Below are 57671 nucleotides of genomic sequence, written 5' to 3' on the forward strand. Positions count from 1 at the left end.
TATAGAGCATTTGGGTTAGGACTAGAATAGCAGAGCGGGCGAGGCTGAGAGGAAGCTTCGGCAATCGCCTATTCCGTGTACCCAGTGTTTATCGAGTTGAGCATAAACTTCTTCCACAGCCTCTCATTAGCTGGTTTCTAATTTAATGGATAGCTTTGCATCGATAAGCAATACCTTATTTTTTTACAGATACACTTTTTTCCACCCCCCCTAAATCTCTGCCAGCAGGTCGAGCTATTTGTATCTTAACGCGGTCATTCCAACCTTTGATTGATCACCAAAGCTCTGAATTTCTTTGTGCATTTGTTTTATATTTCTTGGTTGCTAGTGGATCGAAAAATCTATGTTAATACTTATATCGAGGGGGAATATAAAGATATAACATGAATAGATAGGCAAAACAATTGGGTTGCTCGAAGGAATTTGGCCTATTTCTGTTTAGGAAATATTGTTAATATCAATAACTTTTTTTGGAGGGGGATGGCGGGTAAAAGGTCTTTAGTGAATAACCTACCCATATAAAATTATTGCTTGCAATCTTGGTTTTGAAAATAATATTATTTAACATGGATAGATACTGGAGATACCGATAAAGAAGATATTGCCAGCATTTATTATTGTTGTGGCCATTAGTGTGCAGGCTAGTTTTTTCGGAAGGATTTTAAAAGATTCTCGCGTCAAAATATAAGCATAGGTTGTTTAAGTTATAGCTTTCCATCTTCATGATGAGCGAAGAATTTTACCTATCTATCAATGACCGAACAAGGTCAGAGAAGTTATTGCCGAGCATGTCAAGTAAGGTGTGGCCGGGGCTCTCATATGCGAAATACGATGAGCTTTTTCATGAACTATTTATTTCCACTGAATTGGTATTTAGGGAAAGCTCGAACTTTAATCAGTTGTCCTATGCCAAATATTTTTTATATCCTTTCATTTCGTTTTGTTAATCGAGCATAGTTTTATGGCATTAATGTCTGCAATAAGAGCATATTTAAAAACAGGAGAAAAAAATGGGCTATCACATTACCGTCAATATCGCAAATCACTGTAAGACCGATATTAAATATACCAAAAACATGAATCAATCCGAGGGTAATATTGAGCATGGCCCAGTAGATACTATTCCCGCGTTAACAACCACGAGAGCTTTCACAGGCTGGGCTAAAGGAAGTGACATGGCCGCTGGATATGTCCTTTATTATCTTCCTGGGAAAAGCGGCAGCAAGATGAAGATCAACTACGCAAGCGAAACCGCGATAACTTCGCAAACCGATGGCGAAAAAGCTTATACGGCTTGCGTCTACGTATTCGCGCAGACCCCTAATAAGCCTGGATATAGCGCTGAAACGACGGGTTATTTCTGGGTTATGGATGACGCGATATTAATTTCGAAAAAAAAAGGTGGTAAAGACGAGTACACGGCCACCCTTCACGTATATCCGATAGGGGATCCGTACGAGATGAAAGAAGAAGTTGAACCGGTAAGTCCCACCTATTATCTCGACAATCAGACCAAAAAGTGGGTTCATTTATGCGACTACGCTAATCCACATCCATATGAGCTTTTGAATGGGACCACATCGATTGGACCAGGGCAAAAAGTGATGATACTTGATGGCTTTTCTGGAACTCAATGGGAGTCCCCATACGCTAATTTGCAGTACAGTATCGACGAAGACCACACCTTCTCAATCCAACCAGAATCCAATAGTGGATACGATGGCTGGCAACCTACGAGCGTGTCGTGGCCACAGGGCAAGGGAAACTACAACACCTCGATCGCGGGGAATAATAGCCTGGGCCACACGACCATAACTTTAACGGAGTCCTAACGATTAAGGATTAACTACGCTTCACCGCAATCAATCCATCTTGTAAGACAAGCTCGATTTTATCGTGGATAGAGCTTCTTATTTAAGGGAGTAATTATTTGGGCAACTATTTTGTTTATCAAAAAACTAAAGTGGACACCCTGTTATTTTTAGCTTTTCTTATTGGTAAGTTCCTCTGGCAATGTTGTTGAATAGCTCAAAATCGAGTAGCCGGCAGTTTCTAGTTACCGGCTACTACACCAGTCATCGCGGGGGTGCGTAATCAGCCTATCCATGTACTTAACGATAGTCTCGAACTGGTTAAGCTCATATATGAGTCTATTACCGCCCTGACAGCTTCACTGTAGTAAATTAAACAGAACTTCCCAGTTCAGAGTATGAACTTTCACTACACAACTGCATCTTTGACTCTACCCGTTAGATCACCCATCTTCGGTGTCCTTGGCTGTTGCAGTTGTCATTCGCCAGTAGTTAGCATTTAATGGAACCCATTAAATGGCGAGCTTCCTACAGGGGATTTTCACCCCATTAGCTCATGCCCATGCTGGATGTACCAGTAGTCAGCATCGCCCCTTCGGGGCTGGACCTCGCTACGCTCGGCCACTGTTGGCGGAGTTAGATTTTCTACTCATCGGAGATAGGGAATGTCAACGAGAGAAATCTCCAACTATTATGACTCAACAGAACATAGTGATACTCGAGAAGATTTAATTTTTGCTCTTAGTAAAGCAAAAGGAAGAAAGATTGCTGTTGATTGTGGCTGTGGAGCAGGATCAGATATAGCTTATTTGCGCAGTAATAATTTCACGGTTCATGCCTTTGATATCGAGAATGAATCTATATCTAGATGTCGTAAACGATTCAAAGATGATGAGCAGGTTATTCTATCAAGGGATAGTTTTAATACTTTCCATTATCCTGAGTCCTCGCTGGTAGTTGCTGATGCCAGTCTTTTCTTTTGTCCTGAAAAAGATTTTGAGTCAGTTTGGTTGAAAATAACTAACTCTTTGACGGAGAGTGGAATCTTTTGCGGTTCATTCCTGGGGCCGAAAGACACAATGGCTGGACCTGAGTATGATAAGGAAGCATTTTGGAATGATACTCTAGTTATGAATGAATCGAAGATTAAAAAACATCTCAGTAACTTTGAGCTATTAAAGTGGACTGAACATGACCTTTCAGGAGAAACTGCAGATGGTACACCGCACCATTGGCATATATTCTCCATCGTAGCGAGAAAAAAATCTAAACCGGGTAACCGGTAGTTTCTAGCTACCGGCCCCCACACCACCCATCATGCATGTCCGCAATGGGCGGTTCCCTATCCGTAATAAATCTCTACCCAACGATACTGTCGAGCAGCTCTTCAATCGAGTTGAATGTCATGGCAGTGCGCTATCTCAACCTTATCCAACTGGAAACATATCGGTGGTCTAGCCATGCCTTGTAGCTTATGGATTTTAGGTTCAGTGTAGTGATCTAATCCATCCAGACACTTCGCGAAGATGGTAAAACTACCGAGCAAGGTGAAGTATGAAAACAAAAGGTACACGTCGGTATTTCAATCCGGCATTTAAGAAAGACGCCGAAACTCTTGTCTCTGAGCAAGGATATTCGATTTCTAAGATAGTAAAGACTGTAGGAACAACTGCCAATAACCTGAGGCGCTGAATAAAGGACCTGAAGTAGAAAAGGGAAATTGTTGGGACAAGGTACCGACTGAACGTTTTTTTAGCGGCCTGAAGCCAGAGTGATTAACGGGAAATCTCTATCCGACAAGAAAGGAGGCGATAGCAGATGTAAGAGCCTATATTGCTTTTTACAACTCACGCAGAATACATACAACACTGGGGGACCTAGCACCTATCGAATTTGAGAAATGTACTTAGAGGAGTGTTCGGTTGGAGTTGACCACAACAGAGTGGGGTGAAAAAACTGAAATAGGCGTTTAAATTTACTAACGGTGGTAAGAGTCTGGCAATCTGACTTATGTGCGCCACGCCCCTGAGCTATTTTTTTAAAGAGGCTAGGCTACCGTAGATTATTGAATTGCAAATATATTTACCAGATTGCCACTTTATAGGAAATCTATAATCTAAAGTAGCTAATAGATTCGCATTGGGACTTAAAGGGTCTTTAATAGAAAGATAGATAGTGAACCACTGGCTCCCTGGTCAACTACTACATGAAATCAGGGCTCTTAACTCATGAGTAAAGATATAAGATTTTTTCATAGTGTTTTTTCAAAATACGGTGATCTTTCCAAGGAGCAGTGGAAGCTGGCGCTATGTAATGTAACGCAAATATATACAGCGGATAAGATTAAAATGATCCCTGTCTCTGAAAGAAAAGGAAGAAGCGAAATTGTAGCTTCAGCGAGAGAATTTGCTGTAAAGCAGCATGCAGAGTACGAGGGTTACAACAAGATAATTAAAGCTAATAGGCGCGGAGGCTGGGTATGTTGATCGTGGCCGGCACCATGATTGCCTTCTCGGTCTTCGTCCTCTCTTTGATGGGGGAAACGGCCACCACAACAGACACGACACCCGCGGCTCTTCCGCCGCTGCAGAACACCCCACTCCCCGATCGGGTTAAGCTGGGATTCCTTCTTTACAACGACCTGAACATCTCGGCCAGGCGTAACACCGGCTGCGTCACCTGTCACGCGCACTCGGCCGGTTTCGCCGATCCACGCAGCGCCGCCGATCCCGTAAGTATGCCGGTCTCCCCCGGGTCCGAGCCCGGGAAATTTGGCACGCGCAACGCCCAGACCGCCGCTTACGCGACGTTCAGCCCCCCATTCCACTGGGATGAGCAGAAGCAGACCTATGTCGGCGGGCAGTTCTGGGATGGCCGGGCCAACTCGCTGAAAGACCAAGCAATCGGACCGCCACTCAACCCACTGGAGATGGCCATGCCGAGCAAAGAGGCGGTCCTCGCGCGCCTCGCGGAGAATCCGGTCTATCTCGAGGCCTTCCGGCGGCTCTACGGCGTAGACCTCAAGTGGCCACAGGTCGAGATGGTCTACCCCAAGTTCGGCGCCGCAATCGGGTCCTTCGAGCCCACTGACGAGTTCGCCGAGTTCAACTCCAAGTACGACTACTACGTTGCAGGCAAGATCGACCTGACCCCGCAGGAAAAGTTGGGACTCCAACTGTTCAACGGCAAAGCAAAATGCAGTAACTGCCATAGTAGCAAGCCGCCGGCGAACTACCCGCACGCCCTGTTCACCGACTTCACCTATGACAACCTGGGTCTCCCTGTGAACCCGCGAATCGCCGGCCTGCACGGCGTCGACAGCCTACCACTCGACCTGGGCCTGGGCGGTCGGCCAGAGATCGCCGCCAAGCACCCCGACGGATCGCAGAATGGTAAATTCAAAGTCCCCACTCTCCGCAACATTGAGATCACCCCACCCTATGGGCACAACGGCGTCTTCGCCACGCTCGAGCAAATCGTCCATTTCTACAACACCCGTGATACGCTCGGTGAAGTGCCCGACGCAACCGACCCGAACTTCGGAATCACCGGCTGGCCTAAACCCGAAGTCCCTAAGAACGTCAACCGGGCCGAGCTGGGTAACCTCGGGCTGACAGACGAAGAGGAAGCCGCGATCGTGGCGTTTCTGAAGACATTGACCGACGACGCGTTCGACGAAAAGGACCTCGAACACCCCGAAGGCGAGGCGCCGCTGCGCCGTTGACGATAATCAAATTGTCGAGCATGTTTGGATGTCTGGAGTCCATTCAATATCACTGAACCCTATCCAGATAGTAGACTTTCGGACATCTCGCTCAGCTGGATGGTAGCCCGTGTCACTAAACATCCCGACCTCATTCTCGATGAAAAATGCCTCCCATACCCAGATAGCTTTGAATCCAACATCAGGGACTGGTTACGAGAGTCAATCAAGCTTGAATCTGAATTCTAGACTTTATCCCTATCAACGTCTGATGAATTAGAAACTACCGGATAGTAGGGATATCGGTGAGAGGTTTCGACACAAATTCGAGAGCACTGATCGACGCAACTTACTGCCTGCGGGTTTCAAAACAATCGGGGATTACTTGGCTTTTAGTATCGTTAACCTTGAGCTTAAGCTTGCGCTCAACAAAGCGTTTAATACTCGCCATAACCCGTCCACCCGCGCGTTTAGAAGAAACGACGATCACAAAATTCTCCGCATAGCAGATAAAATTGTGTCAACGTTTATCCAGTTCTTTGTCTAGCAGGTCGAGTACAATATTGGAAAGCAGCGGCGATAAAGGGCCACCTTGTGGCACCCCCTCATGACAGGCTTTCCAATATCCATCTTCTACACATCCTGCGCGCAAGTAGCTTGCGATCAATTTGAGTAAACGCTTATCGCTGATTCTTTGGCCAAGTAAACTCATAAGGAAATCATGATTTACTCGATCAAAAAATTTCGATAACTCGACATCCTCCGCTATTCGTTTCCCTTCCTCGATATACTTTCGCAGCTTTTTCACTGCATGATGCTGTGATCGCTTTGGACAGAAGCCATAGCTAATTTCCGAAAATTTTTATCGAAGATGGGGTGGATAACTTGGGCAACAGCTTGCTGAATAACACGATCAAAGATTGTAGGTATCCCAAGACCTCACTGACCACCATCTGGCTAGCGAATGTAGACTCGCCTAACGGGAAGCGGTTGATAATGGCCTTGCCGAATAATTTCAACAATCGCATCACCAATTACCTTGAAGTGCTGAACAAACTCATCGATGGTAATCCCATCAATGCCTGCGGCACCTTTATTGCCGGATGGCAACATATCGGTAGGCTGCCCTGTCTTTTAACCCTGGAGTTTGGTTGAGACCTTCACCGTGTCCAAGGTATTAATCTTGGCATTTGGCTACTAGGCCGTCGGCTGAGTTCTGTTTAATCACCCTGGTCATTTCTGACCGAGGCTCTGGCTATGTTCCACCATTTTTTCTACTCCACGATAGTGGTGGACCTACTTATGAGTCAGCGCCAACGCTGACAGCTAAACAAATCTCCCTAGATAAGAACGTGAACTTTCACTGCACAGTTGCATCATTGACTCTAGCTGTTAGATCACCTAGCTAAACCTTATAGAATGTTTCTGTTCGTAAGCTCGAAGTTTTGCTGGCGGCTGTCACCCCAAAAGACCTCGTGGTGTTGCAGTTGCCATTCGCTAGTAGTTAGCATTTAATGGAATCCATTAAACGGTGATCTTCCTACAGGGGACTTTCGCCCTATTAGTCCACGCCCATGCTGAGTGCACCAAGCGCCTGTAAATTGACCTCCGGCCATTGTCACCTTTTTTGCCAAAACCTTGGCAAATAAGGTGACAGTAGCCTCCGGCAGTTGAGGCGGGCGTTAGGTGCGTAATATCGACGACCTCTTTGAGAGATGATAATGAAGAAACTCAAAAACGAAAAAGAGATGGTGAAAAAGGCTATAGCACTCGGTACTGCATATGGCACCAAGCGAGGCGTTGTCGAATTCGAAGCTACCGATTCAGCTCACGAGAAACTCGAATATATTTATCGTCTTTTAGTTCACGATAAATTAATTCAACCGCTTCCAGAAGACAAAATATCACAGAAAGCTATCATGCATAGGTTAGCAATATGGGCCTCAAAGCAGTGAAGAGAGGGGTTTTATCGTAAGACCAGGAAGTATTTGGTAGCCATACTAAAAGGGCTTAAAAAGTCATAGTCATGGATTAGCAGCCATTAGCGCCGATATTCCTACGTTTCACCACAAATAAAAACTAAACCATATCCGGCTTTGTTTATGGCTTAGGTAAACACCGTTAACACAAAAAAACCGATAAATCGTCAGCCTTAGAAGAGGAGTATGAAGTGGCTTAAGATAAGCCACTTCAATCACAAACAGCTAATATCCGTTAAAGGGGCAACGGCATAGGTTTTTCATTCACCTTAAACTCGCTGTCTTTCAGGCTGATATTGGAGCTGTAGCCGTCATTGCTTGATACTAACAAACCTTGTTGCTCAAGAGACGCTAATATGGTTGGTACTTGTTGAGCAGCTACTTGCTCCAGCTGCTCTTCACTCATGCCTTGGGTTTGCGGGTTATTTTGCAATTGAGCTTTCATCACTTGTACGGCCATAAATTCAATCAGGGCTTTATCGCCGCTTAGCTTGCCGTCAACTAAGGCATGTGACAGCCAGAAAGCCGGATCTAGTGGTTGCTCCGGTAACACGCTAATGCCAACTAAGCTAGTATGCAGGTTACTGTTAAAGCTGCCTTGCGGGAAAGTACCACGTAAGCTGGTAACATTCACTTGAGGTTCGCCAGCCACTAAAGATAACAGATTAGCGTTCATAAACTCCATAGCCTTAGCTCCTGCCTCTTCAGCAGGCAGCGTATTGAGTGAGTTCGCAAAATCCTGATAAGACTTCAAAAATTCTTGGCTGATATTGGCGACCTCAATCTCAAGAGCCAGATCTTCACCATGGAATTCAGCTATGTCGACCTTTTTAGAGCCGTAGGAAACCTGCATATTTCCCAGTTGTTTTTCTTGGTTGAATTCAGTACTGCCCTTCACATATAGGTCAGCAATGTCAATATTTTCGTTTTGTTCTCTATCATTTAAACTGATGGCACCAAGGTTAATTGTTATATCAGAATCATAAAAAGCACTTTCAAAGATTGCCTTAAAGGAGGAAGCCATGGTCATATCCATAGTCAAACTTTCAGCCTTGACGTCCCTTAACTCAGAAGTGACAGTAAGGCTATCGGCACCCCCCTGGTAAGTTAGTTGCCCATCCTGATATTGCCCTTTACCCTGGAAACCGCTGAAAGTTAACTGAGCTTTATGATCTTCAATATCAGTAGTAAATGGCGTAATGCTGTCGTTATAGTAATAACCACCTAAAACATTCATATTGCCATGAAGCTGGTAAAAAGGCGTTTGCTCAGCCCACACCAAATGTTCACGTAATTGATCACCGGCAGCTTCTAGTGTCCAGCCAAGCCATCCGAAACCGGCATGTTCACCGAAGCGAAAGGGGCCGTGGGAAGCACTGAAATCTACTTCTACAGAAAAAGATTCAAGTTCAGGGGTATCTGACACATCCGAGAAAGCATTGAGATCCATGCTGACCAAAAAGGTGGTCTGGGTTGAAAACCAGGATGAATCCATGCTTTTTATTTCAACCGTGTATGCCGAATTTTCATTTGCGGCAGTGACTATTTCATCAATGGATGACTCAAGTTGAATGCCGGCAATTTTCGGTGCAACAACACCAGTAAGCACTGCTACTGGAAGCAATACACTCAATAATTTCTTCATTAAAATAAATCCAAACTACAAATTGGCTGAGAAGTAAGTCTATTATTATCTCATATTTACAGGCAGCTGTAAGTCAAAATATAAAATACTTATTCTTTCTTGGTGCAAACTACAAACGGACGCCCCTATAACAACAATATGTAAAGCGGACTCAATAAAACTCACCAAATCTAGTCCTTAATATTGGAGGCGGGAAGCCTTCCTCGCCGAAAATACGAACACTGTAATTAGTTGTAATTGGTACAAACTTTTATATTCTATAAGGGATCGCGTAAATGTAACCGTTGGCAAGTTGAGATTCAGTTTTCTGGGCCACCCGAAAATATAAATTCATGTATTTGTGATTGTAATTATTGCCTGCATTCAGCTTTAAAGTGCATCACTTACTCTACCCGTTAGATATCCCGGCTTCTGTATCCTTGGCCAGCTCGTAGTTTTTCTATCGGTCTCCTCCCCACAAGACCTTGCGGTATTACAGTTGCCATTCATTATTAGTTAGCATTTAATGGAATCCATTAAACGGTGATCTTCCTACAGAGGCTTTCACCCCATTCGTCCACGCCCATGTTGGGTGTACCAAAGCCATCAACCATTGCCAGCAAAGCTGCCTGGACCTCTGCACTATGTGCTCCAGCTGGTTATGACGGCGTTAAGGCTACAATGAATATTCGAGAATCTATCCAGTCTCAATTTTCCGGAAAAGCTTTCGAAAGACCTTTGTTCTATACCCACAAAGGAGGTCTTCGTTTTGAGCTTTCCTTAGGTGGAGATTGGCTCGATCAATTTGATTTAGCATTACGTAAATCTCACGAAATATGTGAAGAAATATTCGATAAGGAGATTGTTGCCTGTTACCGTATCTTTAGTAACGAACCCCTAGTTTCTTCTATCTCCACTTTTCGTGAGCTTAGAAACATTGGATTATTTCCCAAGAAAGTGAAAGAGAAAGAGCACTGGCTTGAGCGTGTAGCGGTAGATGAAGGCTGGATTGAGGGGGAAACTGAAGATTACTGGCATACAATTGCGATAAAACTACCCAAATCAAGTCTGAAGAAGCTACTTTGGTGCAGCATGGCACAAGACTTAGGCGTCAAGCCATGTCCGCTAGTAAACATCTACCTCTTTGATCTAACTAAAGGAGTTGAAGCTTGGCCTTATGATGTTCGAGGCATGGACGTTATTGGCAACAAGGCCATACTGTCTCAGCTATACAAGAAATTCGACTCATACCTTCTCGACTACGATAGAGAGATGATGGACACGAATTTTGGCTAACGCCTTAAATCGGGGGGCACAGTCCCCTGATTTATCTCTGCACCACTCCCCATACGAATCCCAATCCCAGCTCTCTCTATCTTGCATCGCCTTTTCACCTATTTTATTGCGCCATACATGTCTTAAATATCTCCATTTATTGACACAAAATTAAGTTTTCCGATCACTGACGTTAATTATCACAGAATTCCATCTAATAAAAAGTAAAGGTATAAGAATTAAACGTTCCTTAGTGATACTGGCGTAATCTTGGACTAAGCCTTATAAACAGTGGACAAGCAAACAAGGATTTTGGGAGCTAGCAGGCACCTCGTTGAAGTAGAGGGCAACTCAAAAGTATTCCATTCGTTTTCTGTACCAGAAATCGTTCCTATCAAAAAAACACCAAGTATTTTCGCGGCGGTACTAAGAATCAATTCGGGCGTGACCCATAAGAAAAACGGGGAGAAAGAAGTTGAACTACCCAGAGCAGCTCAACCCGGAAGTGTGGCCTCTTGTCGTTTATTGCCTTGCTGTACTCGCACTAATTGTCCTGATGCTGAGCCTTTCCTATTTTCTCGGGCAGAAGAGAAGAGATCCCGCAACAGATGAACCTTTTGAATCCGGGATTATCTCCCAGGGCAGTGCTCGCCTGCGAATTTCAGTTGCCTACTATTTGGTTGCCATTTTATTCATTGTATTCGACCTGGAAGCGGTTTATCTGTTTAGCTGGTCAATTGCCTTCTTTGAGACCGGGCTTCTCGGCTTTATCGAAGCCACAATCTTTATTGTCATCCTACTGGTAGGGCTGATCTACCTATGGCGCCTGGGTGCATTGGAGTGGGGCGGACAACAAAAAAGTTTGATTGGCCGCAAAAATAATCAATAAAGAAACCAGGAAAACACCATGCGCTGGCAGCTGAGTAAGGCAGATGATGTCATCGCCTCTGACTCCCGTAAGTCAAGTGGCGAGGAATTCGAAGAAGACCTGCAAAAAAATGTTCTACTCGCCAAGTTGGAAGAGTTAGTCGCCTGGGGACGCTCTAATTCACTTTGGCCATTTAACTTCGGGCTTTCCTGCTGCTATGTGGAAATGGCCACTGCATTTACCAGCCGCCATGATATCTCCCGTTTCGGCGCAGAAGTCATTCGTGCAACGCCACGGCAAGCTGATCTTATTGTAATTTCTGGCACCGTATTCCTAAAAATGGCGCCTGTGGTACAGCGGCTCTACGAACAAATGATCGAGCCTCGCTGGGTGATATCCATGGGCTCTTGTGCCAACTCTGGCGGCATGTACGACATTTACAGCGTGGTGCAAGGTGTCGATAAATTTTTGCCTGTTGATGTCTATGTCCCCGGGTGCCCCCCACGCCCAGAAGCATTACTGCAGGGTCTCACTCTGCTACAAAAATCCGTTGCTGCCGAGCGCAGAAATTTCAGTTGGGTAGTGGACGAACAGGGAACCAGAAAAGTAGCCAAACCAAGCCAGCGGGATTTGCATCGAGAAGAACGGATGCGTACGGAACTATTGCGCTCTCCAGATACGGTTTAAAGCTTAAAGCGCTCCAATAAAACAATAACAATGGGACCCTCATGACAGGCGTTATAGCAAAAAGTATTCACTGTGAGACTGCCTATAGCAAGGAGGCTGAGCTATTCCTGCGTGATCTCGACCAGGAATATCATTTGCACAATTACTGGTTACAACCAAATTGTGGAGATATGCCCACTCTATGGGTAGATGCCCAGTCCCTGATTCCCATATTGCAATTTCTCAAGGTAGATATTTCTCGTCCATTCGCCATGCTTTACGACCTCAGCGCAATAGATGAGCGCTTGCGAGTAAACCGCGGAGAAGGACCAGAAAAGCAGCCAGCTAGTGATTTTACCCTGGTCTACCAACTCCTATCTTTCACTCGCAATTTATTTATCCGCATTAAGGTCGCTCTGGCCGAATCCAAGCTTTCAGTGCCATCAATTGATGACATTTGGCAAAACGCCAACTGGTATGAGCGGGAGGTTTGGGACCTCTTTGGGATTAATTTCGAAGGGCATCCACATTTGCGCCGGATTATGATGCCCACTACCTGGAAAGGACATCCCCTGCGTAAGGATCATCATGCACGCGCCACAGAAGTAGACCCTTTCAGTCTTTCTGAAGAAAAAGAGCGTAAGGAGCAAGAGGCACTATTATTTCGCCCTGAGGATTGGGGCATGGCTCGTGCCAACGAAGACTCAGAATTTATGTTTCTAAATTTGGGGCCAAACCACCCCAGTGTGCATGGCGTTTTTCGCATCGCCCTGCAACTCGATGGTGAACAAATAGTGGATGCGGTACCGGATATCGGTTATCACCATCGCGGCGCAGAAAAAATGGCAGAACGCCAAGCCTGGCACACCTATGTGCCCTATACAGATCGCATTGATTACCTGGGTGGCGTTATGAATAACCTGCCCTACGTATTGGCTCTGGAGCAACTCGCCGGAATTCAGGTGCCCGAACGTGCCCAGGTTATTCGTGTAATGATGTGCGAGTTTTTCCGCATTTCCAGCCATCTCGTCTTTTTCGGCACCTTTGCTCAGGACGTCGGACAGATGTCCCCTGTCTTTTACATGTTTATCGACCGAGAGAAACTTTTTGGCATAGTCGAGGCCATCACTGGTGGGCGTATGCATCCGGCCTGGTTTCGGATCGGCGGTGTAGCCCAGGATCTGCCAGAGGGTTGGGAAAAGATGGTCCGGGAATTTCTCGACTATATGCCACAACGCTTGCGCGATTACGACGGGATGGTAATCAAAAATAAACTGCTACAAAAACGTACACGGGGCATCGGCGTCTACAATACCGCTGAAGCACTGGAGTGGGGAGTGACGGGTCCCGGTCTGCGCGCAACCGGGCTTGAATGGGATTTACGTAAAAAACGCCCTTACAGTGGCTATGACCAATTTGAATTCGATATTCCCAGCTATGATGGTGGTGATTGTTTTGATCGGTGTCGCGTGCGAGTGGATGAAATGTGGCAGAGCCTGCGTATTATCCGTCAGTGCCTGGAAAATATGCCAGCTGGGCCCTATAAATCCGATCACCCATTGACGACGCCTCCACGAAAGGGGCGCACTATGCAGGATATAGAAACCCTCATCCAACACTTTGTAAATAACAGTTGGGGACCTGTAATGCCCGCCGGTGAGGTGTGTTTCCCAATCGAAGCCACTAAAGGTCTCAACAGTTATCAAATTGTCAGCGATGGAGGGACGACATCATACCGCACCAGAATACGCACACCCTCATTCCCTCATTTACAAATGATTCCACTTATGTCACGGGGGCTGTTAATTGCGGATCTTATTGCAATCATTGCCAGTATTGATTTTGTGATGGCAGATGTTGACCGATAACAACAATAAATTCAGCTTAGATTATGGGGAGACTTATGAAATACAGGATTCGATGCTCTTATGTCGCAGTAACTACCGGCGGCAGTAGCATCTTCTAGATGCCTCCGTGATTCGACCATAGGAGGCGAAAATGTCCAGCGTACTAGAACCGGAACTGATCGAAGTAATGGAGCAAAGTAACAAGGATCCAGAAGAACTCTCCGAAACCCTCACCGATGAGGAAAAGCGAGAAATTGATGAAGAGGCCTCTCACTATGAGGGAAAATCTTCTGTGGGTTTAGAAGCACTTAGAATCGTACAAAAGTATCGGGGCTGGATTTCAGACGGTAGTCTACGGGCCATTGCAAACTACTTGGAGATGCCTGTAGCTCAACTGGAGAGCGTAGCCACTTATTTTCAACTGATTTTTCGTCAGCCCGTTGGGAAAGAAGTGATCTTGCTTTGTAAAAGTGCCAGCTGCTGGGTTATGGGCTGTGATCAATTACAAAAACACATAAGCCAGAGTCTACAAATTGAACCAGGACAGACAACAAATGATGGAATATTTACTCTATTGGAGGCTCCCTGCTTAGGCGATTGTGATAAAGCACCTGTACTCATGCTGGGAGAGGAAATGTATAGAAACCTCGATGAATCAGCTATCGACGCACTAATCGATAAAAAGAAACAAATCCATGCTGACAAATCCTCTCACTAAAAATATCACCAAAGAAAATACCGCAGCAGATATCACCCGGTACCTGGATAATGATGGTTACCAAGGATGGCGCAAAGCGCACTCTATGGTACCGGATGACATTATCAATCTTGTCAAAGATGGCGGATTACGTGGACGCGGTGGGGCGGGATTTAACACTGGATTGAAGTGGAGCTTTGTTCCCCGAGGCGAAGGATCCCCTGAGCAAAAGTTTGTTGTCTGCAACGCAGATGAAATGGAGCCGGGCACATTCAAAGACCGCCTCCTTATGGAGCGTGATCCACATTTATTATTAGAAGGGATGGCAATTGCTGCCTACGCCATAGGCGCATCCATTGGTTACATATTCATTCGCGGGGAATATCACCTGGCAGCAGAACGCCTGGAGCGAGCAATAGAGGAAGCAAAATCTCAAGGTCTTATCGGAAAAAATATTTTTGATAGTGATTTTTCATTGGAAATTTTTGTGCATCGCAGTGCAGGTAATTATATCTGCGGTGAAGAGACAGCGCTTCTCAATGCTCTCGAAGGGCAACGTGCAATCCCCAGAGCTAAACCACCATTCCCTCAAGTAAGTGGCTTGTGGGGTAAACCTACGGTTGTAAATAATGTAGAAACCTTCTGCAATATACCTCATTTGGTAGCATATGGAGTCGACTGGTACCGGGGATTGGGCGTCGGACAGGATGCTGGCAGTAAAATATTTGGCGTCAGCGGCAAAGTCAAAAATCCCGGTACTTGGGAATTGCCAATGGGTACCCCTATTCGTGAAATCATTGAACAGTATGCTGGTGGCATGCGAGATGGACTTCGGCTAAAAGGTTTTCTACCAGGCGGAGGATCTACCGATTTCCTGGGGCCCGATCACCTCGATCTCCCTATGGATTATGACGTGATCGGCAAGGCTGGTAGCCGTATGGGGACCGGTACAATTATTGTGTTAGATGATAAAACCTGTCCTATTGGGCTGGTACTAAATCTTACACAGTTTTTTGCGCGCGAATCCTGTGGATGGTGTACTCCTTGCCGAGATGGCTTGCCCTGGATTGTGAAAGTTCTGCAAAGAATCGAGAATGGGGAAGGCCTGCCCGATGACCTTGAATTGCTACATGAGCAATGTAAGCGCATTGCTCCAGGTAAAACTTTCTGTGCATTGGCTCCTGGAGCAGCAGAACCCATTCAGAGTTCCCTCAAACTATTTGAACAGGACTATATAGATCATATCAAGAAAGGCTGTTGCCCCTATAAATAACTAGCGAAAGAGATTGGCCGGACTCCCAATAATATCAAATAAATAATGGATTAACGATGCCAACCATAACGATCGATGGCGAGAAGTATCAGGTTGATGGCGATCAAAATCTTCTCAGCAGCTGTCTGACTGTAGGTCTAAATGTCCCCTATTTTTGCTGGCACCCTGAAATGGGCTCGGTAGGTGCCTGCCGGCAATGTGCCATGATCGAATATAAAGACGGTGAAGACCAATCGGGTCGATTAATTATGAGCTGTATGACACCAGTTCGAGATGGTGGTATCTACAGTGTCAATGCCGAGGCAGCAAAAGAATTTCGTGGTAGTATCATTGAAGACCTGATGACCAATCATCCCCACGACTGTCCAGTTTGTGAGGAAGGTGGTGAGTGTCACTTGCAGGATATGACTGAAATGTCAGGTCACACCATGCGCCGCTATAGGGGCACCAAGCGCACACATCGCAATCAATATCTTGGCCCATTTATCAATCATGAAATGAATCGGTGTATTACGTGCTACCGTTGTGTACGGTTTTACAACGATTATGCTGGAGGGAGTGATTTACAGGCACTCGGTCGTAATCATCAGGTTTATTTTGGTCGTCAAGAAGAAGGTCGCCTACAAAATGGCTTCAGCGGAAACTTGGTTGAAGTCTGCCCTACCGGTGTATTCACTGATAAAACATTCAGTGCACATTTTGTTAGAAAATGGGATCTACAAACAGCGCCTTCGGTTTGTGAACACTGTGCAGTAGGGTGTAACACTGCACCTGGTGCAAGAGAATCCAGCAATGGTAAGGACCCTGTACTAAGGCGTATTACCAATCTCTTCCACCACGATATAAACGGTTACTTTCTCTGCGATCGAGGTCGTTTCGGGTACGAATATGTCAATGGCTCAACACGCATTGATCAGGTACTGAGTGTACATAATGAGGAGCTTATTAGCTCCACTGCAGATTCAAAAGATAAACTTCACTGTAAAGTAAACCCCCGCGATGGTGTTCTACACCTATCGGTACAAGTCACCGCAGCTCAACGCCAACTCCGCCGGATCATTGGCGTTGGCTCTCCCCGAGCATCACTAGAAAATAATTTTGCTCTACAGCAACTAGTTGGAGCCGACAATTTCTTTTCTGGGCTAAACCGTCTCGATCAGCAATTATTGCAACAGATCAACGCTATACAGAGTGACGAACGAATAAAAAGTCCCAATACTCCAGAAATAGAATCCGCAGATGCGGTTCTGATAGTCGGTGAAGATATCTATAACACGGCGCCCCGTATTGCCTTGGCTGTGCGTCAAGCAGCACGTAATCGTCAAAAAAAGCAAGCACAAAATTTAAAAATTCCTTTGTGGCAAGATGCTTCCGTAAGACAACTAGAGGGTGATCCCAGCCCGATTATTTTTATAGGAACAGAGCTTACCGACCTCACAGATATAGCCAAAACTACCCTGTTTGAGTCACCAGAAAAAGTTGTACAGTTTACTAATGCACTCACTGAGGAAATCAAAAATTCTAACAACCAGGGAACTGAAAATACCTCAGAACTACAGAAACAGATTAGACACGTGGCTCAAATACTGGAAAACGCGATTAATCCACTGATTATATCCGGAGTATCCAGCAGGCATCCCGACACTTTAAGCGCCGTAGCCAAGCTGGCTTGCGTAATAAGCGATCGCAAAAAGTCACCCACTAATCTGTATTTAAACTGCGGCGAAGTTAACAGCTTGGGATTAATTCAGCTTGTTAATGAAAGTGATAACAATCTGGATCAGCTCTTAGAGTCACTGACAACAACAAAGAATACTATTCCAACCAGTCTTGTTGTGCTGGAAAATGATCTATATCGGCGACTGGATACACCATCTGCAGAGAAGATTTTTTCTCTAGTAGATGAAGTTATTCTGATGGATTCTCTACTTACGCCTACCGCCAAGAGAGCCAACTGGATCTTCCCAGCATCTACAACGGCCGAATCACAAGGTACTTATATAAATAATAATGGTTTAGCCCAGCGGTTTTATGCAGTCTATGAAGGCAAAGGGTACATTCAGGAGAGCTGGCGCTGGCTAGTGGATGCTGTAGATTTCTGTACTGAGAAGTCCGCTAACCTCTCAGTGATCAACAGCTGGAAGCACAGTACAGATCTCAGTAATGCCATAGCGAAGGAGTTCACGACACTGGGGGTTCTCGCTGATCTCGGCCCCAATGAAGACTATCGCATTGATGGTCTTAAGATCGCTCGACAAAGTGCCCGTTATAGTGGGCGTACCGCTATCCACGCCCAACAACATGTTTCAGAAACACCCCCCATTAAAGATCCTGATGCTCCCATGAGCTTCAGTATGGAAGGCATACACAATCCCAATAAAACTCCACTCCAGGCAAATATTTGGTCACCAGGATGGAACTCCAATCAATCAATCTTTAAGTTTCAACAACAAGTTGGTGGTGAGCGTAAAGGGGGGCCGTCAGGCAAAAGAATTGAACGAGCTCCACGACCTATCTCTGAATACCTCCCCTCTAGTGGTGAATTAGATCATCCATCAGAAACCTCCAATAAAGTACAGATGCTTCCCATTTATCGCCTCTTTGGTAGTGAGGAACTCAGTAACCAATCAATGTCTCTCTCTGAGATTATTGATGCTCCATTTATATTAATACATCCAGATACCCTAGCTCACTACACTCTGACTATGGGAGAACTGGTAGATATAGAAACCAGCAATGACACCCATAGAGCAGAAATAAGACCCTGCAACACCATACCCCATGGGTGTATTGGTGTGCCTTTTGGATTACCGGGAATGGAGACCCTGGCTCCTCAGATTCCTGGCTATGCCTCTCTACGTCCGGCAGTGGCACCTATGATTAGCGAGGATCAATAAGTCATGAGTACACCAATCTGGATTACTCTGCTCAATATTTTCGGTGTACTTATCGTTACCGTGTTACTCGCAGCTATTCTCACTTGGGGAGAGAGACGACTTCTTGGATTTTGGCAGGATCGGCCAGGTCCAAATCGGGTGGGTCCCTTCGGCACATTACAAGTTCTTGCCGATATGATTAAGCTGTTCTTTAAAGAGGACTTCATTCCTCGGTTTGCCGATATTCCTGTCTTTGTTCTAGCGCCTACAGTCGTTATGGCAACCATGCTGATTGCTTTTGCCGTAGTGCCCATGTCACCAAGTATTGGGGTTGCCGATCTTAATATTGGTCTACTGTTTGTGCTTGCAATGAGCTCCATTGCCGTTTACAGCATCATCCTTGGTGGCTATGCCTCTAATAATAAGTATGCGCTACTAGGTGGTCTCCGAGCCGCCGCACAGACAGTCTCCTATGAAGTCTTTATGGGGTTGAGCCTGATGGGTGTAGTGATGATGTCCGGTAGTTTCAATTTGAGGGATATTGTCAATGCCCAGGCGGACACCTGGTTTATTGTGCCCCAGTTTCTGGGTTTTATTGTTTTCTTTATTGCCGGTATCGCCGAGAGTCGCAGGACACCCTTTGACCTCCCCGAGGCAGAACATGAATTAACAGCAGGATTTCATACTGAGTATTCAGGTATGAAGTTTGGAATGTTTTTTGTTGGTGAATACCTTGCTGTAATTCTGATATCCGCACTAATCACCACTTTATTTCTAGGAGGATGGCATGGCCCTCTACTCCCTCCTATTATCTGGTTCTGCCTCAAAACTGCTTTTCTGGTTGCCATTTTCATTCTATTGCGTGCAGCCCTTCCCCGTCCTCGATACGACCAGTTGATGAAATTTGGCTGGAAGGTCATGTTGCCCTTGTCTCTGTTTAATCTGCTCGCAACCGCTGGAGTACTGTTATGGATCGCCTAGGCATTCAATCACATCCCCACAGTATTGCCGGAGGACGGAAATGATCGCCAGTCAAATTCGCAGTATGTGGTTAATATTTAAACATCTATTCCGGCGTAATGTCACCGTTCAGTATCCAGAGGAGAAACCTTACCTGGCACCACGCTACCGTGGGAGAATTATTTTAAGCCGGGATCCCAATGGCGACGAGCGCTGCGTAGCCTGTAATCTCTGTGCAGTTGCCTGCCCGCCAGATTGTATTTCTTTACAGAAAACCGAAGATCCTGATGGTCGTTGGCGTCCAGAATATTTCCGTATTAATTTTTCTCGCTGCATCATGTGTGGACTCTGTGAAGATGCATGCCCAACTTATGCGATCCAATTAACACCTGATTTTGAAATGTGTGAATACGATCGTCAAAACATGGTGTATGAAAAGGAAGATCTATTGATCGATGGACCAGGAAAATATCACGACTATAGTTTTTATCAGGTCGCAGGCAAAGCCATAAAAGGAAAAGATAAGGGCCAGGCAGATAATGAAGCAGAGCCAATTAATGTTAAGGGCTTGAATCTATAGCTTTAAAAATACACATCATTATTAGCCCCAACAATCATCAACAAGCCAACAGTCGCCGGCAAAGAAAACAATAATTAAAAACAACAAAAATAATTCACTAAACAAGAAAAAGTCGCTGAGAAAAAATCACTCAACCGACTAACACAAAACCAGGGAGCCGAAAGGCATGAATCTTATCTTCTATTTGACAGCTGCCATAGCCGTAGCGTCCACAACCATGGTTATTTTTCATAAAAATGCTGTACATGCCCTTCTTTATCTAGTGACATCGCTACTCGCAGTGGCTGTAATCTTTTATCAATTTGGAGCCCCTCTCGCTGCTGCTCTAGAAGTGATTATTTATGCCGGGGCAATTATGGTATTGATTATTTTTGTCATTATGATGCTCAATCAGGGAGATTCCACTGTAGCTCAGGAACAGGCGTGGCTTCAGCCCAGAACCTGGATCGGCCCGGCTTTATTGTCTGCCTTATTATTAGCTCAACTTATTATACTGGTGAGTAATGGACAAATCTCTTCAAGTCAAACCTATCACTACATAGGCCCAAAACAAGTAGGTATCGCGCTATTTAGCCACTATGTTCTCGCTGTAGAGTTGGCTTCAATGTTATTGCTGGCTGGATTAGTTGGTGCATTTCACTTAGCTCGTCGTAGAAATATTGATTCAGAGGGATCTAATAATGCCAATTGAAACCGCACCAGGTCTTGAGGCAGGTGTTCTACTTGCAGCCATCCTTTTTTGCTTGGGACTGGCAGGATTAATGATGCGAAGAAATGTCATTTTCATGCTGATGTGTGTGGAGATTTGCACAAATGCTGCAGCACTGATGTTCGTAGTCGCTGGTGCACATTGGGGAAATGCTGATGGCCAGGTAATGTTTTTATTTGTCGTCACTCTTGCGGCAGCTGAAGTAGCAATTGCGCTTGCTTTAGTTCTGCAATTTTATCATCGCAAGCATACTGTTGATATTGATCAATTAAATGAATTGAGAGGCTAACATGCAGGGCCTATTAGCTTGGGTGCCACTTTTACCACTGATTGGCTTCCTCACATTGGTAGCTATCCCACTATTTCACCGGGATGAGCCTTCGCAAAAAATGATTGCCTATATCGGCGTAGGCAGTGTTGGCTTGGCTGCTCTATTTACGATAATTGTGGCTATTGTTTTATTTTGGGGGAATCCCTCTGAATCAGTCAACATTTCTCTATGGTCGTGGATGTTGGTGGACAACCTGAAACTAGGTTTCAATTTCCACGTGGACTGGCTAACCATGGTGATGTTACTGATTATCACTGGTGTTGGGTTTCTTATCCACCTCTATTCAGTGGGCTATATGCGGGAAGACCTAGATTTCCGCCGTTACTTTGCTTACCTAAACCTGTTTGTCTGTGCCATGTTGATTCTGGTTTTGGCTGATAATCTGGTCTTACTTTATCTTGGCTGGGAGGGTGTTGGACTCTGCAGCTATCTTCTGATTGGTTTTTGGTATAAGGATCCAGCCAATGGAGCAGCTGCCCAAAAAGCTTTTATCGTCACCCGTATTGGTGATACGGCAATGGCTATCGGCTTGTTTCTGCTTTTCTATGAATTCTCAACACTAAACATTCCTGAGCTTGTCTCGACCATAAACGGTCCAGATGTAAACAATGACATAGTCACTTTAGCGTGCCTTCTCTTACTGGGTGGTGCCGTGGGTAAGTCGGCACAATTACCACTGCAAACCTGGCTACCTGATGCCATGGCTGGTCCAACACCAGTGAGCGCCCTGATACATGCTGCCACTATGGTTACCGCAGGTGTATATTTAATTGCCCGTATGCATCCTCTTTATATGTTATCGGAAGTGGCAATGACCGCTGTGGCAGCCGTTGGCGCTCTCACACTACTTCTGGCTGGCTTCAGTGCAATAGCTCAAAGTGACATAAAAAGAGTGCTCGCCTACTCCACAATTAGTCAGATCGGTTACATGTTTCTTGCTTTAGGCGTTGGTGCTTGGTCTGGCGCTATTTTTCACTTAATGACTCATGCATTTTTTAAGGCCCTGCTATTCCTATCTGCAGGATCAGTAATTTTAAGCCTGCATCATGAACAAAATGTTTTTTCAATGGGTGGACTGTATCGAAAAATACCACTTACCTTTATTTGTTTTACCATTGGATGTGCATGCCTTGCTGCACTTCCCTTCACCTCAGGATTCTATAGTAAAGACCATATATTATTGAGCGCCTGGGAATATCACCATGGCATTAACATCTTGTGGCTCGCCGGCATACTCGGAGCACTCGTAACCGGAATTTATAGTTTCCGTGTATTATTTCTCGTATTTTTGGGAAGAGAAGGTCAAGCTTCCACTCACTGTAAAGATGCCAATATCCCTGTAATGAGCATACCTCTCTGTATTCTCGCAGCGTTGGCATTATTTGGTGGCTTATTGGCCCCGCCGCTGCAATCCGTATTTGGTGTTCGCCCAGACGAAGCCCACTCCCCCTGGATCGAAGGCACTGCTATTGCAATGCCATTAATCGGCCTTGCCATTGCCTGGAAGTTATTCCGTCATGAACAAAGAACAGGAGAACAACGTTCAAGTCTATTGCAGTTCTGGTTCTCCGGCTGGGGATTCGATTGGTTATACGATCATCTACTGGTGCGACCTTTCAAGTTTCTTACTCAAATAAACCACAATGATATTATTGATAGCATTTACAAAGGCACCGCAACAATTAGCCGACAAATGCATGCTCTTCTAAGTACCTCGCAAAATGGACAAGTGCGTTGGTACCTAACTACCTTCGCCGTTGGTTCCATTCTATTCCTCGCACTTCTGGTGGCGTTATGACCCTTTTAACGATCATTATTATATTGTTCACCGGCGGCGTGCTAGCCTGGCTAGCTGAGCGCTATTTTAAATCTGGTGGGCGCTGGATCAGTATGATCAGCTTATTACTTGCCGCCTTATTACTCACAAACTACTCAACATTTATTCATTCAACAGAAGTTGGCACATCGGAGCCTTGGTGGGAGAGTTTACAAATACCCTGGATTCCCAGATTTGGAATTGACTTCCATTTAGCCATTGATGGCTTAAGTTTTCTCATGCTGGTACTGACACTGGCAATGGGAATTTTTGGGGTAGTAATGACCTGGAATGATATTAATTTTCGCAGAGGTTTTTTCTATTTCAATTACTTATGGACTTTAGCCGGTGTTGTTGGTGTCTTTACCGCTATTGATCTTTTCCTTTTCTTCTTTTTCTGGGAAGTCATGCTGATACCCATGCTGTTCTTAATCGCAGTATGGGGTTATGAGCAACGTATTTACGCCGCAATCAAGTTCTTTATTTTTACTCAAGCAAGCAGTCTTCTAATGCTTATTGCGATAGTTGCTCTTGTTTATATCCACTACACCAACACCGGGCAGCTCACTTTTAATTACAATGCCCTGCTAGATGCCCGTGTATCACCCGGAATTGCCTACTGGATAATGTTAGGTTTTTTTGTTGCTTTCATAGTTAAATTACCAGCTTTACCTTTCCATACTTGGTTACCAGACGCACATACTCAGGCACCTACAGCAGGGAGTATCCTGCTGGCCGCCATTCTCCTTAAAACGGGCGCTTATGGCTTGTTGCGCTTCAACCTACCGCTATTTCCTGAAAGCTCAATATCATTTGCACCGGTAGCAATGACTATTGGAGCACTCAGTATTATTTACGGAGCAATGCTCGCCTTTGCTCAAAGAGACATGAAGAGGTTGGTAGCTTATTCCAGTGTTAGCCATATGGGGTTTGTGTTACTTGGCTTGTATGCCCTTGATACTATTGCTATTCAAGGAGCTGTTATGCAAATGATCGCTCACGGCTTGAGCACTGCAGCTTTATTTGCCCTGGTGGGTGCTATTCAGCACCGCTTTCACACCAGAGATATGCACCAGTTGGGCGGTCTTTGGGCCAGATTGCCAAAGTTATCCGCCGTTGCGCTTTTCTTCGCAGTAGCATCTCTGGGCCTACCTGGTTTAGGCAATTTTGTTGCTGAGTTCACCGTACTTGTAGGTAGTTTCCGAAGTAATCACTGGCTTACAGCCCTGGCTGCAATTGGGCTTATTGGTGCAGCGCTCTATGCCTTACTTATGATGCAAAAGGTATTCTTTGGAAAACTGAACAAGCGACTGGAAAAGCCGATTCAGGAACACGAGGCTACAGATCTGAGTATACGGGAATCTAGCGCCCTTCTCACTCTCGCCGTCCTATTAGTCTTTATCGGTTTACGCCCACAACCAGTTTTTGATATTGCCGATCCAACTGTTCAACGGTCCGCAACAAGAATTGATGCTGTTTTAAATGATCAAAAAATATCAAATGAACAATTATCATCTCAGACTCTCTCACCCAAGCTTAAACCGACCTCAGTTGAGGATAACACCCCATGAGTGCACAGGAACTTTTTGGAATACTGCCACTACTGATACTTAGTGCAGGCATAGTTATTCTATTGTTACAGGTATCTTTTTGGCGTGGGCACCTGGGTGCATTGGTAACCACCCTAATCACTCTACTACTTGCCATGGCTTCTTGCTTTTGGGTTGCCGATGAACTGACTGGTGCGACAAGCTCGCTTCAGGTAACTGAGCTTATCCTGATCGACTACACTGCATTATTTTTCACACTTATATTACTGGTAACCGCCTTTGCCGTCAGTATTATGGGGTTCAACTACCTACGTCTACGCTGTGACCCAAAAGGAGTAGCTGGTAGTTATCCAGAGGAATATTATATTTTATTGCTTCTGGCAATGCTTGGTGCCTGCACTCTGATTTTCTCCAGCCATTTTGCAACATTTTTCCTGGGACTTGAGTTAATTAGCCTCTCTCTTTACCCCATGCTAGGTTTTTCCTTAACTGGCGATCTATCCCCAAAAAGAGAGCAGCTTCAGTCCCTTGAATCAGCCATTAAATATTTAATTCTATCAGCACTATCCACTGCATTAGGCCTGTTCGGTATTGCGCTTATTTATAGCGCTTCTGGCGCGCTAGACTTTACCGGCATAGCTTCTCGAATTACCGAGTTATCCCAGACCTCCACGCTATTTGCGACTGGAGTTACTTTATTTCTTATCTCTGTGGCTTTTAAATTATCACTTGTGCCCTTTCATATTTGGACACCTGATGTTTACCAAGGGGCCCCCACGCCAACAACAGCCTTGATTGCAACCGTAGCCAAAGGAGCGGTTATTGGCTTCCTATTACGTTTCTTTAATACTCTGGACCTATACAGCAGCAAAACTTTAATCGATATGCTTTCTATTGCAGCCATAGCCAGTATGATTGTAGGAAATCTTCTCGCATTAATGCAGTCGAATATCAAACGCCTTTTAGCCTACTCTTCAATTGCACATATCGGTTATTTGATTGTGGCTTTTATCATAGGAAAAAGCACCTTTGGCACAGAGGCCGTTATTTATTACTTGATAGCTTACATAATTACTACCCTAGGTGCTTTTGCGATAGTGGGCTTGGTCGCCGATTCGGTTGAAGAAAAAGTGCTCAGTGGAGAGTACCCTGAAAATCCCACTTCAGATAGCCAGAATCCCTATCAGCGTGCATTTTATCAGGGGTTGCTCTGGCGCTCCCCCTGGTTGGCCAGCTGTTTCGCTGCCATGCTCCTCTCCCTTGCCGGCATACCGCTAACTATTGGCTTCATTGGCAAGTTCTACGTGTTTACAGCAGGGGTTGAGGGTGAAATGTGGGGGCTTCTAGCGGGTGTGGTTATCGGTAGTGCTCTGGGACTTTTCTATTATCTAAGACTACTTCTTACCCTAGTACAACGTGATAGCTCCCTGGATACAACCTCTAACGGCACAGTACAAATTGCTGCATCTGGCCAGTTGTTACTACTGGCACTGACGGGGGCTCTGTTAGTATTCGGTATTTTTCCTCAGATCTTGATCAACTGGATAAATGCACTATAAAGATTAATTAGGGTATGGCCGCAAGAAGATACGACCTGTTTTCCGCCCAATAACAATTTCCTGGGTATCAAAGGGCAGACCTATGAAGACTTTCAAGCAGGCATTTGAAATCATTCAGGATGCAGAAAAGTTTCACCTGGATATGGCAGACCTTTACGAGAATTTACTTGAAAAATCTGAGGATTATCGAACTCAACTGTTATTAAGGCATATGTTAGAGCATGAACAACGTATGGCGAGAAACCTCTCAAACTATGGAGAAATCGCCCAGCAAAAGGTCATGCAGACCTGGTTACAGTACACCCATGAAGAATCCGCCCATGATTTTATTCGCCAACTGCCACTTAGTGACCCGCCCACTATCAAAGAGGTCAATAATATTGGAAGGGAAGTAGACCGATATTTTTCCAGTCTTTATGAAGCGGTGTACGGCGCTATTGAGTCCATGGAAGTAAAAGAAGTCTTTGAGGACTTGAAGCAGATACAAGACAAAGAACGTATCACCTTATCTATGGCAACTAACTCTCTCTGGGACATGTAAAAAAGCCCGCATAAAGCGGGCTTTTTTACAGTAACGATAGCTTTTAAGTAAAGCTATTCACTGAGGGCTTAAAACTCATACTGTGCACGTACATAGTAGAGCGCACCATTAAAGCCCATTGGTGCTGTCTCGGGGTATTCAGCGCCTGCAACACCTGACCAGGGGTTCTTATCTGGGTAGTTATTAAACAGATTTTCAGCCCCTGCGATCAGCGACAGCGAATCGCTAAAGTCATAGGCACCCTCTATATCCACAGTCCACTCATCACCGGCATCAATGGGTAGGCTGTAATCATCCAGGTGCGCTTCCCAGTAGCTGCCATAGTAATTCAAACGAACTAGACCACGCCATCCTTCACCCGCATGAGAAATGGTTGCATTACCACGAATGTTGGGCAGACCATCTTCCAACTGCCCAAGACGCATATCACTGATGGTTTCTTCCCGATACTTGGTGACTTCTGTATCAGTCCAGTTTGCTGCGAAACTTAAGTCAGTGGCATCTCCGAGCGGATAGGTTGCCACCACATCAATTCCACGGGTCTTGGTGTCGAAGTCGTTGGTATAAAAGCGAATCGATGTTAGTGAATCAGCTCCGCTAATACCATCGGCCACCAGTTGCGCTTTTTCCGCTTCACTAAGTTCCTGATCGGCAGACTGGGTGATACGATCACTTACGGAAATTTGGAAATAATCGAGGGTAATATCCCAGTCACCGGCAGCAATAATGGCTCCAATAGTAAAGTTTTTCGACTCTTCAGGTTGTAGTTGTTTCCCACCTTTTAATACCGCAACAGGGTTTGTCGGTGGGATAGTACCTTTATTCTCTAGCTGTCCATCTGCAAAAGCCGTAGTCACATTACTTATATTTGACTGAGCTGGTGTAGGTGCACGAAAGCCGGTACTGTATGTAGAGCGCAAGGCGATTACATCATTAATTGCCCAATGTCCGGAAACCTTATAGTTGAAAGTACTGCCGAAGTCTGAGAAATCTTCCCAGCGTAGGGCTGTGCCCAAGCGAAGATTATCAGTCGCTTCCAGTTCAAAGTCGGTATAGAGCGCAATATTATCGCGGTCGAAAGTACCAATAACTTCAGGTCCGAACCCAGAAAAACCATTAGAACCAATAAGGAATTCTTGTTCTGTCAATGGACCTTGAGTCCATGAGGCTTCATCCCCCATATTGACTTCGAACTCTTCCTCACGCCACTCAAAGCCCCCGGCCATATACAATGCCTTACCGGAAATTTCAGTAGCCTTGGTCAGGTCAATATTAAAGTTAGTCTCAGTTTGCGCATAACCACCAGGGCTAAAGCTGGTTGGGGTATTGGGACCCATTGTGGCATTAATGGTATTGTAGATATGGAAATCTACTTTGTTCTGGCCCCTACTGGCACTGACATCGTAACCAATACCATTGGCCAATTCACCACGCAACCCGAAGACCATGGAGTAATCTTCTAGATCACCACCAAAGCGCGGAGTAAACCCGCCAGGGAACATCTCGGTAAAGGAGAAACATTCATCGAGATCATGGGCTTCAGAGACACTGACATTCTGACAATTATCAATACCATTGCTGGGATCTAAATCACCTATCAGAGGTAAAACAACCTCCTTGTCAGGGACCCCATCACCATTTGTGTCAATCTCATCCTTATAGGTAAAAACCCCATCTCGATTTTCTGGATTACGGAAATAGAATCCCCCATCGGTTGAACGGCTGGCGTAGTTACCAAAGGCATATAGCTCAACAGTATCGTTCAGCTCAATGGCACTGTTAATAAAGAACTTAGTGTCATCATCAACTTCGGGCTGACCCCAAATTTGCGCTGGATTAGCAACATGAGTATTGCCATCGGCGATCAGCTGCGCAGCATCGTCCCGCTGGGTACTGCGGCTTGTGGAGTCCTGCTCGCGATACTCCATACTGAAGTTTACAAAACCAGAATCGGTCAACGGCAGGCCAAAGTTGGCAGCAACCATACTCTGGTCGCCATCACCCTCGGCAGTGGTAGCATGCTTCACCTCAACGGTGCCACCCTCAGCAGCATCTTTAAGCTGGAAGTTAATCACCCCGGCAATGGCATCAGAGCCGTACTGAGCGGCCGCACCGTCACGGAGTACTTCTACTTGCTTCAGTGCAATCGCTGGAATAGCAGAGATATCAGGTCCTTGGGCACCATCCGATACGCCACTACCAAGGAATGCAATCACGGATGCACGGTGGCGGCGCTTACCGTTTACTAGAACCAGGGTGCTATCGGGCGGCAGTCCACGCAGGTTGGCCGGGCGTACAATTGATGCGGCATCGGAGATCGGCTTGGCATTGACATTGTAGGAAGGCACAACATTGCGCAGTAGGTTGTTGAGGTCACCATCACCTTGGTTAACAAATTCGTCACCAGTAACGATGTCGATAGGTGCGGAGGAATCCGTAGCCGAACGCCCCTCAACACGGGTACCGATAGTGATGACTTCCTCCAGAAGTGCATCCTCGGCAACTGCGGGGCTGGACACAGCGGCAACCGCCATTGCCAATAGCGATGGCGCGCCACAGGCCGCTAGCCAACGCTTCTTATTTTCTTTCATGTAATTACCCTGTCAATTATTGGTTTTATCTTCCAATGCTAATCGATCATTTTTCGGCAGTGTGGTACCGGGTACGAAGCAATCTATCCTGATTGGAACAGTACGTGCCGAATAGCGTACTGATATAGCCCGCCCCTCCAATGATGGACATCATCATTCTTCATCACTGCAAGAAGCGTGACACAGGTAAAAAATGCCAGCAAAAATGGAAAATTAAAATACCTAAATAACAGGTATTTACAATTTAAATCATGTCTATTGAGGTGATAATGACATTCATGTCACTGTGAGAATTCACAGCAAAACGAACTAAAGGAGATTAATAGAAAGTAATTTTCAGAGTACTAGGTAGGCAACTGTCATACAAACAAAGGATATGCGAAATGGTAACTGATTTTTACTCCAGAGTGAAATAGCTCATCCTAAAAAGGTAAAATAAGTAGGGACCAACATCCACATAAAGGTATTGGACCCCAATATATTCCTATAGGCCCCAAAAACTGACTAGGAAGCGTTCAAGGAAAATTCCACAGCTTTATTCGCATGAATTTGAGTAGTATCCAGCAGTGGGATAGTCACATCCTCTTTTGAAACCAGCATACCAATCTCGGTACAGCCAAGAATCACACCATCCGCCCCTTGAGCCGACAAAGAGTGGATAATACGCAGATATTGCTGCTTTGATGCAACTTCAACTTTGCCCTTACAAAGCTCCTCATAAATTACCCGATGAACAATTTCCCTATCTGGGGCTGTCGGAACTATCAGGTTTATTCCGTACTTTTCCTGAATGTATTTACGATAAAAATCCTGCTCCATGGTGAAAGCAGTACCCAGCAACCCTACCTTATTGACTTTATCTCTAAGCAAAACTTCAGCTACAGCATCGGCAATATGTAAGAGAGGAATATCTACGGAAGCCATCACCTGATCCGCTACTTTATGCATGGTGTTGGTACAAATTAGAATGCAATCTGCCCCAGCAGCTTCCAACGCTTTGGCGGCTTGTGCTAAAAGGTAGCCTGCCTCATCCCAGTTACCGGATCGCTGTAGCTTCTCCACTTTATAAAAGTCGACACTGTATAAAATAATTTCTGCTGAGTGTAATCCTCCAAGACATCGATTGACCCCGTGGTTAATTAACCTGTAATAAAGCTGTGTACTCTCCCAGCTCATACCACCAATTAGGCCAACTTTTCTAACTTCACGCTTCACTACTTGCTCACCTAACTTTTATAAAATTAAGCAACAAATTTAAAGTAACCCAGCAGTAAAAACAACCAATAGAAAAATCAGATAAAAAAAATAAAAATATAAAATATGGCTAATAGCTACTCGAGGTACTTTGATGGATCCATGGACATACAAGAAGCAATCAAGTTTCTTTTACTGAAGTTATAACCTGAAAGAAGAGCCATCATATTCTCCCTCCCCAAAAGGCGACGAGTAATTTCTTTAAGTGATACTCCCTGGCGCCCCAACTCCTGAGCAGAACTCGACAGGTTAAGCAAGTAATCATACTTTTCTTGAAGCCTTTTCTTACCATTCTCTACCAAACCCCGATGGGGACATAAGATAAGATCAAATTCATATTGAAGTACTTTTCGCATACTTTTCATTAAAACCGGAATACTCTCATCCTTACGCAACATTTTTAGATGACTGGCCACATAGAGGTCAGCAGTAAAAATCCAGCCCCGGTCTTCCATCAGGTAACAGGTCATATCCTTAGCATGGCCTGGTGCGGCGATAGGTATTGTTTTCTCGCCGGCTATACGCAGATCTTTTGGCAATTCGGCTGCTTCAGCCAGACCGGCAGCTCCCCAAATTAGCCTTTGAATTGGCGGTATACGAAAACCCCGTTTAAGAATTTCTATAGTGGCTTTGGGGGCACGAGGTTGAACTCCTGTCAACTTATAGATAGCGCCGGCATTGCCGCTATGATCCTCATGATGGTGAGTAAGTAGAAGCTGACGAAACGGCTTGTTTTTCACAAACCACTTGACATACTTCCATTGATTGCTAGGCCCTGTATCAATAATGGTATCTTTTAAGCGATAAACAATAAATGTGGTATTGATCCCAAAATCAAATCTGCCAACTCTCTGCGCATCAAGATCTTTGTAGTCAAATGAATCAATGACCGACACACAAGCCTCCCATGCCTGAGACCGAAAAATTGAGAAGACTAGAGATTTAAGATAGTTATACCTCAGCGAGAAGGTCTAGATATCTGATAAAGTAGGGATAAAATTGGTGACAGCATCGACTTATTGAGTCATTAATCTGCTAAAAAGACTACTCCGTGAGTTCCATACGCAATTTCAAGCCAAGCTTGGTGGTAGCACCACTGGTAGTCCAGGCAATCTTTCCGTCACTCCCCACAATAATCATCGTTGGCGTTACTTTGATTCCCCAACGGGAACTTATTCTGCCCACGGGGTCATTGATTGTAGGAAACTTCAGATTGTGCCGGAGCATATATTTCTCTACCTCATCCTCATCACCAGATTGCATGGCAATTCCCAAAACCTGATATTCCCGCGCCAGCTCAGATATTTTGGGAGATACTATACGGCAATAAGGGCACCAGGAGCCCCAAAAGTAAATAAGGACAGGTCCATGAGTTGTCATCTCTTTAAGATTTAACAAGTTTCCATTTATGGTTTTACCTTCTAGTGGTGGAGCTGTGTCTTTGGGAAGGTCTCGTTGCTGATAATAGCCAACCGCAGCCATTACCAGTATAGCTAGCATAGAAAAGGCTACTATTTTTACCGCCGCCCGGTACCGTTGAATTTGCACCGTAAACTTTTCCTATATTTTAAATTTTTCTAGCCAATTTTGGATATCCATCTCACCCAGTACAACTAAGAGTGGTTCAACTCTATCGCTCCTCATCCTCTTCGTTGTTATTACTATCTTCGAACAAATCGACAATCATAAATTCCTGCAATACCTGAGGTAGAAGCTTGGGTCTCTTTGCTCCAGCAGGATACCAAGCATAAACAGGGATTGAGTTGCGCCCTAATGCGGCCAGGGATTCAGTAATTTCTGGGTCCTCTCGAGTCCAATCGGCACGCAGTAACAAAACATTATTATCCTGAAAGAGTTTTAATGTTTCCTCTTTATCAAGCACTCGCTTTTTATTTACCTGACAGGTAACACACCAAGCAGCTGTGTAGTCGACAAACACTGAACGCTTTTCCTGTTGCGCCTGTTTAAGCAGTTCAGGATCGTACTTTTGCCATGAAACTAAAGTTTGTATCATTTTCTGATCTGCTCGCTCCATAACCTTAAAAGCTAACGGCAAACTGATAAATAAGAGACCCCAGGAAATTCCCCTAACTAAACCTGTGGAGTTATGTATCATCCAGAGGATAATCGTTGCTATCAGTACCATAGAGGTACCCATTAGCCAACCCATCTCTCCTTCCATTCGACCCAGAATCCAAAGGAGCCAAATTACTGTAGCGTAGAGTGGAAAAGCCAGGAATTGGCGAAGTTTTTCCATCCATGGCCCCGGAGATGGAAGCCTTCTTAGGAGTGATGGACTAACACAGAGAATTAAGAATGGAGCTGCTAAACCAATCCCCATAGAGATAAAGATAAGCATGGCCTCCAGTGGAGGTAATATTGTTGCAGAGCCCAACGCTACGCCCATAAATGGTCCAGTACAGGGTGCAGCAACAAACACTGCAAGGGCACCTGTACCAAAGGTTCCCCCTTTACTCAGGCCTGCAACCTTCACCAAGTGTTGGCCAAATTCAAAGACTCCATGAAAAGACATGGCCATCACCCAAAATAATACAATCAGGCTCAACACCACTTCAGGGGACTGAAGTTGAAAGCCCCACCCTATAGATGCCCCACCTGCTCGAAGTAGTAAAAGTAACAAGCCTAGGATCGTAAAGGTGCTAACCACGCCAGCAGCATAAATGAGCCCTTCCAACGGGCGAGAACCACCGCTATAGCCCTCCCCTATTAAGCCAAGCAGCTTGATTGAAAGAACAGGGAAAACACAGGGCATCAGATTCAATATGACCCCGCCAATAAATGCCGTGAGGATGATCAGCCAAATTGGACGCCACTTCTCAGTAGGTAGAGGGCTACCGAAGGAGACATCATCAAACTTCCAGGCCTGTTTTCCATCACTGATGACAAAACTAGTTACCGCGGGAGTAGTCGCCTCAGGCTGGCGCTGGAAGAGATAGATGAGTGACCAACCATCTCGTCGGACCCTTGGCTTGGCGGGAGAGATGACTTTTCCATCCAGTGGAAAAACCTGTGGTACCTGACCTTTCTCACGTGCTTCAATCAACAGGCGTATGCGGTCTTTTCCTTGAGGAACCAGCGATTTTATCATCCAAGGGCTGCTTTCATTCGAGGTAGGCACTCTCTCTGCAAAGTAATCCCTTATTATCAGGTCATCTCCTGTCCACTTGGGCTGCTTCCCAACAGGGCGGGTTAAGGTTATGGTGCCACGTCCTGGAATGCACTCGATCTTACACACAAGCCATTCAAGATCTGCTTTCAAAGCGACTTGCTCAGCTCCTGACTTGGGTTTGAGGTCAAAAAGATAGACAACACTGCTCTCATAACCCAGGTTTGTAAGGTGTTCCACCTTCAAACGAGTTGGAAAAGGCCATTCAATATTTCCTATGCTTGCCCCCGAAGCCTGTATATTAAAACGGGGCGCGGCTCCGGAATCTCCCGGATTTCGCCAATACACGTGCCACTCAGGGTCCACCTCGAAGTAGATACCAATTTTTTCGGTGCGTACTTCTTCAAAACTAGAAGGGGCCAACCAACGTATACGCACATGATCGCCGGAAGTCTCTTCCTCTGCATAAAGGAAAGAACCATAAAAAAAAGCCAATCCACTAATGATGATTATCAAGACAAACTTGATTTTAAACACACTCTTTTCCTTGGGCCTTATGCCTGGGAAATTTAAAAATGCAATACTGGTTATCTATGAACACTATACTGAGAGATAACCACTTAAGATCAATAAATTGGACGCAGATTACCCCGTCAATATCCCCTTACTAACTTTGGTAATTAGGCGCAGGTTCTCGTTTGAGATCTTTGTCAGCCCTTTAAGTTTTTCAATAATCTATAACCATCGCTCCTTAGGCTCCAGGCTGGCCAGAGACCTAAAACTTACTCACAGCTCATCTTGGCACAAAAAATAGCCGCCGATTAGCCTGGTATTTAGATACTCATCAGCACATAGTAGGAAAATAATTGATTGGAAATAGATATCGAGACTCTGGCAGACCGCCTACAGATCAACCACTTGTCATTCGTTGAATATTATGACGGCGTTCCTTATGCCCTTTCCAGCGCCCATTGCTTTCCATATTGGTCTCTCGCTTATTCAGTATCAATCTTATGGAAAAGGGAGTGACGCCTAAGAAAAAGGCAACCATCTGAAATTTATCAGCAAAATCCGCCAGAATATGTTTTCTGATTTAATGTATCTGCGCTTTTACGGCGAATAGTGCCTCAAAGAGATAGGTAATTTAATCTGACAGACTGTAGAGAAAAACAATCAGAAGCAATAATTCTAGTGAGCACTTATCTTTCAACGCAATGTTTAAGATTTCTTTTATTTCTGGACTCATAAAGAGTGGATAAAGTATTTATAAAATAACAATGGCACTCTGGAACTGAGTCTTTGGGCGTGAAAACCTGTAAAATTCAACCTCAATTTTCTATGAAAGTTTTAATGATATCATTGATATATAATACCCCTGCGCGAGCTCGCCCCCCAACACATACTTTCATCTTTAATCTGAAATGGGTCATTACACATACTTATTAAATACAAGCGGGACTTAACTCTTTTTATCCACACTATCAATATTTACGTAATTTATCTTTTCAATATTCAGCCAATAAAGGATGTTCAACATTAACAGAAACCAAATTCTCCAAAAAATCCTCAGTAGCCAAATCCCAGCAGAAAGTTCTCGCTCGTGCGATACAATCCTCTGATTTGAATGTAAGAGCTTTTTGAATGGCCACCCCAAGATCTTCATCCATTGCACCAACGGGTGCATCGCCAATGATGTCTCTTGGCCCGGTGACCGGATAGGCCGCAATTGGCAGGCCACAAGCTAACGCCTCAAGATTCACCAAACCGAAGGTATCTGTTAAAGATGGAAATACAAAAACATCCGCTCCAGCATAACACTCGGTTAATGCCTCTCCCTCTTTTACCCCCAGATAAATCACCTCTGGAAACTCTTTCTTTAATGTATTTAATTGAGGACCATCTCCTACCACCACTTTGGTTCCAGGAGTATCAATAGACAAAAATCTATCTAGTGACTTCTCCACAGCAATACGACCAACATTTAACATAATTGGCCTGGGCAGCCCTGAAAAAATTTCAGTTTCAACGGGATGGAATTTATCCAACTCCACTCCTCGACGCCAGCGAACAATCCTACTAATACCTAAATTTCTTGCTTCTGCCTCCATACTTGTAGTTGTCACCATCGTTTGAGCTGCAGACTGGTGAAAATCCACAAGTAGCCTATGCAACCAACTTACAGGTATTTTGTATCTTAGGGAAACATATTCAGACAATCTTGAAAGCCATGAAGTTGTATACTTTAAACCTCGCTTTTTACAATATCTCCGCATGGAAATACCAATTGGCCCCTCTGTCATAATATGAATAGTATCTGGGGAAAAGTCATCAACAATACGAGCAAGACGGGAACCAGGGAATACTGCAATTCTAATTTCATGATATCCAGGCCAGGGAAAATACCTAAAATCATCAACAGATAAAAGCTTAACTTCATGCCCTCGAGCAGACAATTCTTTTATGGTTTTCTCTAGAACCCGCGATACGCCATTAAGCTGCTTCGGATAGGTGTCCGTAGCAATCAATATTTTCATACCATAAAACCTTTATCTAAAGACAAGAATCGTTTCAAAACAGTGCCAACAAAAATACGAAGCCACTAAATAAAGCTTGAGACGATTCCGACACTTACCATTTTGACAAGCAGGGTATTTTTCTCTGATCACAGCGACTGGAATATTTCTTTGCCACCTGCTCCACTTCTGATAAAAGCTTATCACTCAGCGTGATCGGCTGTAGCCCCATCTCCAGCAACTGGTCATTAACAGCCAGCAAATCATTTTCTGGAGACTCTTTTCTTGGGTTATCCACATAGGCAATAGCCACGTCTGTTTTATCAGCAATCAACTTCGCCAGATCCCTGACTCGATGTATTTCAGTCATCTGGTTCAATATTTTGACCCGATCATCTTTTTCCGGAGGATTTTCTATCGCTAACTGTATACAACGGCAACTATCCTGAATATGGATAAAAGCACGTTTCTGCCCACCGGTACCATGAACTGTAAGGGGATAATTAATCGCAGCCTGCATTAAAAATCGATTCAATACAGTGCCATAATCTCCATCATAATCAAATCGATTGATAAGATACTCATCCCTACGGGTTTGATTTGTTTGTGTGCCCCAAACAATACCCTGATGTAAGTCAGTAATACGCAGCCCATCATTTTTATTATAAAAAGCAAACAATAACTGATCCTGAGCCTTAGTCATATGATAGATAGAACCAGGATTTGGAGGATATAAAATTTCCGAACTTACAAATCTACCTTCCTCTTCCACTTGCACCTTGAGGTATCCTTCTGGGATTTTCATGCCGGCAGTGCCGTAACCATAAACACCCATAGTTCCCAGGTGTACAAGATGAATATCCAGCTTACTCTCTACAATCGCGGCAAGAATATCGTTGGTCGCACTCAAATTATTATTAACCGTCAAACGTCTATGGCTTGATGACTTCATCGAATAAGGCGCTGATCGCTGTTCGGCAAAGTGTACAATTGTGTGCGGTTTCTCGGTAACCAATAGCTCTAGCAGCCTGTGATATTCTTTACCGATAGTGATTACAACATGCCGAATATTCTTGCCCGACACTTCTCGCCAAACCCTCAGCCTCTCTCCTAATGGCTGAATAGGCGTGAGCGACTCGACTTCCAGCTCTATATCGGTTTTTCTCCTTGAAAAATCATCGACAATTATAACTTCATAGCCTGCATCAGAAAGATGAAGGGCGGTTGGCCAGCCGCAGAATCCATCCCCACCAAGAACCAGTACTTTTCTCACCCTAACCTCATTTATTAGTGACAGAAAAATGACTTCTATTTGAATACACTGAATCAACTATTGATAACGAACTAGATTATCTTCACTAGCGGCATATCCAATCCAAGAGCAAAATCCTTTCGCTTATTGGTTATCTTTATCAGTAATTTCCACTCAAACTTAACTCACGGATAAAGCCAAGTATCTCTGCTAGAACTATCTCACTGTTTGCAGTGTGAAATATATGGCGTCAAAGACAAAATAAGCGCCAATCAAAGGGAAATAGCGCCAATCTTCACTTTCTTTGGCTTTTGTGGGAACAGAGTAGATCATTCAGGAATTCAGCGTTACTTTGAACAACCTTCAAATTACTAAGCATGTCCCAATCAATCAGACAAGATTTACAATCATTTTTGATTATCTTCACCGGCATAGATCACCACCATTTCATGTGCAATAGACATTTGCACATTCCTTCCACATTCCAATCATGATCAGGAAAACCTGAGCCCATCCAAGCAAGGCAGAGCCAACAGAGCGACTAAACCTATTCCTCACTTTGAAGAAAACCTGTACTCATATAAACACGGGGCTTTATTATTTGCTGTACCAAAAATTTATGCCTGCCAGGTTAAAGCTCTGACCACCATTACCAAGAGGCCCACTGTCATCGAAAAACAACTTTTTAATTTATCTAAATTAATGGGAACTTCACACGCCGAGATGACAACTAAGACACGTAAGACAAATACAAAAGGTCTGTGCAGCAGCGCAGAGGGTTATGGGCAAAAATAAATATCTGGGGTCGCACTTAGGGCATTAGCTCTAGCAGAAAGTTAGCTCTCTAAAAAAGCCAACTATCAGCAAATCTCCCTATTTTTTGAGCCTACTTCCGCAAACGGTTTTCCGTAAGCGGCTTGCAAGGATGCATTTAAGCTTTATTGAAATGCACTTTGTGGGAATAAAAATATCCTCACCAAGAATCTATTTAGCAATTTTTCCTGAGACTGACTGATCAGCCCCTGGATAAATTGCCGCACTTTCTACCCGTGCATTTTCATAAATATACTGCTCCATCCGCATTCTATTTCGTACCGGGAGATATAGCTGATGATTTCCAGAAGACACTTATTGCCTATTTCCCTGGCAATATCGGCCCTAACATTTATTGCACCTCCAGTCCTCGCGGACTTTGGTTCTAAACATGACAAGCATCGGGTACCTAAGAACGCAAGAAAAGGTCCTCGGCCACCCAAGCAACAACCCTTCGATTTCAGTTCAATCTTTAACACCGTCCAGATTCTGGAAGCTGGCGCTGTGGAAATACACCTCGGTGGCCATATTGATCAGGCCACACTGGAAGCAATGGACCCAATTGAGGCCTATGTTCATGCTTTCGAAGAAGGTGATGAGCTATTTGAAATGAACTACAACGCGCTCGATGGGGTAGGTGTCAATGTCGGCAACGGTAAGCGCTTCACCAGTTTTCCGCGCCCTGATCTCAGAGGCCCAAGGGCCTGGGCCAATATTTTGCCCCATCGAGCTACAGGCCCCAACGGTGATTCCTGTATCAGTTGTCACAATGTTCCCGTTGCCGATGGCGGCGGTGGTGTGAACGATAACGTGATCCGTATGGACCCAGAGCGTAAACAAAAAGGCTTTATTGAGCGTAACTCGCCGCATCTATTCGGCATGGGCGCGGTACAGTTGGTCGCCGAGGAAATGACCACCGAATTACACAACCTCAGGGATCAGGCTGTCGACGACAGTTGTGCCTCCGGTGACAGTGCCACTGTGGAAATGGTAGCCAAAGGAGTGAATTTTGGTGAAATATCCGTTTCCTGTGAAAACGTCAACTACGACAATCTCGCTGGCATTGATACAGATCTTGTTGTGCGCCCCTTTGAATGGAAGGGACTCACCGGCTTCGTACGTGCTTTTGTGCGAGGTGCTGCGCACCAGGAACTCGGTATGCAGGCCACCGAACTGGTCGGTGATGCCGATAGCGACTTCGACTCTGTCAGCAACGAACTGAGCGTGGGGGATATCACCGCACTGGCAATCTACAATGCTGCACAACCACGGCCAGTCACCAAGCTCGAATTGAACAGCGTGATTGATACCCTGAATGAAGAGGAAAGGGAAACCTACGGGCTACCTCTCAGTGAGGCAGATATTGCCAGCATTAAAAATGGCGAGGAAATTTTCTCCTCTATCAGCTGCGCCTCCTGCCACTCTCCCGAGATGGAAGTCAGCTCACCAGTATTTTATGAACCGTCGAAACACGCCAGCTATCGCGATGAGACCTACCCAGCGGGCAACATTGCCGGGTTACCCACTACCTCCCTGCAATTTAACCTGCTGACAGATATTCTCGACAACCCTCAGGAGCTACCTTCCGGCCAGACCCTGGGACAGTTCGAGGAGTCCGAGAATGGCGGAGCAATTGTACACCTCTATGGCGACCTGAAACGCCACGATATGGGCCGAGCCATGGCTGAGGAGTTCGATGAGGGCAACGTAGGTGCCTCGGTATTCCTTACTGAAAACTTGTGGGGAGTAGGCTCCACACCACCCTATCTACACGATGGCCGCGCCACCACCATGACGGAAGCCATTCTGTTTCACGGAGGGGATGCACAATCCAGTAAAGAGCAGTTTGTAGCCCTTAGCGATGCTGACAAAGCCGACCTGCTGAATTTCCTGGATAACCTGGTACTTTACCTGGCTCCAGAGTAAGCCTCTTAAAACCCACAATCCAACCGGGGCGGCCTATCGGCTCGCCCCTTTCACATCTCAGTACAAATTATGGCGTTGATGCCACTCTGCCAGTGACTCATCTGGGTACTCATCGAAATGCTTGTCCGCGGCTCGAATATCCGGCTCTACCCAGGTTTTGGCAAAGGCCAGCATCATATGAGTAAGTTCTGGTGGTACGGGAAGTTCACTATCTATCGCAGAGGCAAATGGGTGGACCAGATCGGGCCAGCGGGGGTCCCACAACCAAAGCGCACTGCCACAGCGGGAACAAAAATGGCGTTGCGCCGGGCTGGCACTATTGCTGCCAGACTTATCTCGCAATATTGCCTGATACACTGAGATAAACTCCTTCCCCTTTACCGTCAGCGACTGGTAATCCCCTCCCAGGTTAACGGCATAGCCCCCTCCCCCAGCCGTCTTGCGGCAAATCGAACAGTAACAGCGGTTAAATGGGTATGGTTGTGCACATTTAAGATTGAATCGCACCGACTGGCAGTGACAGGAACCTTTTAGTTTCAATATAAAATCTCCCCACTTGTCTTGCTTACACCTCCAATGTCTGTATCTAGGCTAGACTGGTTAGCGGTCCCACAATCAAGGGTTATGCCGCCATGGCAATAGATAAGCCCGTCAGACACGATAAGTGGCAGGCCCAGGAATATGTAAAGGCCTCCTCCATGCAATGGCGGCACGCCATGGAAGCTATCCAACGCAGCAACTATCAATGCGCCAGCACTATCCTTGATGTGGGCTGTGGCGATGGCAGAATCACCCGCTATCTAGCTGAACACCTCAAGAGTGGCAAGATAATCGGTGTGGACCTCACTGAGGATATGATTCGCCACGCCCGCAAAGCCCACACCGGTGTACCCAATCTCTCCTTCGAGCAGATGAGCGCCGATGAAATTCAGTTTGATAAGCAGTTCGATATTATTTTTTCTTTCAGCTGCTTGCACTGGGTGGCAGACCAGAAGAAGGTCTGGAATGGCTTTTATAAACACTTAAGAGAGGATGGCAAGATTGTGGCCGGCTTTCAGGTTGACCATGAGAATTTCTGGGATACGGTGTACGAATTCCAAAACAATAATCAATGGCAGGCACATTTTGAGAACTTTCTCGATCCTTACAATCATTATTCCCTGAATGAAATGCGTAATTATATCGAGGATGCTGGATTTTACCTGCCCAGGATCGATGAAATCCATCATGTGGAAAATTTTGGCACCCGAGACACGCTCACAGCGTTTTTCTTATCTTGGGTGCCTCAATTTCGACATCTGCAGAACTCGCAAAGACAAGAATTTGCCCAACAAGTGATGGATGCCTACTACCAAAAAATACATCCAGAAATGCGCAAACATGCTGGAGTACGGATCAAGCGGTTTATTATTGAAGCCGTCAAATGAATCGGCATCCATGTATTAATTTTAAAGCTAGTAAACTCAAATCACCCTTAGCTGCTAACTTTTTAGAGCTTAACCATTCTCTGCAAACTTTTGAAAAAGTATCAACAAAATAAAATCACGAACGGGCCATTGTATCTAGGTCCACCTTCAAGCAAGAGGCAATTAAGTTTCTCTTACAAAAGTTGTGGCCAGTTAAAATACTTACCAAGCCCTCTTTTCCCAGCAAACGCTCGCTGATTTGCTCTAATGGCAGCCCTTGCTGATCAAGCTGCTGTGCCTCTGCAGATAAATTCAACAGAAACTCATACTTCTGCTTTAACTGCTGCCAGCCATTTTCTACAACGCCTCGATGGGGACAGAGAATGACTTCGAAGGAGTGCTCCAATACACTTTTGATACTGTTTAACAGGATGGGGATATCTTCATCGATGCGAAGAAACTTTAAGTAATTGGCAATATATAAATCTGCACTGAACAACCAGCCGCGCTCAGGCAACAGGTAGCAGGTCATATCTTTGGCATGACCAGGGCTAAATAGGGGCTGCACTTCTTCAGTACCAATGCGGATATCTTCTGGCAGTGGCGCTACTTCGGCTTTTCCAGCGGTTCCCCAGAACAGTTTTTGCATGGGGGGGATACGAAAGCCCTTTTTTAATATCCCTATAGTTAAGTCCGGCGCAAAAGCCTGCACGCCGGTGAGCTTCTGGATAGCTCCGGCGTTGCCGCTGTGATCCTCGTGGTGGTGAGTCAGCAATAGTTGTTTTAGCGGTGTATTTTCAATAAACGGCTTAACATATTTCCACTGGTTACTAGGGCCAGTATCTATTACTGTGCCATTAAGCCTATAAACGACAAATGTGGTGTTGACCCCCATATTCAGGCGGCCAACTCGGATTGCCTCCAGGCCCTGATAATTAAATGTTTCTCTTACCGACATGGGGAACTCTCTTACAGATTTTGGAGTATTTTCAGGCAAGTGGCACAAGCGGAGAAATTGCAATTTCCTCGAATGTAGGTGACATATCACTACTAATCTCTATAAGGGGACAAGCAAGAAGGCCCAAGTGAGGCATAAATCCCCTAACCCAGTAGCAAACTGTTCTCAAAATACTTCCAGCGACACCACCTCAATCCCTCTTTCCGTGTAGCGCCAACACAAATTGAACCCACACAGCGCCATGCCATAAATTCGCTGTGGATCGTTTTTTTGGTAAGCGGGCCGGGGATCTTGTGCCAGAACCTGCTCAATTAACTTCGGCAGATCAGTGCCCCAGTCATCTTTATAGGCCTTGGCTTGGCGAAGAATCGCTTCCGGGATATTTACAGTGATCAATGCGGGAGCGGCATCGGCAAAAGCGCTTTCAGCATGGTGTAGGGCATCGGCATAGGGCACATAGGGTTTGATATCCAACACTGGTGTGCCGTCTACCAGGTCGGCTCCACCGACAATCAATTCCACTTTGGGGGAGGTGCGCACTTCCAGTAAACGCACCACGGAAAGGCCAATATTATTGGGCCTAAAGGGGGATCGAGTGGCGAGTACACCGAGCTTTTTATTACCACCCAAGCGCGGGGGGCGGACCTTGGCGGACCATTGCCCGGCAGCCTGGTGAAACTGGAAAACAACCCAGATATGACTGTTTTCCTCCAGCCCCGCTACCGCATCTGCCACATTCAGTGGCGCTAGTAGTTCGATACTGGCCCGGCTGGCATCGGCGAGCAGTGGCTGACGGGGAACACCAAATTTTTCACCAAAACAGGAGTGCACACGGGCAATGGGCTCAACAACCATGGAAAATCCAGACAACCAATAATGAGCCCGATATTTTAAACCAGTTGCGGGAATTATTTATCGACACCAGCAATACACAAATATTTTATTTCCATGTAGTCCTCAATACCGTATTTAGAACCTTCCCGTCCCTGACCAGATTCCTTTACACCTCCAAAGGGCGCCATTTCATTGGAGATAATCCCTTCATTCACACCCACCATGCCGTACTCCAGCGCTTCAGACACTCGGCAAACCCGTCCAATATCACGGGAATAGAAATAAGAGGCGAGGCCAAACTCGGTATCATTAGCCATGCGAATCACCTCTTCTTCCGTGGAGAATTTAAACAGTGGTGCCACTGGACCAAAGATTTCCTCTTTAAACAGATTCATTTGCTCAGTGGCATTTCCCAGTATTATGGGTGCATAGAACTGATCGCCCATAGCATCGGGTCCGCCAGCAACCAGAGTTTTCGCACCTTTTTGTAGGGCATCTTCTACCAACCCCTCCACCTTTTCGACCGCTTTGACGGTAATCATAGGGCCAATATCGGTTCCCTCTGCAAAGCCATTCCCCATTGTTAGCGCGTTAACTGCCTGGGCAAATTTCTCCGCGAAAGCCTCGTAAACCCCTTCCTGTACGAAAATACGATTGGCGCAGACACAAGTTTGCCCGGCGTTGCGGTACTTACAGACAATGGCACCTTTCACTGCCTCATCCAGATCCGCATCATCAAAAACAATAAATGGCGCATTGCCGCCCAGCTCCATGGAGGTTTTCTTCATGGTTTCAGCACACTGCGCCTGCAGTTTCTTGCCCACAGCAGTGGAACCGGTAAAGGTAAACTTGCGCACTAGAGGGTTCTTCGTCATCTCGGTGCCGATGGCAGGCGCATTTTGACCAACCACAATATTGAAGATACCCGGGGGAATACCCGCTTCCTCCGCCAGTACCGCCAGCGCCAGGGCGGATAATGGCGTCTCATGGGCCGGCTTGGCGATAAATGGACAACCGGCCGCCAGGGCCGGCGCCATCTTGCGGGCGATCATGGCATTGGGGAAATTCCATGGCGTGACTGAACAAGTGACCCCAACAGGTTGCTTGATCACCACGATGCGGCGGTCATTGGCGGGGGGCGCTATGACATCGCCATAAATGCGCTTAGCCTCCTCAGCAAACCACTCGATATAGTTGGCACCGTAGACTATCTCTGTGCGTGACTCAGAGAGGGGCTTCCCCTGTTCAGCGGTAAGAATTCTGGCTAAGTCCTCGGTGTTATCGATCACCAAGTTGTACCAATGCCGCAGTAACTTGGCCCGCTCCTTAACCGGAGTAGCGGCCCAGTCTGGCCAGGCAACACTGGCCGCCTCAATAGCGCGACGGGTCTCATCGGCACCAAGGTCAGCTATGCTGGCCACTACCTTGCCGGTGGCCGGATCTTTAACGTCGAATGTAGCGCCGGAATCGGCATCGACCCATTGGCCGTTGATATAGGACTGGGTGCGCAATAGCGCGGGTTTTTTCAGCTCCAGCATCGCCATCTCCTTAGGTGTCGTCCATGATCCCGGTCGGATCCGCGATCTACCGCTAAGGATATTAACCCGTAAAATGCCCCCCGCAGTGCAAGACAAGGGGGGGATTGGCGACACTCGGGCTTGTAGGCGTGTGGAACTTTATTTTTTCTTTTTCACAAACTTCATCAGGCGGCGTTTCTTGGCCTTCTGGCGATCACTCAGTTTGTTTTTCTTACCGGCGTAGGGGTTGTCACCGGTACGGAATTCGATTTTCACCGGTGTCCCGTGTAGCTCCAAGGCCTTGCGGAACGTCTTTTCCAGATAACGTACATAGTGCGCAGGCACCTGTTCGGTCTGATTGCCGTGAATAACGATCACCGGCGGGTTCTGGCCGCCCGCATGGGCGTAACGCAGTTTGATACGGTGGCCGTGCACAAGTGGTGGTTGGTGCTCACTTACTGCCCATTGCAGAATACGCGTGAGGTGGTTGGTGGAGAGTTTATCTGTCGCACTCTGGTAGGCGGCCTCGATAGACTCGTACAAATGGCCAACGCCAGTGCCGTGCAGGGCGGAAATAAAGTGCACGTCGGCAAACTCGACAAAACGCAGGCGGCGCTCCAGCTCCGTTTTCACGTAGTCGCGGTGATCTGCCTCCAGGCCATCCCACTTGTTCAGAGCCACCACCAAGGCTCGCCCGGCCTGAATCACGCTGCCCATCAGGTGCATATCCTGGTCCACCAGGCCCTCGCGAGCATCAATCACTAGCACCACCACATTGGCGTCTTCCACCGCCTGCAGGGTTTTGACGATAGAGAACTTCTCCACCGATTCCTTAATGTTCTTGCGTCGGCGAATACCGGCAGTGTCGATCAAGGTATAGGGCTTCTCATCGCGCTCGTAATTGATATAGACACTGTCGCGCGTGGTGCCAGGCTGGTCGTATACCACTACGCGGTCCTCGCCGAGCAGGCGGTTGACCAGGGTAGATTTACCCACGTTGGGTCGCCCAACAATGGCAATCTTGATTCCGGTGGCCTCTTCCGGCTCCTCTTCAGCCGCCACCTCAGGAAGATCCTCAACCACGCGCTGCATCAGGCTGCGCACACCACGACCGTGGGTGGCAGTGGTGGGAAAGAGTTCACCGATACCCAGCTCATAGAAGGGCGCCAGGGCGATATCCGGGTTGACACCATCGACCTTGTTGGCAACCAGGAAGGTCGGCTTGGAGCGAGTGCGCAGCCGGTCTGCGATCATTTCATCCGCCGGGGTCAGGCCATCGCGACTATCCACCAGGAACAGCACGATATCCGCTTCTTCGATAGCCTGCATAGACTGCTGCGCCATGGCCGCATCAATGCCCTCTTCTCCGCCGGTGATACCGCCGGTATCTACGAGAAGTACTTTGCGTCCATCGATTTCGGCCTCGCCATATTTGCGGTCGCGAGTAAGACCGGCGTAATTAGCCACCAAGGCGTCACGGCTCTTGGTAAGACGATTAAACAGTGTGGATTTGCCCACGTTGGGGCGCCCGACCAGGGCGATAACTGGCAGCATAGAATTCTGGCTTTAGCCTAATAAATAAATACAAACGCCCGCACAAGGCGGGCGATTTCAATTCACCTGCGAAGCAGGCTCCTTTTGCGGGCTGGTGCCCAAAAGCGGACTGCCTGTCCGCCACAGCAATATTGCGCGCTTAGCTCCGAGCGAGGGTCAGGGCTACCAACTTGCCGTCATCAGACAGGACAAACAACAGGTCGCCATCCACCAGCATGGGGATACGAATCGAATCGTTATCCACCTCTTCGCGGCCGATAAACTGACCGGAACTGGGGTCAAGCACATGCAGGTAACCTTCCAAGTCGCCGACAATCACAACATCCTGGAAATAAGCCGGGCCACTCAGTTCGCGGCGCAGTAATTCATTGTTACTCCAGGCGATCTGGCCAGCGCCTACATTGTAAGCGTATACACTGCCCGAGGCGCCGCTCAGGTACACATGCCCTCCACCAACAGCCACTGAGTGGTTGGTAGAGGCATCACGCGCCCAAAGGCCACGACCGTTTTCCTTGGATAAAGCGACAACACGACCCTGGTAGCTGGCGGCAAACACCAGATCACCGCGCACTACCGGCGACCCGTCGATATCCACAACCCGCTCCAATTCAGCAGAACCCTGCGGAATGGCAACGCGCTGTTCCCAGCGGGTTATGCCGTCGCGGGCGTCCAGGGCAACCAATTTGCCATTATCGAGACCGGCAATTACCAGACCGCCGCTAATCACGGGGGCCGCGGTGCCGCGGAGAGTCAGTACCGGCAAGGTGGTGGTTTGGCTCCACAACTCTTCACCGCTGCTGGCATCCAGGCCCACCAACTTACCGTCAACGGTTTGCAGGACCACAACACTGGATCCTATTGCCGGAGCGGAGACCACTTCACCAGAGACTTGATAGGTCCATAGTTGAGCGCCATTTCGCAAGTCCAGGGCCACCGCACGGCCGCGGTAGTCAACAACTACAGCGATACCCAATCCAACACCGACACCACCGCTCAATTCAATATCCAGATCGGTTTCCCACTGGGGCCTACCGCTGCTGCGATCAAAAGCGGTCACTTCACCGTCGCTGCTGGCGGCAATCAGTTTACCGTCAGCCAGACCCGGCTGCAGCATCGCATAACGCTTCTCATCGATGCTGCCCACATCCGCCGACCAGACTTCGCGCAGCTGAACACTAGGCGCGAAATCGACCAGGTCTACCGGCTCGACATCCTCCTTACTCTCATTGGAGGCGCAGGCACCCAGAGCTACCGCTAGGGCAACCGCTGCGGTGCGCCCCACAGCGCGATTGAGAAATCCCATTATTCGCCTCCCTCAGGTGCTGGTTCACTTGGTTTCTGCTCTTCGCCAGAGGCCACTGCTAGGCTCTCAACTTTGAGTTGTAGCAGCTGGGTACTGCCCGCCTGCTCTGGTAACAGCTCGGTCAAAGCCTGTTCGTAGGCGCTGCGCGCGCCGGCGTCATCGCCTTTCTGCCGGAGAATATCACCGCGCGTCTCGGAATAGAGGGCGGCAAAGGCCGGGGGCACACTGCCCTCAATCAGCTTCAAAGCTTCATCTGGTTTGCCGCGCGCGGCAATCACCGTGGCCAGGCGGCGCTTGGCCAGCAGCTTCATGGCATCTTCTTTGGAGTTGTCGAGCACCCACTGCAAGTGAGTCTGCGCGACTTCCAGGTCACTCTTGTCGACGGCAATTGCGGCCAGGCGCAGAGAGGCCTGACTAGCGTAGATACGGCTGCCGTACTCGTTTTTCAGCTGCTCGGCAAGTGACTTCGCAGTAGTCAGCTGCTTGTTGTCTGGCTGGTTGTCATTAGCGGATACCGCCTGGATAAAACCTTGGTAAAGGTCCGAGGCCGCCTCAGCCTTGGAGCGCTGGTCACCCTGCCACCATTGATAACCAAAGTAGCCGGCCAGAGCCAGGACTATGCCGGTAAGAATGCCCCTGCCGTTTTCCGCCCACCAGCGCTTCAGCGTTTCTATTTGTTCTTGTTCGGTAAGATGCTCAGACATTGGGTAAATCGCCTTTCCTGTGGTTTCTAACTATCCTGGCGGGGGCCACCGCCACCCTGAGTATTTGAATCAGCCCTGCAGCAATGCCGCAAGTTCCGTGAGCGCGAGAGTCTGTTGCTGTTGCTCGGAGCGCAGATATTTCACTGTAATCTGACCATTTGCAGCCTCATCCTCGCCGATAATCAGTGCGTAATCGGCACCGCTTTTATCCGCTTTCTTCATTTGGCTCTTAAAGCTCCCACCTCCACAGTGCGCCTGCAGACGCAACCATGGTAGCTCGTCGCGCAATTGCTCGGCGGCAGCCAAGGCGGCTGATTGTACATCACCCACAGCCACCAGGTAGGCATCTACTTGCTGAGCCAGACTCTCCGGTAGTACTTCAAGGGTTTCCAACATCAATACCAGGCGCTCGGCACCTAGACCAAAGCCAACTGCTGGAGTGGGCTTCCCACCCATCTGTTCTACCAAACCATCGTAGCGGCCGCCGGCACAGACAGTGCCCTGGGCACCGAGACTGTCGGTCACCCATTCAAAAACGGTTTTACCGTAGTAATCGAGACCGCGCACCAGTTTGGGGTTGATCTCGTATTTCACCCCTGCTGCATCCAGTAGCTCGCGCAACTGGGCAAAGTGGGCGGCAGATTCCTCATCGAGGAAATCCAATAGACATGGCGCCTCGGCGAGCAGTTCCTGGGTTTGCGTATTTTTACTGTCGAGAATACGCAAGGGATTGCGCTCCAGGCGGCGCTGGCTGTCCTCGTCCAGCTGCTCGCGGCGCTCGCTGAGGTAGGCCACCAGGGCCTCACGATAGGCTGCGCGGCTGTCGGAGTTGCCCAGGGAGTTCAACTGCAGGGTGACGTGTTCACCGATACCCAGCTGACGCCACAGCCGCGCGGTCATAATCAGCATTTCCGCGTCGATATCCGGCCCTTCGATGCCGAACACTTCCACTCCAAACTGGTGGAACTGGCGCAGACGGCCTTTCTGTGGGCGCTCATAGCGGAACATAGGGCCGAAATACCACAGGCGCTGGGGCTGAATCAGCAGGTTGTTTTGGATCGCTGCGCGCACGGTGCCTGCGGTGCCCTCTGGGCGCAGGGTAACGCTGTCTCCGCTCTTGTCCTCGAAGGTGTACATTTCCTTTTCGACAATATCGGTAGCCTCGCCCACGGCGCGGCTGAACAGCTGGGTTGCCTCCAGAGTGGGCGTACGGATTTCACTGTAGCCGTAGCGGGCAAAGAGTTCACTGAGGGTGGCTTCCACATATTGCCAAACCGGGGACTGTTCCGGCAGCAGGTCGTTCATGCCGCGAATTGCGCGAAGTTGTTTCAACGCTGTTCCTTAAATTTCTAATTACTTAAATCAACGAATAGGGCAGTGCAATAGACGTGCCCGCTACGCTTTGGCGATGATATCTGCCTCGCGCTCAGCCTTGGCAGCGGCCTTTTCGCGAATTAGGCGTTCCAAATCATCCACTAAATTCTCATTTTTGAATTTGCGGTCTGGCTGGCCGTCCACATAAATCGCGTGGCTCGGTGTACCGCCGGTGAGGCCAATATCCGCCTCCTTCGCTTCGCCCGGGCCATTGACGATACAGCCGATCACCGCCACATCCAACGGCGTGGTGACATCTTCTAGGCGCGTCTCCAGCTCATTCATGGTTTTTACCACATCAAAGTTCTGGCGTGAGCAGCTGGGGCAGGCGATAAAATTGATCCCCTTGCTGCGCAGGCGCAAGCTCTTCAGAAGATCCCAACCTACTTTCACCTCTTCCACCGGGTCTGCCGCCAGGGATACCCGCAGGGTATCGCCAATACCGTCGAGCAACAGGGCGCCGAGGCCAATTGCGGATTTCACCGTACCGGCTCGCAGGCCGCCGGCCTCTGTAATACCCAAGTGCAAGGGCTGCTCAATTTGCTGGGCCAGTTTGCGATAGGCAGCGGTAGCCATAAAGATGTCCGAGGCTTTCACGCTCACCTTGAAGTCCTGAAAATTCAGGCTATCAAGAATCTCAACATGGCGCAGTGCGGACTCCACCAGTGCATCTGGCGTGGGCTCACCGTATTTTTTTTGCAGGTCTTTTTCCAGAGAGCCCGCGTTTACACCGATACGAATCGGGATATTCAGATCGCGGGCCTTGTCCACCACCGCACGAATACGCTTCTCACGGCCGATATTACCGGGGTTGATGCGCAGGCAATCCACCCCCAGGTCGGCCACTCGCAGAGCAATGCGATAGTCGAAGTGAATATCCGCCACCAGCGGAACATTCACCTGCTTTTTAATTTCCCCGAAAGCCTCAGCGGCCTCCATGCTGGGCACTGAGACCCGCACGATATCCGCACCAGCATTTTCCAGACGCTGGATCTGGCCCACAGTGGCGGCCACATCACAGGTTTCGGTATTGGTCATGCTCTGCACCGAGATCGGCGCATCGCCACCGACCGGTACATTACCCACCATGATCTGGCGCGACTTGCGGCGGACAATGGGAGATTCAAATTGCATAGGGCTGACCTGGCAGTATTGCTGCTAAAAATTCGAGGGGGAGATTATAGAGAGATTGGGCGCAAACCTACAGAGTTCGCGCCCAAACGGCGGAGATCCTTTAATTGCCCACAATCAGGCGGCGGGTGCGGCGATTGCCAATGGGGTCGCTTTCAATCGTTTGCTCGCGGTAAACCACCTTGGTTGCACGGGCATTACCGAGCATCACTTCGAAGGGCGCGCGCCCATCCAGGTTCTTGGAACTGCCGGCTTGCTGAACACCGGCGAGCAGTACAACACCCTCGGCATCCTTTACTTCAACCCAGGAATCCTCGTCGAAACTGAGACGCAGCGCTCCTTGCAACTGTTCATCCAGCTGCGCAACGGTTGCGGGTAGCTGGGCGGTAGTGTCTTCAGCTTGCACGCTGACCTGGGGTTCAGTAAGCGCATTATGTTCGGGAGCTTGAGCCTCCTCCGCGACTTCTTCCCCGGCGGGCTCTAGTTGTTGCGCCGGTGCCTCAGCAACCTGCAACTGGGTTGAACCAGGCTCCGCCAATGCTATTTCATTGATATTTACGGATGGCTCAGCAACGGATAGCTCAGCAGTTTCGGCTGGGGCTGCATTTTGCTCTACTGAGTTCTGCAGACCGGGAATATTTACCGGGCCAACATAGAGCCACCAAAATACAGCGCCCGCCACCACAAATGGCAGGAGAGCCAACAGACCATAGCCGTGTTTGCGCGCCGGGCGCAGGGCGTCGGCTTTCATCTCGATACGTCGCGATTCTTTGCGCACCTGCTGTTTTGGACGTGCGGCATCGTAGGCGGTAAGCACAGGAGCGGAGTCAATGCTCAGCTCCCGGCAAATATTGCGAATATAACCCCGCGCATAAACCGCTTCCGGCTGGCGCTCGTAAAGGTCTTCTTCTAACCACTCCACCGTATTGTCGATAATACACAAGCGCCGGGATAGCTCCTCGCGAGACAGCCCGGCCGCCTCGCGCGCAGAGTGCAGTAGCGCACCGGGAGAAGCCTGTGTACTGGATTCGATTTGGCCGCTGTCGCGGTGCACGGAGTTACTATCCGTCATTACCACTCAACTCCTGATATTTCAGTGTTTCCGCAGAGTACGGGTACAGATTTTTTAGCGCAAGAGCATAACTCAGCTCCTTGTCGCGGTTGCCAAACACCTTCTCAATACGTATCCCCAACCATAGGGATTGGGGTGTCTGGCGGTTATTCTCACTGTAACGATCAAGGTACTGTTTGGCCGCAGAATAGTCGCCGGCCTCATATTTAAGCTCCGCCAACTCCAGTAGCGCTACCGGCAGATTGCTGTTGAGAGCGAGCGCACGCGTGTAGGCCCGTTCTGCCTCATCGGCTAAGCCCAGGCGATTAGCAGTACGGCCATAGTTAACCAGGGCAAAGAAACGGCGGTTATAAGTCAGGTCACTGGAGGCGTGACGAAATTGCTCTAAAGCATCCTCATAGCGCTCCTGCTGGTAAAGGAACACACCATAGTTTGTGCGCGCCATGGAGAAATTGTCGCTGTAGCGCAGGGCCTTTTTGAAATGGGACTCGGCCACCTTCAATTCGCCATCGGCCTGGTACAGCAGAGCCAGGCCATGGTGGGCCATAGGATTCTTCTTGCCCAGCTCCAGCGCTTTGTTGAAGTGACGGCGAGCCAGCTCGCGGTTCTCTCCACTCTGCAGATAGCGAATACCCAGTTGAACATGGGTTTCCAAAGCCTTCTCCAGGTTGACCTCCTGGCGCTCTGGCAAACCAGTGGTTACACATCCCCCCAGTAACACAGTGAGAATCAGGCCTAAGAACCGCAGGCCAAAAGAATTTGCAGACACGACATCACCTGTACATTTATTTTTCATCTATCCATCAAGCGGGATCGCAGTGATTAATCACTATCGATCAAGCACCAGGGCGGGGGCAAAGTAAAAAAATAGTGGTGTGCCCACTGTGATGGCAGAGCAGTCCCCAAGATAACCTGTCTGCAATGCCTCTTCCGATACTGGACCCGGACGCTGATCCTGCCTCCCGACTCATATAGTGCCGCAAAGCACCGTGAGTTTCAGCTGTGTACCCCTAATTAATTCCAATTGACCCGGCGATATCTCCCGCTGATAACAAAATAAAATCGGGGCAGTGCGGAACCTGCACAAAAGTCAGAAAATTTCGTTAATACCGGTAATAAAACCACCGCTAGAGCTCCTTCCCGGAGCTATCCCTCGCATCCAGCTGTTTGCCATCAGGACCCCCGTCGCGGGTAGGGATCAGGGCGCGAACGGAATTTGAAGAGGTGTTGGCCGCATCCGGGTCAGTCAGGGTCTCAAGAAAACGCACGACCAGGTCGATCTCGGCATCGCTGAGATTATTTCCGGCATCACCACCGGTGGTCGCAAGGATTGCCTGGGAGAGCGCAAGGCCATTGGGCGCCACCTTACTGGCACAATCTGTTAACCCAGAAAATTGTGACAAGTCGCACATTTCGCTATTGGTGTAATACTGGTTAACCGATGCCGCACGGTCGCGATAGTGTTCGACATTTCTGCGTAGCGTCGCAAATTGACCGCTGTGCCCCCAGGGGCCTGTGAGCGCGACATTCAGTAGTGTTGGGGGACGGAAGGCACCAGCACCGTTCGCCCCCAGATCCGCGCCACTGCCATTCTCATCGGTACCTATACCAATTTGTGGATAATTCGCAGGCCGTGGCCCTTCAGTAGTAAAAAATGCACCCGCATGGCAATTAGTACAGCCGGAATTCCCTGACATAAAAGTAATGGCACCGCGCTTCTCATCATTATCGAGCGCATTCAAGTCGCCATCTACATAGTCGAAGAAAGGGTTGTCGATAAAGAGCTGCACTGCTTCAAAAGCGGCTATAGCCTGCGCAATACGGCTGAAAGTAATCTCGTCGTCACCAAAAGCTGCGTTAAATAACCCACTCCAGGATTCCCGTCCCAGATTGGCCGCCACTATATCTTCGCGGTAAACGGTGGTGCCGCTATCACTACTCGCATCGTAACCAAATTGAGTAACATCACCCATTTCCGCAGGATTGGTTACGGGAAAATGCGCCTGCGCCATCATCAGGGCCAGTGTGCCAGTACCCACCGCCGCTTCGGTATTGAAGCTGACGTCCCGTGAGTCGGTGCGGATACCGCGATCGTTAAGTGCCACCCGGTTATCCCAAAAGAGCCCACTACTCCACAATGCCACATTACATATCGGCTGAGCGTTTCTGGGTACTATGGGTACCTCATTGATACCGTCAGAGCGGCCTGGGCCAACCAATGCAGGATCTAATGGATTCACACCCACGGGCATAGAGAGATTGTCACCGCCACAGCCGATAGCAGCATGGTGACAGGAGGCACAGGCTACATCGCCATTGGCACTGAGGGATTGACTGTAGAACAAGCGCATACCCAGCTCGACCATGGCAGGGTCTTGTTCACTTCGCACCCTGGCAGCAAAAGCGCGCATATCTTCCAGATGCCCAGCCATGTTGTTCGATTCCAGCATGGCCGCCAGGCAGGTATCCAGATCTTCATCTAATAAATTCAATGCACTGCGAACATTTTTACATTCACTAATGTTCACAAGGCGCTCGAGGACCGGTACCGCAACCGCACCATTATTAAGGCCGCCATTCGTATTATTGATTAGTGTTTTCGCATTGACCCGGGCCGTTTCATTCTCGCTGATCACATCGCCACTGGTCACTGAGTAGCTGTACTCGGTATTTATCGAAAGGCCCTGGTCAACATAAAAATGATTATCTGTCTCGGCAATTTTTTCTCCGCCACGATAGATAGCATAGGTTGCCCCATCGCGCTGCCAGGAAAGGCCGATACTCGTTCCTGAAAAAGCATTGGCGATCAAGGCCTTCGGCGCATTGCCTTGCCCGGTCCCTGCGCCATTGCCTGCATCATCGTCATTATCTGTGTCGCCGCCATTGCCCGTATCATCACCACCGGAGTTTGTATCGGTATTTCCCCCAGCGTCGGTGTCAGCTTCCACCGTTTCCGAGCCAGAGCTGTCATCGCCACCGGATGAACCGGAACTGCAGCCCACTGCCAACAGAACAAGCGGCAGTAGCACTAATCGCAACAGTGCTGCGCATGATATCGGCAAATTATTGCTCTGGGTTTTCATAAATACAGCTCGACTCCGCCACTGAAAAATCGTTTTGAACAGCACTGGACAGACAATGGAGCTACTAGTGCCCTACACGGCACCAAAAGCTAATATTTTGGAACTATCCAACATTTTAAAAGGTAGTTTTTTGGGGAGCAGAAAGAGTTGCCTGCCCTCACAATACTTTTCATGAAACCGAACTTTTTTGTCAATTTCATGGGATACAGAGGTAATGACCCTAAAGCTTTTACTTGGCAAATTCTGTTGAGAGAGTCGCAAAGCACTGATGCTGGTACAGTGATATTGGATACTGTGAATTGTCTCTGGGTTTAAAGAAATAGAGAAAACGGTATTGAGAAGGCTACAAGCTAAGTTTGCCCATACTGCGACCCAGCCTAAAAAATTAATTTCACAAATCGCAAAGATAAGTATGAGGGTATAAAAACTATACCCTCCTTACTTTTGACTTTTTTCTAGCTATTCACTTGGCTATAAAACAAGGTAAACAGGGAATTACAAACTCTCCCCATTCCGGTTTCTAGCATCCAGCTGTTTGCCATCCGGACCACCGTCTCGAGGGGGAATCAAAAATTGAATCTCATTAGAGCTGCTATCGGCAGCGGCTGGGTCAGTGAGAGTGCCCAGAAAAATGACAACAAGGTCGATCTCATCATCAGTCAGGCGGTTGACACCACCACCATCATTCCCTGCAAGAATATCCTGGGACAGAACCAAACCATTAGGCGCTACTTTACTGGGACAATCCTGCAAATCTTTAAACTGTTCAAGATCACACATTTCATTATTGGCAAAGTAACTGGCAATTGAGACACCCTGATCCCTGTAATGCTCGATGTTTCTACGCAAGCTGCCAAACTGCCCGCTATGTCCCCAGGGGCCGGTAATCGCCACATTTAACAAAGTTGGGGCTCGGAATGCTCCAAAACCCAAAGACCCCTCACCACCCAAATCGGCTCCACTGCCACTCTCGTCAGTACCAATTCCAATCTGCGGATAGTTGGCAGCCATCAGCGCCTCGGAAGTAAAGAAGGCCCCCTTATGGCAGAAAGTACAGCCAGAATCTCTCGACATGAACGTGATAGCACCACGCTTCTCTTCAGCGCTAAGCGCTTGTAAATTGCCCTCGACATAGGCAAAAAATGGATTATCTATAAATATCTGCACCGCCTCATAAGCTGCAATAGCCTGGGCAATACGGCTAAAGTTAATCTCAGGATCACCAAAAGCGGATGTAAATAGCGGCCCCCAAGCTTCGATATCCAGATTCGCCGCCAATATATCTTCGCGGTATGCAGTAAAGTTTTCGTCGACAGAATCATCGTAGCCAAAGTCGACGATATCCCCCATCTCAGGTGGTGCTGTAACAGGGAAGTGTGCCTGTGCCATCAGTAGTGCCAGGGAACCAGAACCTACCGCGGAGGAAGTATTTCGGGTAACGTCCGTTGAATCTGTGCGCAACACACCATTAGGACTCAATGAAACCCGGTTGTCCCAAAACAGGCCACGAGACCAGAGCGAAGTGTTGCAGGTCGCTGGTGAATTCCGCGGCACTATCGGCACTTCATTAATACCGTCAGAGCGCCCCGGCCCTAGCAACGTACTATCTACCGCATTAATGCCAACCGGCATTGATAGATCATCCCCACCACAACCTATCGCCGGGTGGTGACAAGAAGAGCAGGAAGCATCTTGATTGGCACTCAGGGATTTATTGTGGAACAGGCGCATACCCAGCTCGACCATGGCTGGTTCCTGCTCGCTGCGAACACGCGCGGCAAAAGCACGTATATCCTCAACAAGAGAGGCCATGCGATTGAGCTCAAGCATTGCTGCCAGGCAGTTATCAAGATCTTCCTCGAGTAAATCCAGGGCGCTGGAGACATTTTTACACTCGGCAAAAGTGGATATACGCTCGTTTAAGACATCGTCTTCTGTGCCGTTATTTAGCCCAGTATTCGTGTCATTTACCAATGTCTTAACAACAATCTGATCGGCCTCAGAGGCGCTGGCAGTATCGACCGTATTTAGCAAGTAGCTGTACTCAGTCGCTACCGTGAGGTTTTTATCGACAAAAAAGTTATTACTGGTTTGCGCGACTCTTTCACCATTGCGATAAACAAAATAGGTCTCACCATCCCGCTCCCAAGCAAGGCCGATGCTGGTCCCGGAAAAGGCATGGCCAATCAATTTACCGGGCCCACTACCCCGCTCTGATTGCGGATCGGGCTCTGGGTCTGAGTCTGAGTCTGAGTCTGAGTCTGAGTCTGAGTCTGAGTCTGAGTCTGAGTCTGAATCACCCTCTACAGTATTCGGTGTCGAAGTATCATCATCACCTCCAGATGATCCTGAACTGCAAGCTGCCAAGGATATACAGAGTATTAAAAATAAATATCGCAATAGGACATTGGCAGACACCTTAAAATCCACTTTTTCAGTACGCATAAAATTTAACAGTCCTTTCCATCCACTTTCGTAAAGTTCTGGACTGTTAACGCAGTATCCTGGGATTTGGTTGACACCAATAAAAGGGAGATCAGAAAAAAATGGAGAGGCTTTAAAGGAATTACGACCCTAAGGCCTACAGAAATGAT

At 47.4% G+C, this 57671-nt stretch carries 46 protein-coding genes and 1 pseudogene; 24 read left to right on the forward strand and 23 right to left on the reverse strand.

The genetic code is table 11. The features are described from left to right. Positions 1 to 1010 precede the first annotated feature (1010 nt). The 5 genes and pseudogenes from ACJJI0_RS10515 to ACJJI0_RS10535 all read left to right on the forward strand — a co-directional run bounded on the left by ACJJI0_RS10515 (position 1011) and on the right by ACJJI0_RS10535 (position 5535). Positions 1011 to 1832 carry a hypothetical protein gene (locus ACJJI0_RS10515; protein ID WP_444885838.1) on the forward strand — a complete coding sequence of 274 codons (822 nt, stop codon included), beginning with the start codon at positions 1011 to 1013 and terminating at the stop codon, positions 1830 to 1832. A 644-nt stretch (positions 1833 to 2476) separates the two neighbouring features. Next, a complete protein-coding gene (locus tag ACJJI0_RS10520) occupies positions 2477 to 3097 on the forward strand; it encodes a class I SAM-dependent methyltransferase (protein ID WP_444885839.1) in 621 nt (206 codons plus the stop codon). A 507-nt stretch (positions 3098 to 3604) separates the two neighbouring features. Beyond that, positions 3605 to 3721, forward strand: a pseudogene (locus ACJJI0_RS10525) (IS3 family transposase); the annotation flags it as partial. A 318-nt stretch (positions 3722 to 4039) separates the two neighbouring features. Further along, positions 4040 to 4297, forward strand: a complete 258-nt coding sequence (locus ACJJI0_RS10530) for a hypothetical protein (RefSeq protein WP_444885840.1) — start codon at positions 4040 to 4042, stop codon at positions 4295 to 4297. Next, positions 4291 to 5535 carry a cytochrome-c peroxidase gene (locus tag ACJJI0_RS10535; protein ID WP_444885841.1) on the forward strand — a complete coding sequence of 415 codons (1245 nt, stop codon included), beginning with the start codon at positions 4291 to 4293 and terminating at the stop codon, positions 5533 to 5535. Before ACJJI0_RS10530 ends, ACJJI0_RS10535 begins: the two co-directional genes overlap by 7 nt. Positions 5536 to 5863: 328 nt before the next feature. Here ACJJI0_RS10535 and ACJJI0_RS10540 read toward each other — a convergent pair whose 3' ends face one another. Both ACJJI0_RS10540 and ACJJI0_RS10545 read right to left on the reverse strand, forming a co-directional pair. After that, on the reverse strand, positions 5864 to 6004 hold the full coding sequence (locus tag ACJJI0_RS10540) for a hypothetical protein (protein WP_252084852.1): 141 nt from the start codon (positions 6002 to 6004) through the stop codon (positions 5864 to 5866). A gap of 30 nt (positions 6005 to 6034) precedes the next feature. Further along, complete coding sequence (locus tag ACJJI0_RS10545; RefSeq protein WP_444885926.1) at positions 6035 to 6364, reverse strand: reverse transcriptase domain-containing protein; 330 nt, start codon at positions 6362 to 6364, stop codon at positions 6035 to 6037. A gap of 146 nt (positions 6365 to 6510) precedes the next feature. Between ACJJI0_RS10545 and ACJJI0_RS10550 the strand changes: the two genes are divergently transcribed. Both ACJJI0_RS10550 and ACJJI0_RS10555 read left to right on the forward strand, forming a co-directional pair. Continuing rightward, complete coding sequence (locus ACJJI0_RS10550; RefSeq protein WP_444885842.1) at positions 6511 to 6669, forward strand: hypothetical protein; 159 nt, start codon at positions 6511 to 6513, stop codon at positions 6667 to 6669. Positions 6670 to 7235: 566 nt separating this feature from the next. Next, a complete protein-coding gene (locus ACJJI0_RS10555) occupies positions 7236 to 7469 on the forward strand; it encodes a DUF5062 family protein (RefSeq protein ID WP_252084850.1) in 234 nt (77 codons plus the stop codon). A gap of 259 nt (positions 7470 to 7728) precedes the next feature. Here the strand turns inward: ACJJI0_RS10555 and ACJJI0_RS10560 are convergent, their stop codons facing one another. Next, on the reverse strand, positions 7729 to 9138 hold the full coding sequence (locus ACJJI0_RS10560; protein WP_444885843.1) for a YdgA family protein: 1410 nt from the start codon (positions 9136 to 9138) through the stop codon (positions 7729 to 7731). Between the two features lie 564 nt (positions 9139 to 9702). Here ACJJI0_RS10560 and ACJJI0_RS10565 point away from each other — a divergent pair. The 15 genes from ACJJI0_RS10565 (at position 9703) to ACJJI0_RS10635 (ending at position 26665) form a co-directional block, all read left to right on the forward strand. Continuing rightward, positions 9703 to 10413, forward strand: a complete 711-nt coding sequence (locus ACJJI0_RS10565) for a DUF3885 domain-containing protein (RefSeq protein ID WP_444885844.1) — start codon at positions 9703 to 9705, stop codon at positions 10411 to 10413. A 454-nt stretch (positions 10414 to 10867) separates the two neighbouring features. Beyond that, the gene (gene ndhC / locus ACJJI0_RS10570) at positions 10868 to 11281 is read left to right on the forward strand and encodes an NADH-quinone oxidoreductase subunit A (protein ID WP_252084847.1); all 414 of its coding nucleotides are present in this window, start codon (positions 10868 to 10870) and stop codon (positions 11279 to 11281) included. 18 nt (positions 11282 to 11299) lie between these two features. Beyond that, positions 11300 to 11947: a NuoB/complex I 20 kDa subunit family protein gene (locus ACJJI0_RS10575; RefSeq protein ID WP_444885845.1), complete on the forward strand. Its 648-nt coding sequence runs from the start codon at positions 11300 to 11302 to the stop codon at positions 11945 to 11947. Positions 11948 to 11988: 41 nt separating this feature from the next. Continuing rightward, positions 11989 to 13794 (forward strand): NADH-quinone oxidoreductase subunit C/D, encoded by a 1806-nt coding sequence (gene nuoC / locus ACJJI0_RS10580; protein ID WP_444885846.1) that lies wholly within the window; start codon positions 11989 to 11991, stop codon positions 13792 to 13794. 130 nt (positions 13795 to 13924) lie between these two features. Beyond that, entirely contained in the window at positions 13925 to 14491 is a 567-nt protein-coding gene (nuoE, locus tag ACJJI0_RS10585; RefSeq protein WP_444885847.1) for an NADH-quinone oxidoreductase subunit NuoE, read from the forward strand. Next, positions 14469 to 15743: an NADH-quinone oxidoreductase subunit NuoF gene (gene nuoF, locus ACJJI0_RS10590; RefSeq protein ID WP_444885848.1), complete on the forward strand. Its 1275-nt coding sequence runs from the start codon at positions 14469 to 14471 to the stop codon at positions 15741 to 15743. The genes nuoE and nuoF overlap by 23 nt, the downstream gene beginning before the upstream one ends. A 56-nt stretch (positions 15744 to 15799) precedes the next feature. Continuing rightward, positions 15800 to 18640, forward strand: a complete 2841-nt coding sequence (gene nuoG, locus ACJJI0_RS10595; protein ID WP_444885849.1) for an NADH-quinone oxidoreductase subunit NuoG — start codon at positions 15800 to 15802, stop codon at positions 18638 to 18640. A 3-nt stretch (positions 18641 to 18643) separates the two neighbouring features. Further along, a complete protein-coding gene (nuoH, locus tag ACJJI0_RS10600) occupies positions 18644 to 19600 on the forward strand; it encodes an NADH-quinone oxidoreductase subunit NuoH (RefSeq protein ID WP_252084841.1) in 957 nt (318 codons plus the stop codon). A gap of 40 nt (positions 19601 to 19640) precedes the next feature. Then, positions 19641 to 20159: an NADH-quinone oxidoreductase subunit NuoI gene (gene nuoI / locus ACJJI0_RS10605; protein ID WP_444885850.1), complete on the forward strand. Its 519-nt coding sequence runs from the start codon at positions 19641 to 19643 to the stop codon at positions 20157 to 20159. A 166-nt stretch (positions 20160 to 20325) separates the two neighbouring features. Beyond that, entirely contained in the window at positions 20326 to 20850 is a 525-nt protein-coding gene (gene nuoJ, locus ACJJI0_RS10610; protein ID WP_252084839.1) for an NADH-quinone oxidoreductase subunit J, read from the forward strand. Then, a complete protein-coding gene (nuoK, locus tag ACJJI0_RS10615) occupies positions 20840 to 21157 on the forward strand; it encodes an NADH-quinone oxidoreductase subunit NuoK (protein WP_435583630.1) in 318 nt (105 codons plus the stop codon). The genes nuoJ and nuoK overlap by 11 nt, the downstream gene beginning before the upstream one ends. Position 21158: 1 nt before the next feature. Then, the gene (gene nuoL, locus ACJJI0_RS10620) at positions 21159 to 22997 is read left to right on the forward strand and encodes an NADH-quinone oxidoreductase subunit L (protein WP_444885851.1); all 1839 of its coding nucleotides are present in this window, start codon (positions 21159 to 21161) and stop codon (positions 22995 to 22997) included. Continuing rightward, positions 22994 to 24586 carry an NADH-quinone oxidoreductase subunit M gene (gene nuoM, locus ACJJI0_RS10625; RefSeq protein WP_444885852.1) on the forward strand — a complete coding sequence of 531 codons (1593 nt, stop codon included), beginning with the start codon at positions 22994 to 22996 and terminating at the stop codon, positions 24584 to 24586. Before nuoL ends, nuoM begins: the two co-directional genes overlap by 4 nt. Continuing rightward, positions 24583 to 26124, forward strand: a complete 1542-nt coding sequence (locus tag ACJJI0_RS10630; RefSeq protein ID WP_252084836.1) for an NADH-quinone oxidoreductase subunit N — start codon at positions 24583 to 24585, stop codon at positions 26122 to 26124. The genes nuoM and ACJJI0_RS10630 overlap by 4 nt, the downstream gene beginning before the upstream one ends. Positions 26125 to 26206: 82 nt before the next feature. Next, positions 26207 to 26665 (forward strand): hypothetical protein, encoded by a 459-nt coding sequence (locus ACJJI0_RS10635; RefSeq protein WP_252084835.1) that lies wholly within the window; start codon positions 26207 to 26209, stop codon positions 26663 to 26665. A gap of 68 nt (positions 26666 to 26733) precedes the next feature. On the opposite strand, the gene ACJJI0_RS10640 is transcribed toward ACJJI0_RS10635, so the two are convergent. The 7 genes from ACJJI0_RS10640 to ACJJI0_RS10670 form a co-directional block, all read right to left on the reverse strand. After that, the gene (locus tag ACJJI0_RS10640; RefSeq protein WP_444885853.1) at positions 26734 to 29256 is read right to left on the reverse strand and encodes a TonB-dependent receptor plug domain-containing protein; all 2523 of its coding nucleotides are present in this window, start codon (positions 29254 to 29256) and stop codon (positions 26734 to 26736) included. Between the two features lie 504 nt (positions 29257 to 29760). Further along, the gene (locus ACJJI0_RS10645; RefSeq protein ID WP_444885854.1) at positions 29761 to 30471 is read right to left on the reverse strand and encodes an aspartate/glutamate racemase family protein; all 711 of its coding nucleotides are present in this window, start codon (positions 30469 to 30471) and stop codon (positions 29761 to 29763) included. Positions 30472 to 30587: 116 nt separating this feature from the next. Next, on the reverse strand, positions 30588 to 31406 hold the full coding sequence (locus tag ACJJI0_RS10650; protein ID WP_444885855.1) for an MBL fold metallo-hydrolase: 819 nt from the start codon (positions 31404 to 31406) through the stop codon (positions 30588 to 30590). A gap of 148 nt (positions 31407 to 31554) precedes the next feature. Beyond that, positions 31555 to 32058 carry a protein disulfide oxidoreductase gene (locus ACJJI0_RS10655; RefSeq protein ID WP_444885856.1) on the reverse strand — a complete coding sequence of 168 codons (504 nt, stop codon included), beginning with the start codon at positions 32056 to 32058 and terminating at the stop codon, positions 31555 to 31557. Positions 32059 to 32140: 82 nt separating this feature from the next. Next, positions 32141 to 34174: a protein-disulfide reductase DsbD family protein gene (locus tag ACJJI0_RS10660; RefSeq protein WP_444885857.1), complete on the reverse strand. Its 2034-nt coding sequence runs from the start codon at positions 34172 to 34174 to the stop codon at positions 32141 to 32143. A 968-nt stretch (positions 34175 to 35142) separates the two neighbouring features. Beyond that, complete coding sequence (locus ACJJI0_RS10665; RefSeq protein WP_444885858.1) at positions 35143 to 36171, reverse strand: glycosyltransferase family 4 protein; 1029 nt, start codon at positions 36169 to 36171, stop codon at positions 35143 to 35145. Positions 36172 to 36265: 94 nt separating this feature from the next. Then, a complete protein-coding gene (locus ACJJI0_RS10670) occupies positions 36266 to 37423 on the reverse strand; it encodes an NAD-dependent epimerase/dehydratase family protein (RefSeq protein ID WP_444885859.1) in 1158 nt (385 codons plus the stop codon). 1089 nt (positions 37424 to 38512) lie between these two features. On the opposite strand from ACJJI0_RS10670, the gene ACJJI0_RS10675 reads away from it, so the two are divergent. Next, a complete protein-coding gene (locus ACJJI0_RS10675) occupies positions 38513 to 40141 on the forward strand; it encodes a di-heme oxidoredictase family protein (protein WP_444885860.1) in 1629 nt (542 codons plus the stop codon). A 57-nt stretch (positions 40142 to 40198) separates the two neighbouring features. On the opposite strand, the gene ACJJI0_RS10680 is transcribed toward ACJJI0_RS10675, so the two are convergent. Next, positions 40199 to 40681 carry a GFA family protein gene (locus ACJJI0_RS10680; protein WP_444885861.1) on the reverse strand — a complete coding sequence of 161 codons (483 nt, stop codon included), beginning with the start codon at positions 40679 to 40681 and terminating at the stop codon, positions 40199 to 40201. 92 nt (positions 40682 to 40773) lie between these two features. Between ACJJI0_RS10680 and ACJJI0_RS10685 the strand changes: the two genes are divergently transcribed. Next, positions 40774 to 41568 carry a class I SAM-dependent methyltransferase gene (locus ACJJI0_RS10685; protein ID WP_444885862.1) on the forward strand — a complete coding sequence of 265 codons (795 nt, stop codon included), beginning with the start codon at positions 40774 to 40776 and terminating at the stop codon, positions 41566 to 41568. Positions 41569 to 41683: 115 nt separating this feature from the next. Here the strand turns inward: ACJJI0_RS10685 and ACJJI0_RS10690 are convergent, their stop codons facing one another. From ACJJI0_RS10690 to ACJJI0_RS10745, 12 genes are all read right to left on the reverse strand, one after another. Continuing rightward, positions 41684 to 42505 carry an MBL fold metallo-hydrolase gene (locus ACJJI0_RS10690; RefSeq protein WP_444885863.1) on the reverse strand — a complete coding sequence of 274 codons (822 nt, stop codon included), beginning with the start codon at positions 42503 to 42505 and terminating at the stop codon, positions 41684 to 41686. A 165-nt stretch (positions 42506 to 42670) separates the two neighbouring features. Further along, complete coding sequence (tsaA, locus tag ACJJI0_RS10695; protein ID WP_444885864.1) at positions 42671 to 43360, reverse strand: tRNA (N6-threonylcarbamoyladenosine(37)-N6)-methyltransferase TrmO; 690 nt, start codon at positions 43358 to 43360, stop codon at positions 42671 to 42673. Positions 43361 to 43413: 53 nt separating this feature from the next. After that, positions 43414 to 44877 carry an NAD-dependent succinate-semialdehyde dehydrogenase gene (locus tag ACJJI0_RS10700; protein ID WP_444885865.1) on the reverse strand — a complete coding sequence of 488 codons (1464 nt, stop codon included), beginning with the start codon at positions 44875 to 44877 and terminating at the stop codon, positions 43414 to 43416. 138 nt (positions 44878 to 45015) lie between these two features. Further along, entirely contained in the window at positions 45016 to 46410 is a 1395-nt protein-coding gene (gene der, locus ACJJI0_RS10705) for a ribosome biogenesis GTPase Der (protein ID WP_252084821.1), read from the reverse strand. A gap of 139 nt (positions 46411 to 46549) precedes the next feature. After that, positions 46550 to 47713 carry an outer membrane protein assembly factor BamB gene (gene bamB, locus ACJJI0_RS10710; protein ID WP_252084820.1) on the reverse strand — a complete coding sequence of 388 codons (1164 nt, stop codon included), beginning with the start codon at positions 47711 to 47713 and terminating at the stop codon, positions 46550 to 46552. Further along, positions 47713 to 48417: a YfgM family protein gene (locus tag ACJJI0_RS10715; protein WP_444885866.1), complete on the reverse strand. Its 705-nt coding sequence runs from the start codon at positions 48415 to 48417 to the stop codon at positions 47713 to 47715. Before ACJJI0_RS10715 ends, bamB begins: the two co-directional genes overlap by 1 nt. Positions 48418 to 48486: 69 nt before the next feature. Continuing rightward, positions 48487 to 49749, reverse strand: coding sequence for a histidine--tRNA ligase (gene hisS / locus ACJJI0_RS10720; protein WP_444885867.1), 1263 nt, complete (start codon positions 49747 to 49749; stop codon positions 48487 to 48489). 63 nt (positions 49750 to 49812) lie between these two features. Further along, positions 49813 to 50925 carry a flavodoxin-dependent (E)-4-hydroxy-3-methylbut-2-enyl-diphosphate synthase gene (gene ispG, locus ACJJI0_RS10725; protein WP_252084817.1) on the reverse strand — a complete coding sequence of 371 codons (1113 nt, stop codon included), beginning with the start codon at positions 50923 to 50925 and terminating at the stop codon, positions 49813 to 49815. A gap of 100 nt (positions 50926 to 51025) precedes the next feature. Continuing rightward, positions 51026 to 51994 carry a RodZ domain-containing protein gene (locus tag ACJJI0_RS10730; protein WP_444885868.1) on the reverse strand — a complete coding sequence of 323 codons (969 nt, stop codon included), beginning with the start codon at positions 51992 to 51994 and terminating at the stop codon, positions 51026 to 51028. After that, on the reverse strand, positions 51984 to 52763 hold the full coding sequence (pilW, locus tag ACJJI0_RS10735) for a type IV pilus biogenesis/stability protein PilW (protein ID WP_444885869.1): 780 nt from the start codon (positions 52761 to 52763) through the stop codon (positions 51984 to 51986). Before pilW ends, ACJJI0_RS10730 begins: the two co-directional genes overlap by 11 nt. Before the next feature lie 358 nt (positions 52764 to 53121). Further along, positions 53122 to 55077 carry a cytochrome-c peroxidase gene (locus ACJJI0_RS10740; protein ID WP_444885870.1) on the reverse strand — a complete coding sequence of 652 codons (1956 nt, stop codon included), beginning with the start codon at positions 55075 to 55077 and terminating at the stop codon, positions 53122 to 53124. Between the two features lie 495 nt (positions 55078 to 55572). Further along, positions 55573 to 57522, reverse strand: a complete 1950-nt coding sequence (locus tag ACJJI0_RS10745) for a cytochrome-c peroxidase (protein WP_444885871.1) — start codon at positions 57520 to 57522, stop codon at positions 55573 to 55575. Positions 57523 to 57671: the final 149 nt, after the last annotated feature.

The sequence above is a fragment of the Microbulbifer mixtoriginis (SeqCode) genome (genome assembly GCF_052466695.1).

Bases quoted from the DNA above. Each gene is read 5' to 3' on its own strand.
- tsaA (WP_444885864.1), bottom strand. From the start codon at position 43,360: ATGGTTGTTGAGCCCATTGCCCGTGTGCACTCCTGTTTTGGTGAAAAA.
- ACJJI0_RS10575 (WP_444885845.1), top strand. From the start codon at position 11,300: ATGCGCTGGCAGCTGAGTAAGGCAGATGATGTCATCGCCTCTGACTCC.
- ACJJI0_RS10690 (WP_444885863.1), bottom strand. From the start codon at position 42,505: ATGTCGGTAAGAGAAACATTTAATTATCAGGGCCTGGAGGCAATCCGA.
- nuoL (WP_444885851.1), top strand. From the start codon at position 21,159: ATGCAGGGCCTATTAGCTTGGGTGCCACTTTTACCACTGATTGGCTTC.
- ACJJI0_RS10630 (WP_252084836.1), top strand. From the start codon at position 24,583: ATGAGTGCACAGGAACTTTTTGGAATACTGCCACTACTGATACTTAGT.
- ACJJI0_RS10715 (WP_444885866.1), bottom strand. From the start codon at position 48,417: ATGTCTGAGCATCTTACCGAACAAGAACAAATAGAAACGCTGAAGCGC.
- ACJJI0_RS10565 (WP_444885844.1), top strand. From the start codon at position 9,703: ATGTTGGGTGTACCAAAGCCATCAACCATTGCCAGCAAAGCTGCCTGG.
- ACJJI0_RS10675 (WP_444885860.1), top strand. From the start codon at position 38,513: ATGATTTCCAGAAGACACTTATTGCCTATTTCCCTGGCAATATCGGCC.
- ACJJI0_RS10640 (WP_444885853.1), bottom strand. From the start codon at position 29,256: ATGAAAGAAAATAAGAAGCGTTGGCTAGCGGCCTGTGGCGCGCCATCG.
- ACJJI0_RS10635 (WP_252084835.1), top strand. From the start codon at position 26,207: ATGAAGACTTTCAAGCAGGCATTTGAAATCATTCAGGATGCAGAAAAG.
- ACJJI0_RS10555 (WP_252084850.1), top strand. From the start codon at position 7,236: ATGAAGAAACTCAAAAACGAAAAAGAGATGGTGAAAAAGGCTATAGCA.
- nuoI (WP_444885850.1), top strand. From the start codon at position 19,641: ATGATCGCCAGTCAAATTCGCAGTATGTGGTTAATATTTAAACATCTA.
- ACJJI0_RS10730 (WP_444885868.1), bottom strand. From the start codon at position 51,994: ATGACGGATAGTAACTCCGTGCACCGCGACAGCGGCCAAATCGAATCC.
- nuoK (WP_435583630.1), top strand. From the start codon at position 20,840: ATGCCAATTGAAACCGCACCAGGTCTTGAGGCAGGTGTTCTACTTGCA.
- ACJJI0_RS10560 (WP_444885843.1), bottom strand. From the start codon at position 9,138: ATGAAGAAATTATTGAGTGTATTGCTTCCAGTAGCAGTGCTTACTGGT.
- ACJJI0_RS10530 (WP_444885840.1), top strand. From the start codon at position 4,040: ATGAGTAAAGATATAAGATTTTTTCATAGTGTTTTTTCAAAATACGGT.
- bamB (WP_252084820.1), bottom strand. From the start codon at position 47,713: ATGGGATTTCTCAATCGCGCTGTGGGGCGCACCGCAGCGGTTGCCCTA.
- ACJJI0_RS10700 (WP_444885865.1), bottom strand. From the start codon at position 44,877: ATGCTGGAGCTGAAAAAACCCGCGCTATTGCGCACCCAGTCCTATATC.
- ispG (WP_252084817.1), bottom strand. From the start codon at position 50,925: ATGCAATTTGAATCTCCCATTGTCCGCCGCAAGTCGCGCCAGATCATG.
- nuoC (WP_444885846.1), top strand. From the start codon at position 11,989: ATGACAGGCGTTATAGCAAAAAGTATTCACTGTGAGACTGCCTATAGC.
- der (WP_252084821.1), bottom strand. From the start codon at position 46,410: ATGCTGCCAGTTATCGCCCTGGTCGGGCGCCCCAACGTGGGCAAATCC.
- ACJJI0_RS10550 (WP_444885842.1), top strand. From the start codon at position 6,511: ATGGCCTTGCCGAATAATTTCAACAATCGCATCACCAATTACCTTGAA.
- ACJJI0_RS10745 (WP_444885871.1), bottom strand. From the start codon at position 57,522: ATGCGTACTGAAAAAGTGGATTTTAAGGTGTCTGCCAATGTCCTATTG.
- ACJJI0_RS10515 (WP_444885838.1), top strand. From the start codon at position 1,011: ATGGGCTATCACATTACCGTCAATATCGCAAATCACTGTAAGACCGAT.
- ACJJI0_RS10740 (WP_444885870.1), bottom strand. From the start codon at position 55,077: ATGAAAACCCAGAGCAATAATTTGCCGATATCATGCGCAGCACTGTTG.
- nuoF (WP_444885848.1), top strand. From the start codon at position 14,469: ATGCTGACAAATCCTCTCACTAAAAATATCACCAAAGAAAATACCGCA.
- nuoE (WP_444885847.1), top strand. From the start codon at position 13,925: ATGTCCAGCGTACTAGAACCGGAACTGATCGAAGTAATGGAGCAAAGT.
- nuoH (WP_252084841.1), top strand. From the start codon at position 18,644: ATGAGTACACCAATCTGGATTACTCTGCTCAATATTTTCGGTGTACTT.
- ACJJI0_RS10520 (WP_444885839.1), top strand. From the start codon at position 2,477: ATGTCAACGAGAGAAATCTCCAACTATTATGACTCAACAGAACATAGT.
- nuoM (WP_444885852.1), top strand. From the start codon at position 22,994: ATGACCCTTTTAACGATCATTATTATATTGTTCACCGGCGGCGTGCTA.
- ACJJI0_RS10665 (WP_444885858.1), bottom strand. From the start codon at position 36,171: ATGAAAATATTGATTGCTACGGACACCTATCCGAAGCAGCTTAATGGC.
- ACJJI0_RS10535 (WP_444885841.1), top strand. From the start codon at position 4,291: ATGTTGATCGTGGCCGGCACCATGATTGCCTTCTCGGTCTTCGTCCTC.
- nuoJ (WP_252084839.1), top strand. From the start codon at position 20,326: ATGAATCTTATCTTCTATTTGACAGCTGCCATAGCCGTAGCGTCCACA.
- nuoG (WP_444885849.1), top strand. From the start codon at position 15,800: ATGCCAACCATAACGATCGATGGCGAGAAGTATCAGGTTGATGGCGAT.
- ACJJI0_RS10685 (WP_444885862.1), top strand. From the start codon at position 40,774: ATGGCAATAGATAAGCCCGTCAGACACGATAAGTGGCAGGCCCAGGAA.